The organism is Pseudomonas sp. P20 (genome assembly GCF_016463925.1).
Taxonomy (GTDB): Bacteria; Pseudomonadota; Gammaproteobacteria; order Pseudomonadales; family Pseudomonadaceae; genus Pseudomonas; species Pseudomonas aeruginosa.
In genome coordinates this window covers 1-56220 of record NZ_JAEMVM010000004.1, presented here as the reverse complement: position 1 = coordinate 56220, position 56220 = coordinate 1, and the positions used below count along the sequence as shown (strand labels likewise).

The 56220-nt window shown below is 66.4% G+C and carries 53 protein-coding genes and 2 pseudogenes (1 of these 55 only partly in view); 36 read left to right on the top strand and 19 right to left on the bottom strand.

Features of this window, described 5'->3' with window-relative positions:
• Window positions 1–392: the end of a LysR family transcriptional regulator gene (locus tag JHD77_RS06450; RefSeq protein ID WP_003082969.1), read on the top strand. 502 nt of this gene lie to the left of the window's left edge; the window shows 392 of its 894 coding nt (coding positions 503–894); its start codon lies off the left edge, out of view; it ends in the stop codon at window positions 390–392.
• A 3-nt stretch (window positions 393–395) separates the two neighbouring features.
• Here the strand turns inward: JHD77_RS06450 and bdlA are convergent, their stop codons facing one another.
• Entirely contained in the window at window positions 396–1649 is a 1254-nt protein-coding gene (gene bdlA, locus JHD77_RS06445; protein WP_003082971.1) for a biofilm dispersion protein BdlA, read from the bottom strand.
• A gap of 295 nt (window positions 1650–1944) precedes the next feature.
• On the opposite strand from bdlA, the gene JHD77_RS06440 reads away from it, so the two are divergent.
• A complete protein-coding gene (locus JHD77_RS06440) occupies window positions 1945–2556 on the top strand; it encodes a tRNA-uridine aminocarboxypropyltransferase (protein ID WP_003082973.1) in 612 nt (203 codons plus the stop codon).
• Here JHD77_RS06440 and JHD77_RS06435 read toward each other — a convergent pair.
• The gene (locus JHD77_RS06435; protein WP_003100463.1) at window positions 2514–2849 is read right to left on the bottom strand and encodes a hypothetical protein; all 336 of its coding nucleotides are present in this window, start codon (window positions 2847–2849) and stop codon (window positions 2514–2516) included. The two genes, JHD77_RS06440 and JHD77_RS06435, sit on opposite strands and share 43 nt — an antisense overlap.
• A 196-nt stretch (window positions 2850–3045) precedes the next feature.
• On the opposite strand from JHD77_RS06435, the gene JHD77_RS06430 reads away from it, so the two are divergent.
• On the top strand, window positions 3046–4662 hold the full coding sequence (locus JHD77_RS06430) for an ATP-binding cassette domain-containing protein (RefSeq protein ID WP_003100462.1): 1617 nt from the start codon (window positions 3046–3048) through the stop codon (window positions 4660–4662).
• On the opposite strand, the gene JHD77_RS06425 is transcribed toward JHD77_RS06430, so the two are convergent.
• On the bottom strand, window positions 4628–6217 hold the full coding sequence (locus tag JHD77_RS06425; protein WP_003100461.1) for a hypothetical protein: 1590 nt from the start codon (window positions 6215–6217) through the stop codon (window positions 4628–4630). The genes JHD77_RS06430 and JHD77_RS06425 overlap by 35 nt on opposite strands.
• Window positions 6218–6476: 259 nt before the next feature.
• On the opposite strand from JHD77_RS06425, the gene JHD77_RS06420 reads away from it, so the two are divergent.
• The 3 genes from JHD77_RS06420 to lasR all read left to right on the top strand — a co-directional run bounded on the left by JHD77_RS06420 (window position 6477) and on the right by lasR (window position 10952).
• Window positions 6477–6908 (top strand): acetyltransferase, encoded by a 432-nt coding sequence (locus JHD77_RS06420; RefSeq protein ID WP_003100460.1) that lies wholly within the window; start codon window positions 6477–6479, stop codon window positions 6906–6908.
• A gap of 165 nt (window positions 6909–7073) precedes the next feature.
• The gene (locus JHD77_RS06415) at window positions 7074–9782 is read left to right on the top strand and encodes a cation-transporting P-type ATPase (protein WP_003100459.1); all 2709 of its coding nucleotides are present in this window, start codon (window positions 7074–7076) and stop codon (window positions 9780–9782) included.
• Window positions 9783–10232: 450 nt separating this feature from the next.
• Complete coding sequence (lasR, locus tag JHD77_RS06410; protein WP_003082999.1) at window positions 10233–10952, top strand: transcriptional regulator LasR; 720 nt, start codon at window positions 10233–10235, stop codon at window positions 10950–10952.
• On the opposite strand, the gene rsaL is transcribed toward lasR, so the two are convergent.
• A complete protein-coding gene (gene rsaL / locus JHD77_RS32300; RefSeq protein ID WP_003083010.1) occupies window positions 10942–11184 on the bottom strand; it encodes a quorum-sensing transcriptional regulator RsaL in 243 nt (80 codons plus the stop codon). The two genes, lasR and rsaL, sit on opposite strands and share 11 nt — an antisense overlap.
• Window positions 11185–11315: 131 nt before the next feature.
• Here rsaL and lasI point away from each other — a divergent pair, with 131 nt between their 5' ends.
• Window positions 11316–11921 carry an acyl-homoserine-lactone synthase LasI gene (gene lasI / locus JHD77_RS06405; RefSeq protein ID WP_003083017.1) on the top strand — a complete coding sequence of 202 codons (606 nt, stop codon included), beginning with the start codon at window positions 11316–11318 and terminating at the stop codon, window positions 11919–11921.
• A 106-nt stretch (window positions 11922–12027) separates the two neighbouring features.
• Here lasI and lapD read toward each other — a convergent pair whose 3' ends face one another.
• On the bottom strand, window positions 12028–13980 hold the full coding sequence (gene lapD / locus JHD77_RS06400) for a cyclic di-GMP receptor LapD (protein ID WP_003100457.1): 1953 nt from the start codon (window positions 13978–13980) through the stop codon (window positions 12028–12030).
• Window positions 13981–14694 (bottom strand): cysteine protease LapG, encoded by a 714-nt coding sequence (gene lapG, locus JHD77_RS06395; RefSeq protein ID WP_003083022.1) that lies wholly within the window; start codon window positions 14692–14694, stop codon window positions 13981–13983.
• 180 nt (window positions 14695–14874) lie between these two features.
• Between lapG and mexM the strand changes: the two genes are divergently transcribed.
• From mexM to JHD77_RS06375, 4 genes are all read left to right on the top strand, one after another.
• Entirely contained in the window at window positions 14875–16032 is a 1158-nt protein-coding gene (gene mexM / locus JHD77_RS06390; RefSeq protein WP_003100454.1) for a multidrug efflux RND transporter periplasmic adaptor subunit MexM, read from the top strand.
• Window positions 16029–19139, top strand: a complete 3111-nt coding sequence (gene mexN / locus JHD77_RS06385; RefSeq protein ID WP_003083027.1) for a multidrug efflux RND transporter permease subunit MexN — start codon at window positions 16029–16031, stop codon at window positions 19137–19139. The genes mexM and mexN overlap by 4 nt, the downstream gene beginning before the upstream one ends.
• A 103-nt stretch (window positions 19140–19242) precedes the next feature.
• On the top strand, window positions 19243–19932 hold the full coding sequence (locus JHD77_RS06380) for a heavy metal response regulator transcription factor (protein ID WP_003083028.1): 690 nt from the start codon (window positions 19243–19245) through the stop codon (window positions 19930–19932).
• Entirely contained in the window at window positions 19910–21355 is a 1446-nt protein-coding gene (locus JHD77_RS06375; protein WP_003083034.1) for a sensor histidine kinase, read from the top strand. The genes JHD77_RS06380 and JHD77_RS06375 overlap by 23 nt, the downstream gene beginning before the upstream one ends.
• An 8-nt stretch (window positions 21356–21363) precedes the next feature.
• Here the strand turns inward: JHD77_RS06375 and JHD77_RS06370 are convergent, their stop codons facing one another.
• Both JHD77_RS06370 and JHD77_RS06365 read right to left on the bottom strand, forming a co-directional pair.
• On the bottom strand, window positions 21364–21771 hold the full coding sequence (locus tag JHD77_RS06370; RefSeq protein WP_003083036.1) for a YbaN family protein: 408 nt from the start codon (window positions 21769–21771) through the stop codon (window positions 21364–21366).
• Between the two features lie 11 nt (window positions 21772–21782).
• Complete coding sequence (locus JHD77_RS06365; RefSeq protein ID WP_003083037.1) at window positions 21783–22370, bottom strand: UPF0149 family protein; 588 nt, start codon at window positions 22368–22370, stop codon at window positions 21783–21785.
• A 187-nt stretch (window positions 22371–22557) separates the two neighbouring features.
• Here JHD77_RS06365 and JHD77_RS06360 point away from each other — a divergent pair, with 187 nt between their 5' ends.
• The 25 genes from JHD77_RS06360 to JHD77_RS06240 all read left to right on the top strand — a co-directional run bounded on the left by JHD77_RS06360 (window position 22558) and on the right by JHD77_RS06240 (window position 47072).
• The gene (locus JHD77_RS06360) at window positions 22558–23841 is read left to right on the top strand and encodes a flagellar hook-length control protein FliK (RefSeq protein WP_003083038.1); all 1284 of its coding nucleotides are present in this window, start codon (window positions 22558–22560) and stop codon (window positions 23839–23841) included.
• A gap of 243 nt (window positions 23842–24084) precedes the next feature.
• Entirely contained in the window at window positions 24085–24606 is a 522-nt protein-coding gene (gene fliL / locus JHD77_RS06355) for a flagellar basal body-associated protein FliL (protein WP_003083042.1), read from the top strand.
• Window positions 24607–24613: 7 nt separating this feature from the next.
• Entirely contained in the window at window positions 24614–25585 is a 972-nt protein-coding gene (gene fliM / locus JHD77_RS06350; protein ID WP_003083045.1) for a flagellar motor switch protein FliM, read from the top strand.
• Window positions 25586–25612: 27 nt separating this feature from the next.
• Entirely contained in the window at window positions 25613–26086 is a 474-nt protein-coding gene (fliN, locus tag JHD77_RS06345; RefSeq protein WP_003083049.1) for a flagellar motor switch protein FliN, read from the top strand.
• Window position 26087: 1 nt separating this feature from the next.
• Complete coding sequence (fliO, locus tag JHD77_RS06340) at window positions 26088–26540, top strand: flagellar biosynthetic protein FliO (RefSeq protein WP_003100447.1); 453 nt, start codon at window positions 26088–26090, stop codon at window positions 26538–26540.
• A complete protein-coding gene (fliP, locus tag JHD77_RS06335; protein WP_003083052.1) occupies window positions 26537–27304 on the top strand; it encodes a flagellar type III secretion system pore protein FliP in 768 nt (255 codons plus the stop codon). Before fliO ends, fliP begins: the two co-directional genes overlap by 4 nt.
• Window positions 27305–27348: 44 nt before the next feature.
• A complete protein-coding gene (fliQ, locus tag JHD77_RS06330) occupies window positions 27349–27618 on the top strand; it encodes a flagellar biosynthesis protein FliQ (protein WP_003083053.1) in 270 nt (89 codons plus the stop codon).
• Window positions 27618–28394 (top strand): flagellar biosynthetic protein FliR, encoded by a 777-nt coding sequence (gene fliR, locus JHD77_RS06325; RefSeq protein WP_003083054.1) that lies wholly within the window; start codon window positions 27618–27620, stop codon window positions 28392–28394. The genes fliQ and fliR overlap by 1 nt, the downstream gene beginning before the upstream one ends.
• 2 nt (window positions 28395–28396) lie before the next feature.
• On the top strand, window positions 28397–29533 hold the full coding sequence (gene flhB / locus JHD77_RS06320; protein WP_003083056.1) for a flagellar biosynthesis protein FlhB: 1137 nt from the start codon (window positions 28397–28399) through the stop codon (window positions 29531–29533).
• Window positions 29534–29605: 72 nt separating this feature from the next.
• Window positions 29606–30874 (top strand): TPM domain-containing protein, encoded by a 1269-nt coding sequence (locus JHD77_RS06315; RefSeq protein WP_003100444.1) that lies wholly within the window; start codon window positions 29606–29608, stop codon window positions 30872–30874.
• Between the two features lie 32 nt (window positions 30875–30906).
• Complete coding sequence (locus JHD77_RS06310; protein ID WP_023105442.1) at window positions 30907–32250, top strand: TPM domain-containing protein; 1344 nt, start codon at window positions 30907–30909, stop codon at window positions 32248–32250.
• 138 nt (window positions 32251–32388) lie between these two features.
• Window positions 32389–34512 carry a flagellar biosynthesis protein FlhA gene (flhA, locus tag JHD77_RS06305; protein ID WP_003083059.1) on the top strand — a complete coding sequence of 708 codons (2124 nt, stop codon included), beginning with the start codon at window positions 32389–32391 and terminating at the stop codon, window positions 34510–34512.
• A gap of 83 nt (window positions 34513–34595) precedes the next feature.
• The gene (gene flhF, locus JHD77_RS06300) at window positions 34596–35885 is read left to right on the top strand and encodes a flagellar biosynthesis protein FlhF (protein WP_014603119.1); all 1290 of its coding nucleotides are present in this window, start codon (window positions 34596–34598) and stop codon (window positions 35883–35885) included.
• Window positions 35886–36023: 138 nt separating this feature from the next.
• Complete coding sequence (gene fleN / locus JHD77_RS06295) at window positions 36024–36866, top strand: flagellar synthesis regulator FleN (RefSeq protein ID WP_003083064.1); 843 nt, start codon at window positions 36024–36026, stop codon at window positions 36864–36866.
• Window positions 36863–37606: an RNA polymerase sigma factor FliA gene (fliA, locus tag JHD77_RS06290; protein WP_003083070.1), complete on the top strand. Its 744-nt coding sequence runs from the start codon at window positions 36863–36865 to the stop codon at window positions 37604–37606. The genes fleN and fliA overlap by 4 nt, the downstream gene beginning before the upstream one ends.
• A 101-nt stretch (window positions 37607–37707) precedes the next feature.
• Window positions 37708–38082 (top strand): chemotaxis response regulator CheY, encoded by a 375-nt coding sequence (locus JHD77_RS06285; RefSeq protein WP_003083073.1) that lies wholly within the window; start codon window positions 37708–37710, stop codon window positions 38080–38082.
• 19 nt (window positions 38083–38101) lie between these two features.
• Window positions 38102–38890: a protein phosphatase CheZ gene (locus JHD77_RS06280; protein WP_003083075.1), complete on the top strand. Its 789-nt coding sequence runs from the start codon at window positions 38102–38104 to the stop codon at window positions 38888–38890.
• A 200-nt stretch (window positions 38891–39090) separates the two neighbouring features.
• On the top strand, window positions 39091–41352 hold the full coding sequence (locus JHD77_RS06275) for a chemotaxis protein CheA (protein WP_003114282.1): 2262 nt from the start codon (window positions 39091–39093) through the stop codon (window positions 41350–41352).
• 53 nt (window positions 41353–41405) lie between these two features.
• Window positions 41406–42512 (top strand): protein-glutamate methylesterase/protein-glutamine glutaminase, encoded by a 1107-nt coding sequence (locus tag JHD77_RS06270; RefSeq protein WP_023110191.1) that lies wholly within the window; start codon window positions 41406–41408, stop codon window positions 42510–42512.
• Between the two features lie 88 nt (window positions 42513–42600).
• A complete protein-coding gene (locus tag JHD77_RS06265) occupies window positions 42601–43341 on the top strand; it encodes a flagellar motor protein (protein WP_003083089.1) in 741 nt (246 codons plus the stop codon).
• A gap of 12 nt (window positions 43342–43353) precedes the next feature.
• Entirely contained in the window at window positions 43354–44244 is an 891-nt protein-coding gene (motD, locus tag JHD77_RS06260; RefSeq protein ID WP_003083090.1) for a flagellar motor protein MotD, read from the top strand.
• Window positions 44245–44338: 94 nt separating this feature from the next.
• Window positions 44339–45127 carry a ParA family protein gene (locus tag JHD77_RS06255; RefSeq protein ID WP_003083092.1) on the top strand — a complete coding sequence of 263 codons (789 nt, stop codon included), beginning with the start codon at window positions 44339–44341 and terminating at the stop codon, window positions 45125–45127.
• 91 nt (window positions 45128–45218) lie between these two features.
• On the top strand, window positions 45219–46109 hold the full coding sequence (locus JHD77_RS06250; protein ID WP_003158275.1) for a CheW domain-containing protein: 891 nt from the start codon (window positions 45219–45221) through the stop codon (window positions 46107–46109).
• A gap of 45 nt (window positions 46110–46154) precedes the next feature.
• Window positions 46155–46634: a chemotaxis protein CheW gene (locus JHD77_RS06245; protein WP_003083098.1), complete on the top strand. Its 480-nt coding sequence runs from the start codon at window positions 46155–46157 to the stop codon at window positions 46632–46634.
• A 30-nt stretch (window positions 46635–46664) separates the two neighbouring features.
• Entirely contained in the window at window positions 46665–47072 is a 408-nt protein-coding gene (locus tag JHD77_RS06240; RefSeq protein ID WP_003083101.1) for a DUF2802 domain-containing protein, read from the top strand.
• Between the two features lie 39 nt (window positions 47073–47111).
• On the opposite strand, the pseudogene JHD77_RS06235 reads toward JHD77_RS06240, so the two are convergent.
• The 11 genes and pseudogenes from JHD77_RS06235 to JHD77_RS06185 all read right to left on the bottom strand — a co-directional run.
• A pseudogene (locus JHD77_RS06235) lies at window positions 47112–47267 on the bottom strand (glutathione S-transferase family protein); the annotation flags it as partial.
• Window positions 47268–47353: 86 nt separating this feature from the next.
• Window positions 47354–47578, bottom strand: a complete 225-nt coding sequence (locus JHD77_RS06230) for a DUF7364 domain-containing protein (protein ID WP_033956013.1) — start codon at window positions 47576–47578, stop codon at window positions 47354–47356.
• 78 nt (window positions 47579–47656) lie between these two features.
• Window positions 47657–47944, bottom strand: coding sequence for a hypothetical protein (locus tag JHD77_RS06225; RefSeq protein ID WP_033956016.1), 288 nt, complete (start codon window positions 47942–47944; stop codon window positions 47657–47659).
• Window positions 47941–49089: a hypothetical protein gene (locus tag JHD77_RS06220; RefSeq protein WP_034070712.1), complete on the bottom strand. Its 1149-nt coding sequence runs from the start codon at window positions 49087–49089 to the stop codon at window positions 47941–47943. Before JHD77_RS06220 ends, JHD77_RS06225 begins: the two co-directional genes overlap by 4 nt.
• Window positions 49086–51293, bottom strand: a complete 2208-nt coding sequence (locus tag JHD77_RS06215; RefSeq protein WP_034017409.1) for a hypothetical protein — start codon at window positions 51291–51293, stop codon at window positions 49086–49088. The genes JHD77_RS06220 and JHD77_RS06215 overlap by 4 nt, the downstream gene beginning before the upstream one ends.
• On the bottom strand, window positions 51283–51501 hold the full coding sequence (locus JHD77_RS06210; protein WP_034017411.1) for a hypothetical protein: 219 nt from the start codon (window positions 51499–51501) through the stop codon (window positions 51283–51285). Before JHD77_RS06210 ends, JHD77_RS06215 begins: the two co-directional genes overlap by 11 nt.
• On the bottom strand, window positions 51498–51737 hold the full coding sequence (locus tag JHD77_RS06205; RefSeq protein ID WP_003126844.1) for a hypothetical protein: 240 nt from the start codon (window positions 51735–51737) through the stop codon (window positions 51498–51500). Before JHD77_RS06205 ends, JHD77_RS06210 begins: the two co-directional genes overlap by 4 nt.
• Before the next feature lie 8 nt (window positions 51738–51745).
• Window positions 51746–52567: a phage BR0599 family protein gene (locus tag JHD77_RS06200; protein WP_052157237.1), complete on the bottom strand. Its 822-nt coding sequence runs from the start codon at window positions 52565–52567 to the stop codon at window positions 51746–51748.
• The gene (locus JHD77_RS06195) at window positions 52557–54260 is read right to left on the bottom strand and encodes a hypothetical protein (protein WP_034070707.1); all 1704 of its coding nucleotides are present in this window, start codon (window positions 54258–54260) and stop codon (window positions 52557–52559) included. The genes JHD77_RS06200 and JHD77_RS06195 overlap by 11 nt, the downstream gene beginning before the upstream one ends.
• Window positions 54260–55183: a hypothetical protein gene (locus JHD77_RS06190; protein ID WP_034070705.1), complete on the bottom strand. Its 924-nt coding sequence runs from the start codon at window positions 55181–55183 to the stop codon at window positions 54260–54262. The genes JHD77_RS06195 and JHD77_RS06190 overlap by 1 nt, the downstream gene beginning before the upstream one ends.
• A 1-nt stretch (window position 55184) precedes the next feature.
• A pseudogene (locus JHD77_RS06185) lies at window positions 55185–56035 on the bottom strand (hypothetical protein).
• Window positions 56036–56220 lie beyond the last annotated feature (185 nt).

Here is a 56220-nt window from a genome sequence, read left to right as displayed (position 1 = left end):
TGTACCGCGAACAGCACTGGCTGTACTGCAGCGACCGGCATCCGCTGTTCGACGGGCGGAGAATTCCCGCCGATCTGATCACCCAGCAACGCATGGTCGGCCGCGGCTACTGGAGCCAGGCCGAGCTGGCCCGGCACGGATTCAAGCACAGCGCGGGAACGGTGGAGAGCATGGAGGCGCAACTGATCCTGATCCTTTCCGGCGGCTACATCGGTTACCTGCCGGAGCACTACGCCCACCCGTGGGTCGAGCAGGGGCGCCTGCGCGCCCTGCTGCCGGCGACCTTCGGCTACCAGGCGCCATTCTCCCTGATCCTCCGTCGCGGCCGCTCGCGCGAGCCGCTGATCCAGGCCTTCCGCGACCAGTTGCGGACGCAGATGAGCCTGGCCTGAGCCCTAGAGATCGGCGTTGAGGGTGCGCGAGAATTGCTGCACCGCCTCCACCACCTTGTGCGTGCTCTCGCGGATGCCGAGGATCGCCGCGCCGGCCTCGTTGGCCAGCTCCACGCCGCGCCGCGCCTGTTCCTGGCTGTGCTGCATGTCGTCGATGACGCTGCGGGTGCCGGTCTGGATGCGACCGATCATGTCGGCGATCTCCTTGGTCGACTTGCTGGTGCGTTCCGCCAGTTGCCGCACCTCGTCGGCCACCACGGCGAAGCCGCGACCCTGGTCGCCGGCGCGGGCGGCCTCGATGGCGGCATTGAGGGCGAGCAGGTTGGTCTGCTCGGCGATCTCGCGGATGGTGTTGACGATCGAGGTGATCTGTTGCGAGTGCTGTGACAGTTCGCCGATGTTCAGCGAGGAAGCATCCAGGGTATTCGCGATCTTGAGCATTTCCTCCACCGCGCTCTGGATGATCAGCGCGCCGTGTTCGGCGACCGTACGGGTCTCGGTGGACAGGGTATGGGCCTGGTGGGCGTTGTCCGCCTCGGCCTGGTAGCGGCGCATGCGGTCGCTGACATCGCTGGCGAACTTGACCACCTTGTAGAGCTTGCCGTCGGCGTCGTAGACCGGGTTGTAGCTGGCTTCCAGCCAGACCGGCTGGCCGTTGCGGTGGACCCGGCGGAACTGCCCGGTGACGTACTCGCCGCGGTTCAGGCGGCGCCAGAGGTCGGCGTACTGCGGGCCGTCGCGGTAGCCCGGTTCGCAGAACTGACGGTGGTTGGCGCTGGCCAGCTCGGCTCGGCCATAGCCCATGGTGGCGAGGAAGTTGTCGTTGGCCGCGAGGACATTGCCGTCGAGGTCGAACTCGATCATCGCCATCGAGCGGGACAGGGCATCTAGCTTGCTCTGCATCTCGTGTTCCTGGTGGACGATGGCATCTATGTCGCTGGCGTACTTGACCACCTTGAGCAGTCGACCCTGCCCGTCGCGTACGGGATTGTAGGTGGCTTCCAGCCAGAGTGGCCGGCCCTCGCGGGTAATGCGCTTGCAGCGGCCGGAAAAGTGTTCGCCGCGCCGCAGGCGTTCCCAGAAGCGCCGGTAGTCTTCCGATTGCGCGTAGGCGCCGTCGCAAAGCTGGCGATGCGGTTTCCCGAGGATCTCGTCGCGGCGGTAGCCCAGCAGGGTCAGGAAATTCTCATTGGCATCGGTGATATTGCCGTCCGGATCGAACTCCACGCGCGCCATGGAGCGGTCCAGGGCCGCCATGTGCAGGCGCTCGGCGGCGAGTTGCTGTTGCAAGTCGGCGTTCATCTGTCGGTACTTGCGAGTGAACATGAGAAAAATCCTTGGATAGAGAGAGGGGCTCATCCCTGTCTTCGGCGCCGATGGGCGGGAGTTGAGAGGGTGGGACGATTGTATTTTTTCATCGAACGACAAAAATTCGTCGCTATTCTTAATGGGTGAAACAAATTACCGCCATTCGTCGGAAATATGACGTTTTTGCGAGTGAGAGGAAGCCCCTCCGCCTGTGGCACACTGGGCCCCTTCCAGGAGTCGTCCCATGCCACGTATCCGCTGCGAGCGTTGCGCTCGCCCCGCCAGCCATTGCCTCTGCGCGCTGATTCCCTCCTTGCCGTCGCGTACGCGGGTGCTGGTCCTGCAGCACCCCAGCGAGGTCGGGCACGCGTTGAATACCGCAGGATTGGCCGTCCTCGGCTTGTGCAATGCGGAGCTGCGGGTTGGCGAGCGTTTCGCCGAGGAGACCTGGCGGGTACCGGGCTACCGGGCCTGCCTGCTGTTTCCCGGCGAGCAGGCGCGTGCGCTGGCAGAGATGGCCGCCGAGGCCGCCGGCGAGCCCCTCCTGCTGGTGGTGCCGGACGGCACCTGGCGCAAGGCGCGCAAGCTCCTGCACCTGAACCCGGCCCTGGCGGCCCTGCCGCGGGTGAGCCTGGCCGAAGGCATGGCGTCGCGTTATCGCCTGCGCAAGGCGCCGGGAGAGGGCGCGCTGTCGACCATCGAAGCAATCGCTGCGGCGCTCGACGAACTGGAGGCGCCGCGTACCCACGAAGCCTTGCTGAAACCCTTCGATGCCCTGATCGAGGGGCAGATCGCGGCGATGGGCGAGGACACCTATCGGCGCAACCATCTCAGCCAGGAGCGCCGCCGCCGATAGCGGTCGAGCAGTTCCGGGATTGCCGTTTCGCGCCAGAACTCCGGGCTGACCATGCCGCTGGACATGCCGCCGTGGGCGTGGCGCGCGAGGTAGATCAAGGCATCGTATTCCAGCGGATGGCCGCTGAGGCGCTCGAAGGTCTCGCCGAGCAGGTGTTCCAGGGCCGCTGCGGAAGCCGGCCAGGACGCGTCCGCCAGTTGCCCGGCCATTTCCTGCCAGAGGTAGGGGTCGCCACGGCCGCCCCAGCGCGAGGGTTCCTGTTCGAAGAGTTCGGAGATGCGCGGTCTGGCCATGTCGGTCGGTCGTGTCTGTCGGAAACGAAAAGTATGCCCGATTGGCAGGGCCGCATGGGCGGAGTAGACTGCCGCGGTCTTTCCTTCCGTACGAGGTGTTCGTCCGATGCGCAATTGATGCTGCCGTGTCTGCACGGCCGGTTTTCCGTCCCTGGCCCGAGGGCCCGGGGGAATGCATGGCATCAAGGGGGTATCCATGACGAAGACGTCGACCCTGACGCTCGATGGCGTCTCTTTCCAGCTGCCGGACGGCAGCCTTCTGTTTTCCGATCTCGACGAAACCTTCGACACCCGGCACACCGGGCTGGTGGGACGCAACGGCGTAGGCAAGTCGCTGCTCGCGCGCCTGCTCGCCGGACACTTGCAGCCGTCCAGCGGCAGCGTCCGGCGCCAGGGGCGCGTGCGCTACCTGGCGCAGCAGCTCGAACCGGCCGACTACCCGACCGTCGCCGATCTGGCCGGCGTCCGCCCATGGCTGGAGGCGCTGGCGCGGATCGAGGCGGGTAGCCTCGACGCCGCCGACTACGAATGCCTGGGCGAGCGCTGGGACATCCGCCAACGCCTGGCCGACGCCCTGGCCGCCGAGGGGCTCGGCCATCTCCGCGCGGACACCCCGAGCGAACGCCTGAGCGGCGGCGAATGCATGCGCGTGGCGCTGCTCGGCGCATTCCTCGACGACGCCGACTTTCTCATCCTCGACGAACCGAGCAACCCTCTCGACGGGCCGGCACGCGCTTTGCTGCGGGCGCGCCTGGCGGCATGGGACGGCGGCCTGCTGCTGGTCAGCCATGACCGCGAACTGCTGGAGGGCATGCAGCGGATCGTCGAGCTGTCGACCCTCGGCCTGCGCAGCTATGGCGGCGGCTATTCCTTCTACGCGCAGAGCCGGGAGGAGGCGCGCGAGGCCGCCGAACGTCGCCTGGACCAGCGTCGTCTGGAGCGCAAGCGGCAGACCCTGGCCATGCGCGAACAGCAGCAGCGCCAGGAGCGGCGCCAGGCCAGCGGCCGGCGCGAAGGCAAGACGGCGAACCAGGCGAAGATCCTGCTCGGTGGGTTCAGGGAACGTAGCGAGGTCAGCGCCGGCAAGCTGCGCAACGCCCACCAGGCGGAGCGCGAGCGTCTCGACCGCGAGGTGCGCGAGGCTGCCCGGGAGGTCGAGGAGGCGTCGCCGCTGCTGCTCGATTCGCCCGATGCCGAACTGGCGGCACAGCGCCGGATCGTCGAGTTGAAGGGCGCGGTCCTGCCGCATCTGCGCGGGCCGTTGCGCGAAATCGACCTGCTCCTGAGCGGTCCGCGACGGCTGGCGCTGGTCGGCCCGAACGGCAGCGGCAAGTCGACCCTGCTGCGGCTTCTGGCCGGGCAACGGGCGCCGCTGGCGGGAACCTGCGCGGTGACGGTGGGCGCCGCCTATCTCGACCAGCGGCTGAGCGTGCTGGACCACGGGCGAGGCGTGCTGGAGCAGTTGCTGGAGGTCAATCGCAGTCGCGGCGAAAGCTGGCTCCGCACGCGCCTGGCGCAACTCGGCTTGCCGGCTGAACGGCTCGCCCAGCCGTGCGCGACGCTGAGCGGCGGCGAACGCCTGAAGGCGGCCCTGGCCCTGGTGCTCTACGCCGACCGGCCGGCGCAGCTGCTACTGCTCGACGAACCGGACAACCACCTCGACCTGGCTGCGCGGCAGGCTCTGGAAAGCATGCTCGGGCAATACCGTGGGGCCTTGCTGGTGGTGTCCCACGACCCGGTGTTTCTCCGCCACCTGGCGCTGGACGGCGAACTGCGGGCTACTGCCGCGGGTTGGCGCCTGGAGGACCGATGAGCTGGCCATCCGCCGCGACCTGCAGGAGGCTGACTCCGCCGTGGCTGAAACCGATGGCGAGGAGTTTGTCGCTGACTGCCAGGCACAGCGGTATGGCGTCTGCCGTGCGGTAGCGCCAGCGACATTCGCCGCTGGCGAGGTCGCGTACCTCGACCTGACCATCGACCAGCGCCAGTGCGATCCATTGTCCGCCGGGCAACGGCGCGAAGGCGCTGACCTGGGCGGACAGGGTCGCGCCCCAGAGCGTGCCGCGGCTCTCCAGGTCGTAGCAGGTCAGGCGCTGGGTACCGTAGGCGTGATGCGGCGAGTTGTAGACCTTGGCGTTGAGCAGCAGGCGATTGCCCAGCAGGCAGCCGTGCAGGTTGTTGAAGTGCTCCGGGTGGCGCTCCAGGCGTAGCACTTCGCGGGTCTTGAAGGTCTGCGGGTCGAGGCGGAACAGGCCTTTGTCCTGGTGCTGCTCCGGCGGATTGCCGGCCAGGTAGAAGAAGGCTTCGCCACGGTCGATGCGCAGATGGTGGTTGAACAGGTCGTAGTGTCCGAGACGGCGCCTGTGGATGATCCGGCCGGCCGGGTCGAGCACGAGGTCTTCCAGGTCTTTGCCCTCGAGGGCGATCTGGCGGGCGAGAAAACCGCCTTGGGCGGATTGCGCCAGCAGATGGCGGCAGTCGCTCAGGAGCAGCGGTTGTCCCGGTGTCAGCGGCACCTTGAACAGTCGCTGGGCGGCATACCCGAGTTGCAGATTGACCAGCAGGCTGTCGTCCGTGGCGTTATGGAAGACCTGCAGGCACTGGCCCCGTTCGGCCAGTTCGAAGCTGCGCAGGCTGTCGTCGGCCAGATTCCAGAGCTCGAGCCGGGGGTTGGCGCGGGCGATGGCCAGGCGTTGGCCGTCGAGAAAGCACAGGTCCCACACCGGTGGACGATGCAGGAACCGCCGATCTTTGCCCAGGGCTAGGTTTTCCAGGATCGGCAGCGCTGCTTCGCGTTGTGTCGAGGCAGGGTAGAGGGCCCAGTCGAAGGGCAGGCGGGTGCCGGGCAGGTCGTCCAGCACCAGTGGGGCGTCGACCGGAAAGGCTAGCGAATGGCGCTGGCGGAACAACGGTCGGTCCTCCAGGTCGTCGCTGGGGGCGACGGTGAAGGTCAGGCGCCGGCCGTCGTCCTCGAAGTCGCAGGCGAGCACTTCGCGGTTGTCGGCGAGCAGCGATTGGGTCTTGCCGCTCGCGTAGTCCCAGGCCAGCAGACCGCCTTCGAAGAAGGCGCCGCCGTCGTAGCGTCCGCCGCCGATCACCAGTACGGGCCGGCTCGGGTGCCAGGCGATGGCGTTGAGCGGAAAGCCCAGGTCCGGCAGGACGGCGATGCATTCGAGGTCGCCGCCGCGGTACAGGCGCAGGCTCTGTTCGTAGACGTCGAGCTGTCGGCCCGGGTGTTGCCCATGAAAGGCGCTGGCCACCGCAAGGAGCGCGCCGCCGGGAGCCTGGAACACGGCGTAGGGCTCGCCGATGTCGGCGAAGGCGCAAGCGGGCAGCCTGCGGCCGGAAGGAAGCGGGGAGTTGGGCATGGGCGATACCGGGAAAAAGAGTCGGGCGCAGTGTCGTTCATTCGTCGTTTCGGGAAAAGCATGGGAAGAGCGGCTGTTCCGACCGGTCGTTTTCTTCTAGGATGGCGCTCCCTTCCTCCCTCGTCGCCGCCGCTGTGCACCGTCCATGCGTTGATTCGCGCCACGGGCATCCAGGCGACGAACCTCAGCGTGGCGCCCGGCCTGGCGGTCGCGGCTGCCTTTCGTTCTACCTGGAATCTTTCGGATAAAGGAATCCAGCATGCACATTCGCAAGCGCGTCGACGCCGACAACACGGCATTGGTCGACCTGTGGGAACGTTCCGTCCGCGCGACCCACGATTTTCTCAGTGAAGCGGACATCGTCGAGCTTTACCCACAGGTCCGCGACCTGTACCTGCCGGCCGTCGAGGTCTGGGTGCTGGTCGACGACGACGGCGTGGCCCAGGGCTTCATTGGCCTGAACCAGGCGCATGTCGAGATGCTCTTCGTCGAACCCGGGCTGCGCGGCCGGGGTATCGGCCGACGCCTGCTCGATCATGCGCGGGCGACCTGGCCGCGCCTGAGCGTCGATGTCAACGAGCAGAACCCGCAGGCCTGCGGTTTCTATCGACACTATGGGTTCCGCCAGACCGGCCGCTCCGCGGCCGACTCGGCGGGGCGGCCGTTCCCGCTGCTGCACATGAGCCTCTAGGAGGGCGCGGCACCTCGCCACGTGGGGCGAGGTGCCGCGCAACATCCGGAAAAGTTTTCCCCGGCCAGATGCTTTCAACTGCAAGCATCCGTTTGAGACAGGTCAAACGTTGCGGCGCAGGCCTGCCCGATAGTTCTGTTCATCAGAACGAGGCGCAGGAATCCCATGAACGGCATCCCACCCCTGTCTTCCCGCGACGCCCATGCCAGCCCGCCGCAACGGGTGCTGGAACGATTGCACAGCTCCGCCGCCGGCCTGGACGCGGACGAGGCCGCCCGCCGCCTGGCGGCGCACGGCTACAACCGGTTGCCCGCGCCGAAACGCCAGGGGCCGCTGCTGCGCTTGCTGCGGCAGTTCCACAACGTCCTGCTGTACATGATGCTGTTCGCCTCGCTGGTCACCGCGCTGCTCGGCTTCTGGGTGGACAGTGCGGTAATCCTCCTGGCGGTGGTGGTCAACGCGCTGATCGGTTTCGTCCAGGAGGGCAAGGCGGCCAACGCGCTGGACGCCATCCGCGACATGCTTTCGCTGCATGCCCTGGTCCTGCGCGACGGCCAGCGCCAGGCGCTGGACGCCGAACGCCTGGTACCGGGCGACGTGGTGCTGCTGGCCTCCGGCGACCGGGTGCCGGCCGACCTGCGGCTGTTCGAAACGAAGAACTTCCATGTCGACGAGTCGGCCCTGACCGGCGAGTCGGTGCCGGTGGAGAAGGGCTGCGTCGCGGTGGCCATCGACGCGCTGCTCGGCGACCGCCGTTGCATGGCCTATTCCGGCACCCTGGTGACCAGCGGCCAGGCGCGCGGAGTGGTGGTCGCCACCGCCGGGGATACCGAACTGGGCCGGATCGGTACGCTGTTGCGCGAAGTCCGCACCCTGGCCACTCCGCTGCTGCGACAGATCGCCAGCTTCAGTCGCTGGCTGGCCCTGGCGATCCTGCTGCTGGCCGGCGCCACTTTCGTCCTCGGCACCCTCTGGCAGGGCCAGCCGATGGTGGACATGTTCATGCTGGTGGTGGCGCTGACCGCCTCGGCGATTCCCGAGGGACTGCCGGCGATCATGACGGTGATCCTCGCCCTCGGCGTACAGCGCATGGCCCGGCGCAACGCCATCGTCAGCCGCCTGCCGGCGGTGGAGACGCTGGGTTCGGTGACGGTGATCTGCTCGGACAAGACCGGCACCCTGACCCGCAACGAGATGACCGTGCAGCGTATCGTCACCGCCGACCAGGTAATCGAGGTCAGCGGCGCCGGTTACGCCCCGCTGGGTGGTTTCAGCCACAACGGCGAAGGCCTCGATCCCGCCGGACGCGACGATCTGCAGGAGATCGGTCGCGCGGCGCTGTTGTGCAACGAGGCGCGCCTGCACCAGGAGGGCGAGGCATGGCAACTGGAGGGCGACCCCACCGAAGGCGCGCTGCTCAGCCTCGGCCTCAAGCTGGGCCTCGATCCGCAGGCGCTGGCGGCGGAACGGCCACGCAGCGATGCGATTCCGTTCGAGTCCGAGCATCGCTTCATGGCCACCCTGCACCACGACCACGCAGGCCAGGCGATGGTCTACCTGAAGGGCGCGCCGGAGCGCATCCTCGACATGTGCGAGGCTGAACGGGTGGGCGACTCGGTGCGGGCGCTGGACCCGGACTACTGGCGGCGCCTGGCCACCGACACCGCCGCTCGCGGCCTGCGCCTGCTGGCCATCGCCCGACGGGCGATGCCGGCGGAGCAGCGCACGCTGGATTTCGCCGACGTGGAACATGGCTTCACCCTGCTGGCCCTGGTGGGCATCATCGACCCTCCGCGCGAGGAAGCCGTGGCCGCGGTCGCCGAATGTCAGGCGGCGGGTATCGCGGTGAAGATGATCACCGGCGACCACGTCGACACCGCGCGGGCGATCGGCGCCATGCTCGGGATCGGCATCGACCGGCCGGCGCTGACCGGCGCGGAGATCGAGTTGCTCGACGACCAGCGCCTGCGCGAAGTGCTGCCGGGCGTCGATGTGTTCGCCCGCGCCAGCCCTGAGCACAAGCTGCGCCTGGTGCAGGCCCTGCAGGCCAGCGGCGAGGTGGTGGCGATGACCGGCGACGGGGTCAACGATGCGCCGGCGCTGAAGCGCGCCGACGTCGGCGTAGCGATGGGCAACAAGGGCACCGAGGCGGCCAAGGAGGCGGCCGAGGTGGTCCTCGCCGACGACAATTTCGCCACCATCGCCAATGCCGTGCGCGAGGGAAGGGCGGTCTACGACAACCTGAAGAAATTCATCCTCTTCATGCTGCCGACCAACGGTGGCGAGGCGCTGATCGTGATCGCCGCGATCCTGTTCCAGTTGACCCTGCCGATGACGCCGGCGCAGATCCTCTGGATCAACATGGTCACCTCCAGCACCCTGGGCCTGGCGCTGGCCTTCGATCCGGCCGAGCGCGGCCTGATGCAGCGTCCGCCGCGTCCGCCGGCGGAGCCCCTGTTGTCGCTGTTCTTCGTCTGGCGGGTGCTGCTGGTCTCGCTGCTGATGATGGCGGGCGCCCTGGGCCTGTTCCTCTGGGAGCTGGAGCATGGCACCGGGCTGGAGAGCGCGCGGACCATGGCGGTGAACAGCGTGGTGGTGTGCGAGATGTTCTACCTGCTCAACAGCCGGCATATCTACGATTCGGTGCTCAGCCGCGAGGGCCTGTTCGGCAACCGCCAGGTCTTGCTGGCGATCGCTGCCTGCGTGGTGCTGCAACTGCTCTATACCTACGCGCCGCCGTTGCAGGCGCTGTTCGGCTCGGTCGGCCTGGCCCCGGGCGAGTGGGCGCGGGTGCTGCTGGCCGGGCTCGGCCTGTTCTGCGTCGCCGAACTGGAAAAGTGGCTATGTCGCCGGGTCCGTGCCCGGCAGGCCTGACGCCGAGAGGTCGCCCCCTTGGCCGTGGTGCTGTGCCTTTGCCCGTGCGCCGCGCACAGACGTCTGTGCCTCGGATCGCCCGGCCGAGAGCGGTCGCACGCGTGGCGATGGGCCGACAGTGAACCCGGGGACCAGGTGTGACTGGGTATTCAGTTCGCATAAAATGTGATCTAGATCACATTTAAACGTTTGCTTACCCTCTAGGACGGGTATCGTACTAGGTGCATCAAACGCTGCGGTCTATTGTTAAGTGGGACTGAAATGTGCCTTTCCGGCACAACGCCAACTCTATAGAGTGGGCTGACTGGACATCTTCAGGGGTCGTCGGGCACGGGCGCATGCGCCTCGGCAGGAAGCCGGGATTCTCGGACTGCCGTACAACGTGCCGGATATCGGGTGCCGAATCCATATTTGGCTGATTGGTTAATAGTTTAAGAAGAACGTAGCGCTATGGCCTTGGTTGACGGTTTTCTTGAGCTGGAACGCTCAAGTGGAAAATTGGAGTGGAGCGCCATCCTGCAGAAGATGGCGAGCGACCTTGGATTCTCGAAGATCCTGTTCGGCCTGTTGCCTAAGGACAGCCAGGACTACGAGAACGCCTTCATCGTCGGCAACTACCCGGCCGCCTGGCGCGAGCATTACGACCGGGCTGGCTACGCGCGGGTCGACCCGACGGTCAGTCACTGTACCCAGAGCGTACTGCCGATTTTCTGGGAACCGTCCATCTACCAGACGCGAAAGCAGCACGAGTTCTTCGAGGAAGCCTCGGCCGCCGGCCTGGTGTATGGGCTGACCATGCCGCTGCATGGTGCTCGCGGCGAACTCGGCGCGCTGAGCCTCAGCGTGGAAGCGGAAAACCGGGCCGAGGCCAACCGTTTCATGGAGTCGGTCCTGCCGACCCTGTGGATGCTCAAGGACTACGCACTGCAGAGCGGTGCCGGACTGGCCTTCGAACATCCGGTCAGCAAACCGGTGGTTCTGACCAGCCGGGAGAAGGAAGTGTTGCAGTGGTGCGCCATCGGCAAGACCAGTTGGGAGATATCGGTTATCTGCAACTGCTCGGAAGCCAATGTGAACTTCCATATGGGAAATATTCGGCGGAAGTTCGGTGTGACCTCCCGCCGCGTAGCGGCCATTATGGCCGTTAATTTGGGTCTTATTACTCTCTGATCTTGCCTCTCAGGTCGGCGAGCTGGCGATCGGTAATTTGCCCTTCTATATAGAAATGCAAAAGCAGATATATAGGGAAGGGCAGGTTCTCGCCATTCTCGAAACGACTGCCGCAGGATTGGCTTATCCCGAAGCGGCTCCAGAAAGTTTCCTGGCTTTCCCGTCGGGCGGTGCGGGTGGCCTTTGCCCGGAAGGCCATGTTTTGGGGCTGTGTTCTCTCGTGTGAAGCCATTGCTCTGATCTTTTCGGACGTTTCTTCGAGCCTAGCAAGGGTCCGGGTTCACCGAAATCTATCTCATTTGCTAGTTATAAAATTATGAAATTTGCATAAATTCTTCAGCTTCCTATTTGGAGGAAGTGAAGATGATCGTACAAATTGGTCGGCGCGAAGAGTTCGATAAAAAACTGCTGGGCGAGATGCACAAGTTGCGTGCTCAAGTGTTCAAGGAGCGCAAAGGCTGGGACGTTAGTGTCATCGACGAGATGGAAATCGATGGTTATGACGCACTCAGTCCTTATTACATGTTGATCCAGGAAGATACTCCTGAAGCCCAGGTTTTCGGTTGCTGGCGAATTCTCGATACCACTGGCCCCTACATGCTGAAGAACACCTTCCCGGAGCTTCTGCACGGCAAGGAAGCGCCTTGCTCGCCGCACATCTGGGAACTCAGCCGTTTCGCCATCAACTCTGGACAGAAAGGCTCGCTGGGCTTTTCCGACTGTACGCTGGAGGCGATGCGCGCGCTGGCCCGCTACAGCCTGCAGAACGACATCCAGACGCTGGTGACGGTAACCACCGTAGGCGTGGAGAAGATGATGATCCGTGCCGGCCTGGACGTATCGCGCTTCGGTCCGCACCTGAAGATCGGCATCGAGCGCGCGGTGGCCTTGCGCATCGAACTCAATGCCAAGACCCAGATCGCGCTTTACGGGGGAGTGCTGGTGGAACAGCGACTGGCGGTTTCATGACGGGGACCTGTCGGCTCGCGCCGGCGCGTTCTCTGTCGGAGAGGGAGCGCCTGGCGTCGATGCCGAATCCGCTGTAAAGCGAGTCCGACCCGCTCCGGACTCGCTATCAGGCATCCCCGGACCAGGGCGCCGGGCTGCCGAACAGGCGTCCCATGGCGCCACGCAAACCCATTTCCCGCAGTACTTCGAGTTCACCGAGGGTTTCCACCTGTTCCGCGATCAACGGTAGATCGATGCTGTGGGTGGTGCGATAGACCGCTTCGATGAACAACCGCTTGTCGCCTTCCCGGTCGACGGCGTGCAGGTAGCAGCCGTCCAGCTTGAGGTAGGCCAGCCCCAGATGGGTAAGGTTGCCGATCAGGCTGAAGCGGCCGCCGAAATGCTGCAGGCCGAGACCGCAGCCCAGTTCGCGCAGGACCTGGCTGAGGCGTTCCAGTTCGGCCGCGGCTGGCAGGTGCCGCTCGTCCAGTTCCAGGGTCAGCTGGCGCGCCTCCTGCGGATGCGCCTTGAGCAGGGCCAGTAGCGGGGCGAACGCCTGCGCATTGCGGACACTGGCGGCCGACAGGCTCAGCGCCAGCGGCCGTGGATGGCGCCGCAGGTGCTCCAGGCTCTGTTCGAGCATCGCCAGGTCCAGGCGCGCGGCCCAGCCGAAACGTTCTATCCAGGGCAGGAAGCGCCCGGCTGCGATGGCCGTGGCCTGCGGGTCGAGCAGACGCGCGAGGACCTTGTGGTGGAGGACGCGCTGGGTGTCCAAGCAGTCCACCACCGGCTGGAAATAGAGCAGCAGGCGGCGCTCCGTCAGGGCCTGGTCGATCCAGTCGTGCCAGTCCTGGCTATCGTTGAGCGCCGCGAGCGCGGTGCCGTCCTGGCTCGCCCAGGGCTGGGCGGGCTGGCTTTCGGCCTGGGCCAGGGCCTGGTCGGCACGGGCCAGGAGATCCGCGGGCGAGTCGCCTTCGGCGAACGCGCTGATACCGAGATAGGCGACCGGCGTGAGATCGCTGGCACCGGTGCGGGCAAGGTTCTCCAGGCCTTCGCAGAGTTCCTCGGCCAGGCGTTCGGCCTGCTCGCGGGAGCAACCGGGAGCCAGCACGGCGAACTCGCCGCCGCGGCTGCGGGCCAGCAGCCAGTCGGCGCGCCCTTGCTGGCCGCAGGAGTCGACCAGCAAGCGGGCGACCGCCTGGATCAATTCATCCGTGCGTTGCCCGCCGAGACGCTGGTTCAGCCCGTTCAGGTCGTTCAGGCGCAGCAGCAGGAGCTGCCCGGCATGCTCGTGCTCGCCGGCACCCAGCTGTTCGTTGAGGCGGGCGTCGAACAGGCGCCGGTTGGGCAGGCCGGTGAGACTGTCCTGGTAGGCCTGGGCGCGTAGCTTGTCGCTACGCGCAGCCTCCTCGGCGAACAGCGTGCGAAGTTTCTCCACCATCTGGTTCATCGCCTGCACCACGCGGCGCAGCTCCGGCGTGCGCGGCAGCCTGGGCAGGCTGAGGAATTCCCGCCGGCTGATGGCATGAGCCTGGCGCACCATCTGGTCGAGCGGGCGCAGTTGGCGGCGCAGCAGCCAGCCGCCAAGCAGCAGGCTCGCCGCGCCGCAGGCCAGCAACCAGTAGAGGCTGCCCAGGGCGCTGTCCCACAGGCGCGCCAGGGCGAATTGCGGATGGCTGACCACCTCGACCCGCGCCGCCTGTTCCCAGCCGCGCATGATCAGCGCGTCGCCACCCTGGGGCTGGAGATCCACCAGGCGTTCGAACCAGCCGGGCACCGTACGCTCGGCATGCGCCTGCACGCGCTCGACCAGCGGCTTGCCGCTCTTGATGTCGATCACCCGGATGCTGGCGAAGTAGCCGCTGTCGAAGATCGAGCTGACCATCAGTTGCACCATCGCCGGGTCGTCCACGTGTGGCGTCAGGGACAGGCCGAGGGCGGTGGCGGCGTCCTGGGCGTGGGAGCGCAACTGGCCGCGCAACTGCTCGCGGGAGTTCTCCACGCTGCTGACGAAGCTGCCGCTGAAGGCGACGACGAGGAACAGGCAGATGGCGAGGAACAATTGCTTGAGCAGTGACATTCAATCCTCCTTGGGTGCGTCGAGGTCGAGGCCTTCGGCGCGCATCTTGGTCAGCAGGTCCTGCCAGCGCGACAGCTTCTTGCTGTCGCCGGTCCGGCGTCCGCCGTCGGCGCCGGGCAGCCAGAGGCCCTCGGCATTGAAGGCGTACACCGGCAACAGGTCGTCACGTTGCGAAGCGGGGCGGATCTCGCCGATCAGGTTGTCCAGCACCAGTGGGTCGGCGCCCGGGCTGGCGTACCAGGTCAGCACCATGTGCGCCTGGTTCAGGCGCAGGGCCTTGACGTAGGTGATGCGCAGCTTGTCGCTGGCGACGCCGAGGCGACGCAGGGTCACGTACTTGGCGATGGCGTAGTCCTCGCAGTCGGCGGCGCCCTTGACCAGCGCCTCGACCGGAGTCGCCCAATAGTCTTCCTGTTGCCAGATCTCGATGTCGTCGGTGAAACGCAGCGACCGGTTGAAGAAGTCGTTGACCGCGCGCAGCTTGGCCGCTTCGTCGAGCGTGCCGCCCTGTTCGAGCAGGCGGCCCCAGTCGCCCAGGCGTGATTTCGCCGCGCCCAGCTCGCCGTAGCGCTGCTCGGCACGGCTCAGTATCGACTCCAGGTCCCACTGCGCCAGCGCCGCGCCGACTGCCAGCAGCAATGTCGCCGCCAGCGACAGCAGCCAGGGGGCGTAGGCCCTGGGGCAGGGCCGGCGTGCGCCGGGGGTTGGGGACATCGAGCGGGCTCCGGAAGGACTCAGCGAAGTCTACGAGAGCGCCGGGCGGCCTGCCAGCGCGGGGTGTCCGGCGAAACTGACAGGATTGTCATTCAGGGGTCAGGGTGGGGTCCCGCTGCGCTGCTTATAAAGAAGAACGAAGTCGGCCGCGCGAGGCCGGCCACTGGGAAAGGTGGACAGATGCAGGCGTTGCGCAGTGGTGGGGGACGGGTCCTGGTGGGCATGCTGGCGGCGGGCCTGGTCGCCTTCGGCGGTTGGGCATGGCTCGGCGGCGACGCCGGGGCGAAGGCGGCGCCCGCGCCGGCCAGGGTCCCGGTGAACGTGGCGCGGGTGGAGCGGCGCGACGTCGAGCAACAGGTCAGCGGCATCGGCACGGTGACTTCGTTGCACAACGTGGTGATCCGCACCCAGATCGACGGCCAGTTGACCCGCCTGCTGGTGAGCGAAGGGCAGATGGTCGAGGCGGGCGAGTTGCTGGCGACCATCGATGACCGCGCCGTCGTCGCCGCGCTGGAGCAGGCGCAGGCCTCCAGGGCGAGCAACCAGGCCCAGCTGAAATCCGCCGAGCAGGACCTGCAACGCTACCGCAGCCTGTATGCCGAGCGTGCGGTGTCACGCCAACTGCTGGACCAGCAGCAGGCGACGGTCGACCAGTTGCGCGCGACCCTGAAGGCCAACGATGCCACCATCAACGCCGAGCGGGTGCGCCTGTCCTACACCCGGATCACCTCGCCGGTATCCGGCAAGGTCGGTATCCGCAACGTCGATGTCGGCAACCTGGTGCGGGTCGGCGACAGTCTCGGCCTGTTCAGCGTGACCCAGATCGCACCGATCTCCGTAGTCTTCTCCCTGCAACAGGAACAGTTGCCCCAGTTGCAGGCGCTGCTCGGCGGCGAGGCGGCGGTGCGCGCCTACAGCCGCGACGGCGGGAGCGCGCTGGGCGAGGGCCGGTTGCTGACCATCGACAACCAGATCGACAGTTCCACCGGTACCATCCGCGTGCGCGCCTCCTTCGATAACCGCCAGGCCCGGCTCTGGCCCGGGCAGTTCGTCGCGGTGAGCCTGCACACCGGGGTCCGGCGCGACCAGTTGGTGCTGTCGAGCAAGGCGGTGCGCCGCGGCCTGGAGGGTAATTTCGTCTACCGGGTCGCCGCCGACCGGGTCGAGGCGGTGCCGGTGCGGGTGCTCCAGGACATCGACGGCCTCAGTGTGGTGGAAGGCCTGGCCAGCGGTGACCAGGTGGTGGTGGACGGCCACTCGCGGCTGATGCCCGGCGCCCTGGTCGATATCCAGGAGCCGCGCCCGAGCCTGGCTCAGGCGGCGGAGCGGCAGCCGTGACGCCGCGCGCCGGGATTTCCGGCTGGTGCGTACGGCACCCGATCGCCACCGCGCTGCTGACCCTGGCCTCGCTGCTGCTGGGGCTGCTGGCGTTCCTCCGGCTCGGTGTGGCGCCGTTGCCGGAGGCGGACTTCCCGACCATCCAGATCAACGCCTTGCTGCCCGGCGGTAGCCCGGAAACCATGGCCTCGTCGGTGGCCACCCCCTTGGAAGTGCAGTTCAGCGCGATTCCCGGGATCACCGAGATGACTTCCAGCAGCGCCCTGGGCACCACCACCCTGACCCTGCAGTTCAGCCTCGACAAGAGCATCGACGTCGCCGCCCAGGAGGTCCAGGCGGCGATCAACGCCGCGGCGGGGCGGCTGCCGGTGGACATGCCGAACCTGCCGACCTGGCGCAAGGTCAACCCGGCGGACAGCCCGATCATGATCCTGCGGGTCAACTCGGAGATGATGCCGCTGATCGAACTCAGCGATTACGCCGAGACCATCCTCGCCCGCCAGCTCAGCCAGGTGAACGGCGTGGGGCAGATCTTCGTGGTCGGCCAGCAGCGCCCGGCGATCCGCATCCAGGCCCAGCCGGAAAAGCTCGCCGCCTACCAGCTGACCCTGGCCGACCTGCGCCAGTCGTTGCAGTCGGCCAGCGTCAACCTGGCCAAGGGCGCGCTCTACGGCGAGGGGCGGGTGTCGACCCTCGCGGCCAACGACCAGTTGTTCAACGCCAGCGACTATGACGACCTGGTGGTCGCCTACCGCCAGGGCGCGCCGGTGTTCCTCAAGGACGTGGCGCGGATCGTCTCGGCGCCCGAGGACGACTACGTGCAGGCCTGGCCGAACGGTGTGCCCGGGGTGGCACTGGTGATCCTCCGCCAGCCTGGGGCGAACATCGTCGATACCGCCGACGCGATCCAGGCCGCATTGCCGCGCCTGCGCGAGATGCTCCCGGCGACCATCGAGGTAGACGTGCTCAACGATCGCACCCGGACCATCCGCTCGTCGCTGCACGAGGTCGAACTGACCCTGCTGCTGACCATTGGCCTGGTGGTGCTGGTGATGGGCCTGTTCCTCCGCCAGCTGTCGGCGACCCTGATCGTCGCCACGGTGCTGGCGGTGTCCCTGAGCGCCAGCTTCGCGGCGATGTACGTGCTCGGCTTCACCCTCAACAACCTGACCCTGGTGGCGCTGATCATCGCCGTCGGCTTCATCGTCGACGACGCCATCGTGGTCGTGGAGAACATCCACCGACACCTGGAAGCGGGCGCCTCGAAGGTCGAGGCGGCGCTCAAGGGCGCGGCGGAGATCGGCTTTACCGTGATTTCCATCAGCTTCTCGCTGATCGCCGCGTTCATTCCCCTGCTGTTCATGGGCGGGATCGTCGGCCGGCTGTTCCGCGAATTCGCGGTCAGCGTGACGGTGGCGATCCTGATCTCGGTGCTCGCTTCGCTGACCCTGGCGCCGATGCTGGCTTCGCGCTTCATGCCGGCATTGCGGCATGCCGACGCGCCGAGAAAGGGCTTCGCCGAATGGCTGACCGGCGGATACGAGCGCGGCCTGCGCTGGGCGCTCGGGCACCAGCGGCTGATGCTGGTCGGCTTCGCCTTTACCGTGCTGGTGGCGGTGGCCGGCTACGTCGGGATTCCCAAGGGTTTCTTCCCCTTGCAGGACACCGCCTTCGTCTTCGGCACGAGCCAGGCTGCCGAGGATATCTCCTACGACGACATGGTCGCCAAGCACCGGCAACTGGCCGAGATCATCGCCAGCGACCCGGCGGTGCAGAGCTACAACCATGCGGTGGGCGTCACCGGCGGTAGCCAGAGCCTGGCCAACGGACGTTTCTGGATCGTCCTCAAGGACCGTGGCGAGCGCGATGTCTCGGTCGGCGAGTTCATCGACCGGCTGCGCCCGCAACTGGCGAAGGTGCCGGGAATCATGCTCTACCTGCGCGCGGCGCAGGACATCAACCTCAGTTCCGGACCCTCGCGGACCCAGTACCAGTACGCCCTGCGCAGCAGCGACAGCACCCAGCTGGCGCTCTGGGCGCAACGCCTCACCGAGCGCCTGAAGCAGGTGCCGGGGCTGATGGATGTGTCCAACGACCTGCAGGTCGGCGCCAGCGTCACCGCGCTGGACATCGACCGGGTGGCCGCGGCGCGTTTCGGCCTCAGCGCCGAGGATGTCAGCCAGACCCTCTACGACGCCTTCGGCCAGCGCCAGGTCGGCGAGTACCAGACCGAGGTCAACCAGTACAAGGTGGTCCTCGAACTCGATGCGCGCCAGCGCGGCCGCGCGGAAAGCCTGGACTGGTTCTACCTGCGCTCGCCGCTGAGCGGCGAGATGGTCCCGCTGTCGGCCATCGCCAAGGTCGCGGCGCCGCGCTCCGGGCCGCTGCAGATCAACCACAACGGCATGTTCCCGGCGGTCAACCTGTCCTTCAACCTGGCTGCCGGGGTGTCCCTCGGCGAGGCGGTGCAGGCGGTGCAGCGCGCCCAGGAGGAGATCGGCATGCCCTCGACCATTATCGGCGTGTTCCAGGGCGCGGCGCAGGCCTTCCAGAGCTCGCTGGCCTCGCAACCGCTGCTGATCCTCGCCGCGCTGATCGCGGTGTACATCATCCTCGGCGTGCTCTACGAGAGTTTCGTACATCCGCTGACGATCCTCTCGACCCTGCCCTCGGCGGGGATCGGCGCGGTGTTCCTGCTCTGGGCCTGGGGCCAGGACTTCTCGATCATGGCGCTGATCGGCATCGTGCTGCTGATCGGCATCGTCAAGAAGAACGGCATCCTCATGGTCGACTTCGCCATCGTCGCCCAGCGCGAGCAGGGCATGAGCGCGGAGCAGGCGATCTACCAGGCCTGCCTGACCCGTTTCCGGCCGATCATGATGACCACCCTGGCCGCGCTGCTGGGCGCGATACCCCTGATGATCGGCTTCGGCACCGGTTCCGAGCTGCGCCAGCCTCTGGGCATCGCGGTGGTCGGCGGGCTGCTGGTGAGCCAGGTGCTGACCCTGTTCAGCACGCCGGTGGTATACCTGGCCCTGGAGCGGCTGTTCCACCGGCGCGGGACGACGACCTCGGACGGCGGAACCGCTGGGGCGACGGCGACATGAGGCGTAACGGACGCGGCTTTCCTGGACGGCGGCGCGTGGCTAGGATGCAGGCAGGCATGCGTCCCGCCCGGGATGCGAAGGCGAACAGAGGATCGGGCGATAGATGCGGGTACTGATTGTCGAGGACGAGGCGAAGACGGCGGACTACCTGAACCGTGGCCTCAGCGAACAGGGGTTCACCGTGGACCTGGCGGACAACGGCATCGACGGTCGCCACCTGGCGCTCCATGGCGAGTACGACGTGATCGTGCTCGACGTGATGCTGCCGGGCGTCGACGGCTACGGCGTTCTGCGGGCGTTGCGCGAGCGGCGGCAGACCCCGGTGATCATGCTCACCGCGCGCGAGCGCGTGGAAGACCGGGTGCGCGGGCTGCGCGAGGGCGCCGACGACTACCTGATCAAGCCGTTCTCCTTCCTCGAACTGGTCGCCCGCCTGCAGGCCCTGACCCGGCGCGGCGGCAACCACGAAAGCCATTCGCAGATGCGCATCGCCGACCTGTCCATCGACCTGCTCAGCCGCAAGGTCTTCCGTGGCAACACCCGTCTGGAGCTGACTGCCAAGGAGTACGCGCTGCTCTGCGTGCTGGCCCAGCGCAGCGGCGAGATCCTGTCGAAGACGGCGATCGCCGAACTGGTCTGGGACATCAACTTCGATACCGACACCAATGTCGTGGAGGTGGCGATCAAGCGCCTGCGCGCCAAGCTCGACGGTCCGTTCGAGAACAAGCTGCTGCATACCATCCGGGGCATGGGCTACGTCCTGGAGAACCGTGCGCTGGCGGAGTCGGGCTGAGGTGGGCATGTCCTTGTCGACCCGTCTGGCGGGAATGTTCGCCGGCGCCGCGGTGGTGATCTTCGCCCTCATCGGCACCATGCTCTATTGCATCCTCGACCGCCAGACCGAGCGCCTGCAGCAGGGCGAGGTGGACGTGCGCTTCAACATGGTCTCGCGGATGCTCGACCATCCCGACCTGGCCGAGCGCTGGCCGCACCTGCAGGGCAAGCTGGACAACCTGAGCCAGGAGTACGAGCTGATCCGTTTCTGGATCGACAGCGACGACCCGCGCTATCACTACGGGCGCTTCAGCGAACCGGTGCAGCGGCTGATCGCCGATGGCGCCGGCCGCTACGAACTGGAGTTGCCGGAGCACCGGTACGCGCTGACTGCGCGGGTCGGCGTGTTGCCGGCGCGCGAGGGGCGGCCGCGGCTGACCTACGTCACCGCCATCGACAGCGCGGCGTTCCATGAGGCGCGGACCTCCACCCTGAAATGGCTGCTCGGCCTGTCCGCCCTCGGTGTGCTGCTGGCCTCGTTGCTTGGCCACTGGATCGCCCGCCTGGGCCTGTGGCCGGTGCATCGGCTGTCCGAGGAGGCCCGGCGGATCAGCCCGCGGCAGTTGTCGCAGCGCTTGCAGCTCTCGCCGCTGCCGGCCGAGCTGCGCGAGCTGGTGGGAGCGTTCAACGGCGCCCTGGACCGCCTGGAGCAGGCCTACGTGCGCCTGGAGTCGTTCAATGCCGACGTCGCCCACGAGCTGCGCACGCCATTGACCAACCTGATCGGCCAGACCCAGGTGGCGTTGTCCCGCGAACGCAGCGGCGAACATTACGAAGAGGTCCTGCAATCCAACCTGGAGGAGCTGGAGCGGCTGCGGGCGATCGTCAACGACATGCTGTTCCTCGCCCGCGCCGACCAGGGACGCCTGGCCTGCGAGCGCGAGGAAACCTCGCTGGCCGGCGAGATCGCCACCACGGTGGATTTCCTCGAGGTGATCTTCGACGAGGCCGGGGTCGGCATCGAGGTGCGTGGCGAGGCTCGCGCGCTGGTCGAGCGCGCCCTGTTCCAGCGGGCGGTGACCAACCTGCTGTACAACGCCGCCCAGCACACCGCCGCCGGCGGCACGCTGCGGGTCGGCGTCGAGCGGCGCGGCGACGAAGTGCGGGTGGCGGTGAGCAACCCCGGCGTGCCGATCGCCGACGAGCACCGCAGGCACCTGTTCGAGCGCTTCTATCGGGTCGACGCGGCGCGCAGCAACAGCGAGGCCAACCACGGCCTCGGCCTGTCCATCGTCAAGGCGGTGGCGAGCATGCACGGCGGTTCGGTGTTCGTCGACAGCGCGGACGGCTGGAACACCTTCGGCTTCACCGTGCTGAGCCCCGAGCGGCGCGGGCCCGGCGACCGCTTGCCGCTGGGCGAGGGCGATCCGGCGCTGTCCTGAGCGGGCCCTCAGGCGTCGTGCGGCGGGCGGGTCTTCTGGCGGAGGATATAGATGCTGACCAGTACCGCGCTGGTCAGCATGAAGCCCTGGGCCCAGGGGCGTCGGACCAGGTAGCAGGAAAGGGCGATGCTGGCCCACATCAGGCCGATGGCGTAGACCTTGCCCTTGAGCGGGATGCCTTCGCCGTCGAGATAGTCGCGGATCCACGGGCCGAGCCGTGGATGGCCGACCAGCCAGTGGTAGAAGCGCGGCGAGCTGCGCATGAAGCAGGCCGCCGCGAGGAGCAGGAAAGGCGTGGTCGGCAGCACCGGCAGGAAGATGCCGATCACGCCCAGGGCTACGCTTAGGAAACCCACGGCCTGGAGGCTATAGCGCACCCAGACGCGAGCGCTCGGGCGAATTTCCCGCTGCGCCACCGCGGCGCTCCTTAGTGCGTGCGCGGCTTGAGCAGGGCGGGCTTTTCTTCCGGCGCCTGGCAGAGCAGGAACAGGTTGGTCAGCAGGTCGGGAATCTGCGCGACCATGTCGTCCACCAGGTGGCGGTCGCGGGCGATCTCGTCGAACTCGGGCTGCTCGTCGAACAGGCCGGAGCCGACCATGATCGGCAGCAGCAGCTCGCTGACTTCCTCCTCGGCCTGCTCGAACCAGACTTCCTCGCGAAGGAACACGCCTTCCATGAAGCCGATGCACCAGCCGCGCAGGTCGGAGTCGTCCGGCTCGTCGCCGAGGTCGAGGTCGCAGGGCAGCTCGAGGTCTTCGTCGCTGGCCAGCACGCGGGTGATGTGCGCCTTGAGCTGCTCGAGGGAAGTCTCGATCTCCTGGCGCTCCTCATCGCTGCGGTAGTGCGGCGGTTCGGCGAACAGGGCGTCGATCCACTCCCGCTCCGGCACCTGCTCCGGGCAGATGGAGAGGGCGGTCAGGTAGCCGTGGGTCGCCACGTAGTCCAGCGCTTCTTCGTGCAGGTCATCGGCATCGAGGAAGGCTTGCAGACGGGACAGTTTTTCGGCGAAGGACATCAGGGTACTACCTCGGGAGGGATGCGGCTCTGGATTGTAGTCCAGACGGGACCTGCGGGCAAAGCGAGCGTGCCTGCTGCGGCGCCCTGGCGAGCGTTTCACGGACGCTCTCGGCGAAGTTGGCCCGGACCTTGCTCCATCCCTTGCGCAAGCCACGATGCAATCCCTTCGCAAATGGAGAATTCCCATGGCCGTCGCCCCTGGTGTGTTGTTGCCGCCGACGCCTGATGTAAAGCCCAAGGCCGCTGCGCCGAAGAGCCAGCAGAAAACGCCTGAGCCCAGTAACGACAAGACTTCCAGCTTCTCCGACATGTATGCCAAGGAGACCGCGAAGAAGCCCGCCGAGCGCGCTGACGGTCCCGCGAAGGGTTCGCGGGACAAGCCACGGGACGCCGGCAAGGACGCCGTCGAAGCGCAGCCGACGGATGCCGCCAGGCAGCCGGCCGTTGCCGAAGACGGCAAGCCTTTGCCGGCCGACGGCCAGGCCAAGGCCGACGGCGAAGATAAAGTCGAAACGCCGGTCGATCCGCTGCAATTGCTCGGCCTCGGCGGTGCCGTACCGTTGCTCGACGAGAATACCCAGGCGACTTTGCTGCCACCGGCCGTGCCGACGGCCAGCAGTGCTCCGGCCAGCCTTACCGAAGCCAGCAGCGACCCGACCCTGGTCAAGCTCAACGGCGTGCCGGCGGTGAACATGGCCCTGGAGCAGGGCGCCCAGGACGCCGCGCAGACGGCGAAAGGCGGGCCGGCGAAGAGCGCCGATCCCCGCCAGGCGAACCTCGGCGATGCCCTTGCCGGCCTGACCTCGGATTCCTTGACCAAGGCCGTCGACGGCAAGGCGCTCGAGGCCCAGTTGCAGCAGACCGCCGAGCCGGCCGTCGCCAGCGCCGCCTCCGAGAGCCTGCTGGAGAGCAAGGCGGAACCCCGCGGTGAACCTTTCGCGGCCAAGCTCAACGGGCTGACCCAGGCCATGGCGCAACAGGCCCTGACCAACCGTCCGGTGAACGGCACGGTGCCCGGCCAGCCGGTGGCGATGCAGCAGAACGGCTGGAGCGAGGCGGTGGTGGACCGGGTGATGTGGATGTCCAGCCAGAACCTGAAGTCGGCGGAGATCCAGCTCGACCCCGCCGAGCTGGGACGCCTGGACGTGCGCATCCACATGACCGCCGACCAGACCCAGGTGACCTTCGCCAGTCCCAACGCCGGCGTTCGCGACGCCCTGGAAAGCCAGATGCACCGGCTGCGCGACATGTTCAGCCAGCAGGGCATGAACCAGCTCGACGTGAACGTCTCCGACCAGTCGCTGGCGCGGGGCTGGCAGGGCCAGCAGCAGGGCGAGGGCGGATCGGCGCGCGGACGCGGCTTGGCCGGCGAGGCCTCGGGCGATGAGGAAACCCTCGCCGGAGTCAGCGAGATCCGCAGCCGGCCGGGTGCGTCGGCGGCGCGCGGTCTGGTCGACTACTACGCCTGAGGCGAACGACTGCATTTCCCCTTTGGGCCTCCTGCGGGAGGCCTTTCTTTTTCCGGAGCGGGCAATTTCGCAAAAGACGGGGATGATTTCCTGTGGCCAGGCTGTAATATCCGCGCCGTCTATCATCTCGGACAGCCCTCCGGGGCTGGTCCCAGGAGGCGGGGCGGCGTTGCAGAAATGGCACAACCCTTGCTCTGCCCCTGTGAAACCCTTCATTTGACGCTATAGCGACGGATTTTTGGCATGGCTAAGAAAGAGGCGACACCCGCCGACGCGGGGGCTCCGAGCGGCGGCAAGAGCAAGCTGAAGCTGATCCTGCTGATCGTGGTCGGCCTGCTGCTGGCGATCGGCCTGTCGGTGGGCGGCACCTGGTTCTTCCTCAGCAAGTCGCTGAAGGCCGAGAAGACCGAGGAAGTCGCCAGCGAGGCGGCGAAGCCGGGCAAGCAGCCGGCGCTCTACGAGATCCTGGCGCCGGCCTTCGTCGTCAACTTCAACCAGAACGGCCGGCAGCGCTACATGCAGGTCGGCGTCGCGTTGATGGGGCGCGACAAGGCGCAGATGGACGCATTGCGCGAGCACATGCCGCTGGTTCGCAATAAACTGGTGATGCTGTTCTCGAGTCAGAGTTTCGACTCGCTGGTGACTCCGGTGGGCAAGGAAATGCTCCGCCAGCAGGCGACCGCCGGATTGCAGGAACTGGCCAAGAAGGAAACCGGCCAACTGGCTATCGAACAAGTGTTGTTCACCAATTTCGTGCTGCAGTAGGTATCCCATGGCCGTGCAAGATCTGCTTTCCCAGGATGAAATCGACGCGCTGTTGCACGGCGTCGACGATGGCCTGGTGGAAACCGAAGTCGAGGCGACGCCGGGATCGGTCAAGTCCTATGACCTGACCAGCCAGGACCGCATCGTCCGGGGCCGCATGCCGACCCTGGAGATGATCAACGAGCGTTTCGCCCGCTACACCCGCATCAGCATGTTCAACCTGCTGCGCCGTTCGGCCGACGTCGCGGTCGGCGGCGTGCAGGTGATGAAGTTCGGCGAGTACGTGCACTCGCTGTACGTTCCCACCAGCCTCAACCTGGTGAAGATGAAGCCGCTGCGCGGCACCGCGCTGTTCATCCTCGACGCCAAGCTGGTGTTCAAGCTGGTGGACAACTTCTTCGGCGGCGACGGCCGCCACGCCAAGATCGAGGGCCGCGAGTTCACCCCGACCGAACTGCGGGTGGTGCGGATGGTGCTGGAGCAGGCCTTCGTCGATCTGAAGGAAGCCTGGCAGGCGGTGCTGGAGATGAACTTCGAGTACGTCAACTCGGAGGTCAACCCGGCCATGGCCAACATCGTCAGTCCCAGCGAGGTGGTGGTGGTCTCCACCTTCCACATCGAACTGGACGGCGGTGGCGGCGACCTGCACATCACCATGCCCTACTCGATGATCGAGCCGATCCGCGAGATGCTCGACGCCGGTTTCCAGTCCGACCACGACGACCAGGACGAGCGCTGGATCAAGGCCCTGCGCGAGGACGTGCTGGACGTCCAGGTACCGCTCGGCGCCACCGTGGTCCGCCGCCAGCTCAAGCTGCGCGACATCCTGCACATGCAGCCGGGCGACGTGATCCCGGTGGAGATGCCGGAACACATGGTGATGCGCGCCAACGGCGTGCCCGCCTTCAAGGTCAAGCTGGGCGCCCACAAGGGCAACCTGGCGCTACAGATTCTCGAAGCGGTCGAGCGCTCGCGCTGACCGCTTCCCCCGGAGGAAAGACGAACCATGGCAGACGAAGAAAAAGTGACCACCGAGGAACAGGCACTGGCCGACGAGTGGGCGGCGGCGCTGGCCGAGGCGGGCGACGCCAGCCAGGACGACATCGATGCGCTGATGGCCCAGGGCGGCGCGACTCCCGTGGCGGAGCCGAGTACCCCGCGGGCGCCGATGGAAGAGTTCGGCGCTTCGCCGAAGGCACCGACCATTTCCGGCCTGGAGGGGCCCAACCTGGATGTGATCCTGGACATCCCGGTGACCATTTCCATGGAGGTCGGGCATACCGACATCAGCATCCGCAACCTGCTGCAGCTCAACCAGGGGTCGGTGATCGAACTCGATCGCCTGGCCGGCGAGCCGCTGGACGTACTGGTCAACGGCACCCTGATCGCCCACGGCGAGGTGGTGGTAGTGAACGAGAAGTTCGGCATCCGCCTGACCGACGTGATCAGTCCCAGCGAACGCATCAAGAAGCTGCGCTGACATGCGTCGCTACCTGTTCGTCGGCTTCCTGCCGGCACTCGCCTCGCTGAGCGCGCCGCTGTGCGCCGCCGAGGGGACGACGGGTGCCGCCGCGCCGACGGTGGGCGCCGCTTCCGGCGCCGCCGCGCAACTGGCCCAACTGGTGCTCGGCCTGGGCCTGGTGATCGGCCTGATCTTCCTGCTCGCCTGGCTGGTGCGCCGGGTGCAACAGGCCGGTCCGCGCGGCAACCGCTTGATCCGCACCCTTGCCAGCCAGCCGCTGGGTCCGCGCGACCGGCTGGTGCTGGTGCAGGTCGGTGAGGAGCAGATCCTGCTCGGCCTGACGCCCGGCCGGATCACGCCGTTGCACGTGCTCAAGGAGCCGGTACACCTGCCGGACGGCGAGCCGGCCACGCCGGAATTCGCCCAGCGCCTGCTGGAGCTGCTGAACAAGGACCCCAAGGGCAAGCCATGACTCCGCGCATCTCCCTGGCCGGCGCGCTCGCCGCGCTCTGCCTTCTGCTGCTGGCGCCGTGGCCGGCGCTGGCCGCCGACCCGACATCGATCTCGGCGATCACCGTGACCACCAACGGCCAGGGCCAGCAGGAGTATTCGGTCAGCCTGCAGATCCTGCTGATCATGACCGCGCTGAGCTTCATCCCGGCGTTCGTCATGCTGATGACCAGCTTCACCCGGATCATCATCGTCTTCTCCATCCTGCGCCAGGCGCTGGGCCTGCAATCGACGCCGTCGAACCAGGTGCTGGTGGGGCTGGCGCTGTTCCTGACCATGTTCGTCATGGCCCCGGTGTTCGACAAGATCAACAGCCAGGCCCTGCAGCCCTACCTGAACGAGCAGATTCCCGCCCAGGAAGCCCTGCAAAAGGCCGAGGTACCGCTGAAGGCGTTCATGCTGGCGCAGACTCGCACCTCCGACCTGGAGCTGTTCGTCCGCCTGTCCAAGCGCACCGACATCGGCAGCCCGGAGGCGACGCCGCTGACCATCCTGGTCCCGGCCTTCGTCACGTCCGAGCTGAAGACCGCGTTCCAGATCGGCTTCATGATCTTCATCCCGTTCCTGATCATCGACCTGGTGGTGTCCAGCGTGCTGATGGCGATGGGCATGATGATGCTGTCGCCGCTGATCATTTCCCTGCCGTTCAAGATCATGCTGTTCGTCCTGGTGGATGGCTGGGCGCTGATCATCGGGACGCTGGCGGGCAGTTTCGGCACCGTCTAGCGGTGCCGCCGGCTTGACGCGCCGCTGGCGCGCTGGAGAGAGACATGACCCCTGAGGTGGCACTCGACCTGTTCCGCGAGGCGTTGTGGCTGACGGCGATGATCGTCGGCGTGCTGGTGGTTCCGAGCCTGCTGGTCGGTCTCGTGGTGGCGATGTTCCAGGCCGCCACCCAGATCAACGAACAGACCCTGAGCTTCCTGCCGCGCCTGATGGTGATCCTGCTCACCCTGATCGTGCTGGGCCCCTGGCTGCTGCGGCAGCTGATGGAATACACCCAGACGCTGATCGGCAACATCCCGCTGCTGATCGGCTGATGCTGGAGCTGACCAACGCGCAGATCGGCGGCTGGATCGCCAGCTTCGTGCTGCCGCTGTTCCGGGTCGCGGCGCTGCTGATGACCATGCCGGTGATCGGCACCCAGCTGGTGCCGGTGCGGGTGCGACTGTACCTGGCGCTGGGCGTCTGCGTGGTGCTGGTGCCGAACCTGCCGCCGATGCCGCAGGTGGACGCGCTGAGCATGAAGGCCATGCTGCTGATCGGCGAGCAGATCCTGGTCGGCGCCTTGCTCGGCTTTTCCCTGCAGTTGCTGTTCCACGCCTTCGTGATCGCCGGGCAGATCATCTCGATGCAGATGGGCCTGGGCTTCGCTTCCATGGTCGACCCGGCCAACGGCGTCTCGGTGCCGGTGCTCGGCCAGTTCTTCACCATGCTGGTGACGCTGCTGTTCCTGGCGATGAACGGGCACCTGGTAGTGTTCGAGGTAATCGCCGAGAGCTTCGTCACCCTGCCGGTGGGCGAGGGCCTGAGCGGCAACCATTTCTGGATCATCGCCGGCAAGCTCGGCTGGGTGATGGGCGCGGCACTGCTGCTGGCGCTGCCGGCGATCACCGCGCTGCTGGTGGTGAACCTCGCCTTCGGCGCCATGACCCGCGCGGCGCCGCAACTGAACATCTTCTCCATCGGCTTTCCGTTGACCCTGGTGCTGGGCCTGGTGATCCTCTGGATCGGCACCGCCGACCTGCTCAGCCAGTACCAGGTGCTGGCCGGCGAGGCCCTGCAATTCCTCCGTGAACTGGTGCGGGCGAAATAGCCATGGCCGAGAGCGAAAGCGGGCAGGACAAGACAGAGGAACCCACGGAGAAACGCCGCCGCGAGGCGCGCGAGAAAGGGCAGTTGCCGCGTTCGCGGGAGCTGAACACCCTGGCCATCCTCATGGCCGGCGCCGGCGGCCTGCTGATCTACGGCGCCGACCTGGCGGGCGCCCTGTTGCGCCTGATGCGCAGCAATTTCGAGCTGTCCCGGGAAACCGCGATGAATACCGAGAGCATGCTGCAATTGCTCGGCGCTTCGGCCTACCTGGCTGCCCAGGGGCTCTGGCCGATCCTGCTGATGCTGCTGGTGGCGGCGATCGTCGGGCCGATCGCCCTCGGCGGCTGGCTGTTCTCGATGGACGCCCTGCAACCCAAGTTCAGCCGGCTCAACCCGCTGTCGGGGCTGAAGCGGATGTTTTCCGCCAAGTCGCTGCTCGAACTGAGCAAGGCGCTGATCAAGTTCCTGGTGGTGCTGGCGGTGGCCCTGCTGGTGCTCTCCGCCGACCGCGACGCCCTCCTGGCGCTGGCGCACCAGCCGCTCGAGCAGGCGATCCTGCACAGCGTGCGGGTGGTCGGCTGGAGCGCCTTCTGGATGGCCTGCAGCCTGCTGCTGATCGCCGCGGTGGACGTGCCCTACCAGATCTGGGACAACCGCCAGAAGCTGCTGATGACCAAGCAGGAAGTCCGCGACGAATACAAGGACTCCGAGGGCAAGCCCGAGGTCAAGTCGAAGATCCGCCAGATGCAGCGCGAGATGGCGCAGAGACGGATGATGGCGGCGGTGCCGGAGGCCGACGTGGTGATCACCAACCCGACCCACTTCGCCGTAGCCCTGAAGTACGACCCGGCGGGCGGCGGGGCGCCGCTGCTGCTGGCCAAAGGCAACGATTTCCTGGCCCTGAAGATCCGCGAGGTGGCCCAGGAGCACAAGGTGATGGTCATGGAGTCGCCGGCGCTGGCGCGAGCGGTGTACTACTCCACCGAGCTGGACCAGGAGATTCCCGCCGGGCTCTATCTCGCCGTGGCCCAGGTGCTGGCCTATGTCTACCAGCTCAAGCAGTACCAGGCCGGCAAGGGCAAGCGGCCGAGCCCGTTGAAGGACCTGCCGATCCCGCCGGACCTGCGTCGCGACGAGTGACCTGGCTGGAGCTACGCGCCGCGCTGTGGCAGCCTTGGCCGATACCCGCTCGGGATGAGAGCTTTGCCGTTCATGGATCGAACCTTGTCTGATCGTATTTTCCCGCCTGTCCTCCTGTTGCTCGCCCTGGCCTGGCTGCTGCCCTGGATGCCTGCGCACGCCGAAGCGCCGGCGGAATGGGTCGCCTTGCCCCTGTCGGAGCGGGTGGTGGATGCCACCCACACGCTGGACGAGGCGACGCGCCAACGCCTGGTGGAGAAGCTCGAGGCGCTGGAGCGGCGACGCGGTGCGCAGATCGCGGTGGTGATGCTGCCGACTACCGGTACCCTCGATATCGAAGCCTTCTCCGACAAGTTGTTCCAGGCCTGGAAGCTCGGCCGCAAGGCGGTCGACGACGGTCTGCTGCTGGTGGTGGCCAAGGATGACCGGCGCATGCGCATCGAGGTCGGCTACGGCCTGGAGGGTGCGGTGCCCGATGTGGTCGCCGGACGGATCATTCGCGAGCGGATGGCCCCGGCATTTCGCGAGGGCGACTACGCCGGCGGGATCGAGGCCGCGGTGGACGAGCTGATCCGCCTGGTCGACGGCGAAACGCTGTCGTCGGCCGCGTCGTCGGGTGCGCCGAAAGTCTCGCTGGGGCAATTGCCGGCGGAAGCCTGGGCGCTGCTGGTCGCCTTCATCTACGGATCGTTGGCCGGAGTGCTGTTGAGTGCCCGGGCGCTGCGCTGGCCCTGGCTGCTCGGCGGGGCGCTGCTCTGCTGGCTGCTGGGCACGCTGGCCGGCGCTTCCGGCGAATGGATGAGCGTGCTGCTGGTCGCTCCGCTGTGCATGCTGGTCGGCGGCGCGACCTTCGGCGCGCTGTGGACGGTGCGCCCGGCCTTCTACCTGGTGATCGGCGTACTGGTCTATGTAGCCCTGCTCGGGCTGGCGGCGCATTGGTTCAGCGCGGTGTCCTTCATCTACGGCCTGCTGTGGCCGGCCGGGGTGCTGATGCTGGCGGTTCTCTGCTGGTCGAACTACCGCCTGATGCGCTCGCTATGGCGCGAGCGGCGGAAAAGTTTCCACCGCCGACTGTGGGCGTTGCTGGCGGCCTACCTGCTGCTCGGATTGCTGTCCGGTGGCCTGGACGCACCGCTGGTCTGGCTGGCCCTGCTACCGTTCCAGCTCATGCTCGGGCTGCTGGTGTTCGGCCAGGTACGCCTGAGTGGGGGGGGTGGAGGCTCGTCGGGAAGCTCCGGCGGCGGTTCCTCCTCCTCTTCCTCCTCTTCCTCCTCGTCGTCCGGCGGCTTTTCCGGGGGCGGTGGTTCCAGCGGCGGAGGCGGTGCGTCGGGCAGTTGGTAATGGGTTCCCGTTCATTTCATTCGGAGACAAGGATGTCTGCAATCACGCGTTATCTCGCCATGCTTCGCCTGTTCGGCATGCTGCTCTGCGCCGCCGCGATTCCCTCCGTTGCCACCGCGACGGTGCCGGTCACCGTCGCGGTGGCAGCGTCCGATGTCGAGGAGGAGGCCGTGGAGGCATCGGCGGTCGGCGCCGAGGCCGAGGCAGCGCGCGATGCGGGCTACGAGTCCGCGGAGGTTCCAGCGCTGGCGCGGCGGGTGACCGACCTTACCGCGACCCTCGACGCCGCCGAGCGTGCCCGCCTGGAAGCTTCGCTGGCCGCGCTGGAGGCCCGGAAGGGTGCCCAGGTAGCGATCCTGATGGTGCCCAGCACCTATCCGGACAGCATCGAGGCCTATGCGACGCGGGTCTTCGAGGCGTGGAAGCTGGGGCGCAAGGGGATCGATGACGGCGTCCTGGTGCTGGTGGCGAAGGACGACCGGCGCATGCGCATCGAAGTCGGCTATGGCCTGGAAGGAACGATCACCGACATCGATGCCGGGCGGATCATCCGCGAATACATGACCCCTGCGTTCCGTCAGCAAGACTACGCCGGCGGCCTGGAAGCGGCGGCGCAGCGCCTGGTACGACTGATCGACGGCGAGGCGTTGCCGCCGCCGCCGCGCGACCCGCTGGAGCCCGGCGCGGTACGGCAGACCCTGGCTATCGCATTCCTGCTCGGCGCTCTCGGCGGGGTGGCGCTGCTGGTACGTCCGCGCGCCTGGTACTGGACCCTGGGGGCGGTAGTGGCGCTCGCTGCGGCGTTGGCACTGGGGCGGCACTGGCCGGCAGGGGCGATGGTGGCGCTGGCGGAGATGGTGGCGGTCCTGGGCGTCGGCTTCGGCGCGTTGCTCAAGTATTCGCGCGGTGCCCGCTGGTTCTTCGCCATTCTTGTGCTCTATGCGCTGGGGCTGTTCTGGGCCTACGGCCGTTATGGCCTGCCGGTGCTCCATTACGGATTGGCCGTGCCGCTTTCGCTGGGACTGACCCTGCTGATGCTGGCCGGTGCCTGGCAGGGGCTGCGCAGAGGACGGCGCTGGGCCTACCTGCCGGGCCTGCTCGGCCTGCTGCTGACCCTGGCCCTGGAGTGCCTGCTGTTGCTGGTGGACGACCCGCTGAACAGCATCGAGGCGCTGATCATCCTGCCCGCCGCTTGCCTGCCGCTGCTCATCGGTTGCAATTTCAGCGCCGGCGGCTCGGGGGGAGGGCGTCGACGCGGCGGCGATTACGCTAGCTCATCGGGTTCCTCGTCGTCCAGTTCGTCCAGTTCGTCTTCGGACTCGTTCTCCGGCGGCGGAGGCTCGAGTGGCGGCGGTGGCGCCTCCGGTAGTTGGTGATTGGCGAAAACCCTTTTCAATCAATGAATTGAAAAGTTGGAACGGTTCCTGCAATGACCCGCCCGACGCGCATTCCGGCGTCAAAAGTTTGTTCGGCGCCCACCTACGGGCGCCATACGCAGGGCAGGGGAGTCGAGAGTGGATCGCACGCAACTGATCAGCAATGTGCGCAGCAACCTGGCGGGACTGGGGCGCGGCAGCCTCGGCGTGCCGGTCCTGCTGCTGGCCATGCTGGCGATGATGACCCTGCCGATCCCGCCATTCCTGCTGGACGTGCTGTTCACCTTCAACATCGCCCTGTCCATCGTCGTCCTGCTGGTCTGCGTGTACGCCCTGCGGCCGCTGGACTTCGCCGTGTTCCCGACCATCCTGCTGGTGGCGACCCTGTTGCGCCTGGCGCTGAACGTTGCCTCGACCCGCGTGGTGCTGCTCCACGGCCACGACGGCCATGGCGCCGCAGGCAAGGTGATCCAGGCCTTCGGCGAAGTGGTGATCGGCGGCAACTACGTGGTCGGGGTGGTGGTGTTCGCGATCCTCATGATCATCAACTTCGTGGTGGTGACCAAGGGCGCCGGGCGGATTTCCGAAGTCAGCGCGCGCTTCACCCTAGATGCCATGCCCGGCAAGCAGATGGCCATCGACGCCGACCTCAACGCCGGCCTGATCGAGCAGGAGGAAGCCAAGAAGCGCCGCAGCGAGGTGGCCCAGGAGGCCGACTTCTACGGTTCGATGGACGGTGCCAGCAAGTTCGTCCGCGGCGACGCCATCGCCGGCCTGCTGATTCTCTTCATCAACCTGATCGGCGGCGTCGCCATCGGCATGATCCAGCATTCGATGTCCTTTGGCGACGCCGGCAAGGTCTACGCCCTGCTGACCATCGGTGACGGCCTGGTGGCACAACTGCCGTCGCTGCTGCTGTCGACCGCGGCGGCGATCATGGTGACGCGGGTCTCCAGTTCCGAGGACATGGGCCAGCAGGTCAACCGGCAGATGTTCGCCTCGCCCAAGGCGCTGGCGATTTCCGCGGCGATCCTGATCGCCATGGGCGCCGTGCCGGGCATGCCGCACGTTTCCTTCATCGGCCTCGGCGCCCTGGCCGGTGCTGCCGCCTACTGGATCTGGCACCGGCAGAACAAGGCCAAGCAGGTCGCCGAGCAGGAGGTGCAGCGCCAGCAGGAGCTGCTGCCGGCGCAGCGCGCCCAGGAGGTCAAGGAACTGGGTTGGGACGACGTCACCCCGGTGGACATGGTCGGCCTGGAAGTCGGCTACCGGCTGATCCCGCTGGTCGACCGCAACCAGGGCGGGCAACTGCTGGCGCGGATCAAGGGCGTACGCAAGAAGCTGTCCCAGGAGCTGGGCTTCCTGATGCCCTCGGTGCACATCCGCGACAACCTCGACCTGCTGCCCAACGCCTACCGTCTGACCCTGATGGGGGTCAGCGTGGCCGAAGCGGAGATCTATCCCGATCGCGAGCTGGCGATCAACCCCGGCCAGGTATTCGGCAGCCTCAACGGCATCGCCGGCAAGGACCCGGCCTTCGGCCTGGAGGCGGTATGGATCGAGCCCGGCCAGCGCGACCAGGCGCAGTCGCTGGGCTACACCGTGGTGGATGCGAGCACCGTGGTCGCCACTCACCTGAACCAGGTGCTGCACAAGCACGCCCACGAGCTGCTGGGCCATGAAGAAGTGCAACAGCTCCTGCAATTGCTCGCGCGCAGCTCGCCGAAGCTGGCGGAAGAGCTGGTGCCGGGGCTGATTTCCCTGTCCACCCTGCTCAAGGTCCTGCAGGCGCTGCTCCAGGAGCAGGTGCCGGTGCGCGACATCCGTACCATCGCCGAGGCCATCGCCAACGTCGCTCCACGGAGTCAAGATCCCGGCGCGATGGTCGCCGCGGTTCGCGTCGCGTTGTCCCGCGCAATCGTGCAAAGCATTGTCGGGCTTGAGCCGGAGCTGCCTGTGATCACGCTCGAGCCGAGGTTGGAACAGATTTTGCTGAACAGCATGCAGAAGGCCGGACAAGGCTCCGAGGACGGCATGTTGCTGGAGCCGGGGATGGCCGAGAAGCTGCAACGCTCGCTGATCGAGAGCGCGCAACGCCAGGAGATGCTCGGTAAGCCGGCGATCCTGCTGGTTGCCGGACCGATCCGCTCGATGATGTCGCGCTTCGCGCGGATGGCGGTGCCCAGCATGCATGTGCTGGCCTACCAGGAAATCCCGGACAACAAGCAAGTCACCATCGTCGCGACGGTGGGACAGAACTGAACGAGGGCTGCGCCGGCTCCAGGGCCGGCACACCGGGCAACCTGAGGTTGCCGGCAAGACTACTGAACTGAGGGGTTCGGGCAATGCAAGTCAAACGCTTCTTCGCCGCCGATATGCGCCAGGCCATGAAACTGGTCCGCGACGAACTGGGTCCGGACGCCGCGATTCTCGGCAACCGCCGGGTCGCCGGCGGCATCGAGCTGACCGCGGCGTTGGATTACCAGGCCCCGCCGGCGCCGAGCAAGCCCAACCCGGCGCTGGAAGTGGAGCTGCGCAAGACCCAGGCGCGGATCGCCGAGGCGCGCGCCGAGTTGACGGCGCGTCCGGCGGAAACCCAGCGCAAGGACCGTCAATTGTTCGCCGAGGAGAAGCCGGCGCGTCCGACCCTGGCCGAGTCCATGACGGCGGCGCAGGCCAAGCCCCAGGCGGGCGGCCAGACCCTCGAGGCAATGCGTTTCGAACTGAACGGCCTGCGCGAGCTGATCGAGGTACAACTGGGTTCCATCGCCTGGGGCCAGTTGCAGCACCAGCGTCCGCAGCAGGCCAATCTCTGGCGGCGCCTGCAGCGCATGGGCTTGCCGGCGGAGCTGAGCAAGCCGTTGCTGGAGCGGGTCGCCGCGGTGGGCGATACGCGCCAGGCCTGGCGCATGCTGTTGGCGCACCTGTCGCGTGCCGTGCAGACCCCCGAGCAGGACCCGCTCGACGCGGGCGGCGTACTGGCCCTGGTCGGCCCGGCAGGCGCCGGCAAGACCACCACCCTGGCGAAGATGGCCGCGCGCTACGTCCTCAAGTACGGCGCCCAGAGCCTGGCGCTGGTGAGCATGGACAGCTACCGGATCGGCGCCCAGGAGCAGATCAAGACCCTCGGTCGGATCCTCAACGTACCGGTGACCCTGGTCGATCCCGGCCAGTCGCTGATCCAGGCCCTGGCGCCGCTGGCGCGCAAGCGCATGGTGCTGATCGATACCGCCGGCCTGCCGGCCAGCGACCCGGCATTGCGCATGCAGCTCGAGGCACTGGCGTCGCCGAGCCTGAACGTGAAGAATTACCTGGTGATGGCCACCACCAGCCAGAGCCAGGTGCTCAAGTCGGCCTACCAGACCTATCGGCACTGCGGGCTGGCGGGTTGCATCCTGACTAAGCTGGACGAGGCGGGCAGCCTCGGTGAATCGATGGCGCTGGCTATCGCCCAGCGTCTCCCGGTAGCCTATCTGGCGGATGGGCCGCGGATTCCGGACGACCTGCAGGTGGCGCGCAGTCACCAACTGGTCAGCCGGGCGGTGAGCCTGCAGGCACCGGAAGAGCCCAGCGAGGACGCCATGGCCGAGATGTTCGCCGGGCTCTACCAGCAACCGGCGCGGCGTGCCGGCTGAGGACGTGGGAAGAACCGCGCGTGGCGCGGGTGACGGAAGCGAAGGTGGCTTCCGCCGGGCCGGGAGCGATGGCGCATCGTTCCCGCCAATACCGGAGAGCGCTGGAAGGGGCGTTCCGGGAAGACGACAACACAAGGTATGAAGCAGATGGGTAGCATGCATCCCGTACAGGTGATCGCAGTAACTGGCGGCAAGGGCGGCGTCGGCAAGACCAATGTGTCGGTGAACCTGGCACTGGCTCTGGCCGATCTCGGCCGTCGCGTCATGCTGCTGGATGCCGACCTCGGCCTGGCCAACGTCGACGTCCTGCTGGGACTCACGCCCAAGCGCACCCTGGCCGACGTGATCGAGGGACGCTGCGAACTGCGCGATGTCCTCCTCCTCGGTCCCGGTGGCGTGCGCATCGTTCCCGCGGCCTCCGGCACGCAGAGCATGGTGCACCTCTCGCCGATGCAGCATGCGGGGCTGATCCAGGCGTTCAGCGATATCAGCGACAACCTCGATGTCCTGGTCGTCGACACTGCCGCCGGGATCGGCGATTCGGTGGTCAGTTTCGTCCGCGCCGCGCAGGAGGTGCTGCTGGTCGTCTGCGACGAGCCGACCTCGATCACCGATGCCTACGCCCTGATCAAACTGCTCAACCGCGACCACGGCATGACCCGCTTCCGGGTCCTGGCCAACATGGCCCACAGCCCGCAGGAAGGACGCAACCTGTTCGCCAAACTGACCAAGGTCACTGACCGTTTCCTCGACGTCGCACTACAGTATGTAGGTGTCATCCCTTACGACGAGTCGGTACGCAAGGCCGTGCAGAAACAGCGAGCCGTATACGAGGCATTCCCCCGCTCGAAGGCGTCCCTGGCCTTCAAGGCGGTCGCGCAGAAGGTCGACAGCTGGCCGCTGCCGGCCAACCCGCGCGGGCACCTGGAGTTCTTCGTCGAACGACTGGTCCAACACCCCGCGACAGGTTCGGCCGTATGACAGCGGCCTCTGGAGTGCGTATGTATAGCAAGGCGCAAGCGCAGAACTCCCAGGAGCAACTGATCCAGCGTTACGCACCACTGGTCAAGCGCATCGCCTATCACCTGCTCGGCCGCCTGCCGGCCAGCGTGCAGGTGGAGGACCTGATGCAGGCCGGCATGATCGGCCTGCTCGAGGCCGCGAAGAAATACGACGCCGGCAAGGGCGCCAGCTTCGAGACCTATGCCGGCATCCGCATCCGCGGGGCCATGCTCGACGAGGTCCGCAAGGGCGACTGGGCGCCGCGTTCGGTGCACCGCAACACGCGCATGGTGACCGACGCGATCCGCGCGATCGAGGCGAGAACCGGACGCGACGCTAAAGATCACGAAGTTGCTGCCGAACTCCAATTGAGCCTCGAAGATTACTACGGCATCCTCAGCGACACGCAGGGCAGCCGCCTGTACAGCTTCGACGACCTGTTGCAGGACGGCGAACATGGATTGCCGGAAGACACCAGCCTCAGTCACAACGAACCGATCCACGGCCTGCTCGACGAACGTTTCCAGGCGGCCCTGGCGGATGCCATCGCCAAGTTGCCGGAGCGCGAGCGCCTGGTGCTGGCGTTGTATTACGACGAGGAACTCAACCTCAAGGAGATCGGCGAGGTACTGGGCGTCAGCGAATCGCGGGTCAGCCAGTTGCACAGCCAGTGCGCCGCGCGTTTGCGCGCGCGCCTGGCCGATTGGCGGTCGGCCTGAACCGGCCTCGACCGCAGCTTGTAACCGTTAACGCAAAAGAATGTGTGGCGCGTCCCCTGGGGCGCGCTCTGGTCTGTACGGAGGTTTACTTGGACAAGAACATGAAAATTCTCATCGTGGATGACTTTTCCACGATGAGACGCATCATCAAGAACCTCTTGCGGGACTTGGGCTTCACCAATACCGCCGAGGCCGACGACGGCACCACGGCGCTGCCGATGCTGCACAGCGGCAATTTCGACTTTCTCGTCACCGACTGGAACATGCCGGGCATGACCGGCATCGATCTGCTGCGCGCGGTTCGCGCCGACGAGCGCCTCAAGCACCTGCCGGTGCTGATGGTCACCGCCGAGGCCAAGCGCGACCAGATCATCGAAGCGGCCCAGGCCGGGGTCAACGGCTATGTGGTCAAACCCTTCACCGCTCAGGTCCTGAAGGAAAAGATCGAGAAGATTTTCGAGCGGGTCAACGGCTGAAGCCGGCCAAGAGGGTGTCATGGTGCTTGGTAACGATTCCACGGGCGACGAATTCGAATCGACCCTGAAAAAACATGCGCGCGAACTGGTGGACTGTCTCGAACGGGGGCACTTCCAGCAGGCGGTGCAATTGATCCAGGAGCTCAGCCAGGCCAGGGACCGTGGCCTCTACCAGGAAGTGGGCAAGCTGACCCGCGAACTGCACAACGCCATCGTCGATTTCCAGATCGACCCGCATTCCCCCCACGCGCAGGAAATGTCGCAGATCGCCGATGCCACCGATCGTCTTTCCTACGTGGTGGAAATGACCGAGAAGGCCGCCAACCGGACCATGGACCTGGTGGAGCAGAGCGCCCCGCTGGTCAACCAGTTGGGCGACGATTCGCGGGAGCTGCACCAGGAGTGGCAACGCTTCATGCGCCGGGAAATCGACGCTGACGGCTTCCGCGAGCTGGCCAAGCGCATCGAACAGTTCCTCGTGCGCAGCGGCGAGAACGCCGGCCAGTTGTCCTCGCAGCTCAATGACATCCTGCTGGCGCAGGATTACCAGGACCTGACCGGCCAGGTGATCAAGCGTGTCACCAAGCTGGTCACCGAGGTCGAGAGCAACCTCGTGAAGCTGGTCTGGATGGCCGGCCAGGTGGACCGTTACGCCGGGATCGAGCACGACCACGTGAGCATGCGCCACCAGGCCGCGCTGGAGCGTTCGGCCAAGGGCGAGGGGCCGCAGGTCGCCGCGGAAAAACGAGAGGATGTGGTGTCCGGGCAGGATGACGTGGACGATCTGCTGTCCAGCCTGGGTTTCTGACCCGCCCGGCTCAAGACTGCGGCATCGCTGCCGTTAAGTAAGCATTGAACGCTGGCATCCGCGGGCTGCTGGCACAGCCTTCGTCATGCCGGTGATCCCGGCGGGCGGGCTGAAGTCGGTCCGGAAAGCCGGGCCGGTATTTCCGGCAGGACAGCGGTCCTGCCGATCCTTTCGAGTAACACGTCTCTGGGAGCAGCCGAATGAGCTTCGACGCCGATGAAGAAATCCTCCAGGACTTCCTGGTTGAGGCCGGCGAGATTCTCGAGCAATTGTCCGAGCAACTGGTCGAGCTGGAGAGCCGGCCGGACGATATGGACCTGCTCAATGCCATTTTCCGTGGGTTCCATACGGTCAAGGGCGGTGCCGGCTTCCTCCAGCTGAACGCGCTGGTGGAATGCTGCCACATTGCGGAAAACGTCTTCGATATCCTGCGCAAGGGCGAGCGGCGCGTCAGCTCCGAACTGATGGATGTGGTGCTGCAGGCGCTGGATACGGTCAACGCGATGTTCGACCAGGTACGCGAGCAGTCCGAACCGACCCCGGCGACGCCCGAGCTGCTGGCGGCCCTTGCCCGCCTGGCCGAGCCCGAGGGCGCCGAGCCCGCGGAACCTGTGCAAGCGCCGCCGGCGGCCGTTCCGCCAGCCGAGCCTGCGGCGCCGCCGGAAGCGCCCGCGCAGAGTGCCTCCAGCGATATCACCGACGACGAGTTCGAGCAGTTGCTGGATGCTCTGCAGGGCGACGAAGCGCCGGCCTCCGCCGTTGCAGAAGCGCCCGCGGCTCCCGCTGGCGACGAGATCAGCGACGCCGAGTTCGAGGCGTTGCTCGACCAGTTGCACGGCAAGGGCAAGTTCGTGCCGCCGGCGGTCTCGGCCGAGCCTGCGCAAGTCCCCGCCGAGGCGGTCGAGCCGGCCGCGGCTGCCGCTGGTGACGATATCAGCGACGACGAGTTCGAGGCGCTGCTCGACGAACTGCACGGCAAGGGCAAGTTCGGCGATGTCCCGGAAGCCGCCGGCACACCCGCCGCACCGGCTGCCGCGGCTCCAGCGGCTGCGCCGGCGGAGCAGGGCAAGGCGCCGGCCGCCGCGGGCGGCGATGAGATCAGCGACGACGAGTTCGAGTCGCTGCTCGACGAACTGCACGGCAAGGGCAAGTTCAACGGCGCCTCCGAGGCCGTGGCGGCCGCCGCGGCGGTAGCCAAGAACATCGCGGCGAAGAGTCCCGCGGCGAAACCGGTCGCTCCGGCCAAGGCCGCCGCCGCGCGTCCGGCGGCGCCCGACAGGCCCGCGGCAAGCGAGGCGGAGACCACCGTGCGGGTGGATACGGCGCGTCTCGACGAGATCATGAACATGGTCGGCGAGCTGGTGCTGGTGCGTAACCGCCTGGTGCGCCTGGGCCTGAACAGTGGCGACGAGGCCATGGCCAAGGCCGTGGCCAACCTCGACGTGGTCACCGGCGACCTGCAGATGTCGGTGATGAAGACCCGTATGCAGCCGATCAAGAAGGTCTTCGGCCGCTTCCCGCGCCTGGTTCGCGACCTGGCGCGGAACATGAAGAAAGAGATCAACCTGGAGCTGGTGGGCGAAGAGACCGACCTCGACAAGAACCTGGTCGAGGCCCTCGCCGATCCGCTGGTGCACCTGGTGCGCAACGCCGTCGACCACGGCATCGAGAGTCCGGAGGAGCGCGAGGCCGCCGGCAAGCCGCGGGTCGGCCAGGTGGTGCTGTCAGCGGAGCAGGAGGGTGACCACATCCTCCTGATGATCACCGACGACGGCAAGGGCATGGACGCCGAGGTGCTGCGCAACAAGGCGGTGGAGAAGGGCCTGCTGGAGCGCGATGCGGCGGACCGCCTGACCGACCTGGAGTGCTACAACCTGATTTTCGCCCCGGGTTTCTCGACCAAGACTGAGATTTCCGACGTGTCCGGCCGCGGTGTCGGCATGGACGTGGTGAAGACCAAGATTTCCCAGCTCAACGGCACGGTCAACGTGTTTTCGCAGAAGGGGTCCGGCTCGAAGATCGTCATCAAGGTGCCGCTGACTTTGGCGATCATGCCTACCCTTATGGTGATGCTGGGCAGCCAGGCGTTCGCCTTCCCGCTGGTCAACGTCAACGAAATCTTCCATCTTGACCTGTCGCGCACCAATGTCGTGGATGGCCAGGAAGTGGTGATCGTCCGCGACAAGGCCTTGCCGCTGTTCTATCTCAAGCGCTGGCTGGTGCCGAGTGCGGCCCACGAAGAGCAGGGTGAGGGACACGTGGTGATCCTGTCGGTCGGCACCCAGCGCATCGGTTTCGTCGTCGACCAGTTGGTGGGACAAGAAGAAGTGGTGATCAAGCCACTCGGCAAGATGTTGCAGGGCACCCCCGGCATGGCGGGCGCCACCATCACCGGGGACGGGCGCATCGCCCTGATCCTCGATGTGCCGAGCATGCTCAAGCGTTACGCACGGCGCATCTGACGCCGCGTATGGGTTTCCGGCGGCGCAGGAGCGTCGCCCTCTGAGGAGTAGCTATGGCAGTCAAAGTCCTGGTGGTGGACGATTCGGGGTTCTTCCGCCGCCGTGTCTCGGAGATTCTCTCCGCCGATGGACAGATCCAGGTGGTCGGCACCGCCACCAATGGCCGCGAGGCCATCGAGCAGGCGCTGGCCCTGAGACCCGATGTGATCACCATGGATTACGAGATGCCGCTGATGGACGGCATCACCGCGGTACGCAACATCATGCAGCGTTGCCCGACCCCGGTCCTGATGTTCTCCTCGCTGACCCACGAGGGCGCGCGGGTGACCCTGGATGCACTGGACGCTGGAGCGGTCGACTACCTGCCGAAGAATTTCGAGGACATCTCGCGCAACCCGGACAAGGTCCGCCAGTTGCTCTGCGAGAAGGTCCTGACCATCGCCCGTAGCAATCGTCGCTCGATCAGCCTGCCGCCGCTGCCTTCGGCCACCTCGTCCAGCCATGCGCCGGCGTCGTCCTCCAGCGTCGGCGCGAGCGCGCGTGTTGGTGCCGGCGCGTCGCCGGCCCCGGCGTCGACCTCGGCGGCGCCGAAGCGCAAGGCCTACCGGCTGGTCGCGATCGGTACCTCCACCGGTGGACCGGTTGCCTTGCAGCGGGTGCTGACCCAGTTGCCGGCCAACTTCCCGGCGCCGCTGGTGCTGATCCAGCACATGCCGGCGGCCTTCACCAAGGCTTTCGCCGAGCGCCTCGACAAGCTGTGCCGGATCAGCGTCAAGGAAGCAGAGGACGGCGACATCCTGCGTCCCGGCCTGGCGCTGCTGGCGCCGGGCGGCAAGCAGATGATGGTCGACGGCCGCGGCACGGTGCGCATCCTCCCCGGCGACGAACGCCTGAACTACAAGCCCTGCGTCGACGTGACCTTCGGCTCGGCGGCCAAGGCCTACAACGACAAGGTCCTGGCGGTGGTCCTCACCGGCATGGGCGCCGACGGACGCGAGGGTGCGCGCCTGCTCAAGCAGGGCGGCAGCCAGGTGTGGGCGCAGGACGAGGCCAGTTGCGTGATCTACGGGATGCCGATGGCCGTGGTCAAGGCCAACCTGGCGGACGCGGTGTACGGGCTCGACGACATCGGCCGGCACCTGGTCGAGGCGTGCCAGTAAGCGTGCGTGCAGGAATGAGGAGACTGCCTTCGATGGCCACCCACGTGACGACCTGCGCGCGCCTTCGCCGAGCCGAGGGGACGCGCTGATGGATGTGCTCAGCCTGGTCGGGATCATCCTGGCGTTCGTCGCCATCGTCGGCGGAAACTTTCTCGAGGGCGGCCACGCGGGGGCCCTGCTCAACGGTCCGGCGGCGCTGATCGTGATCGGCGGCACCCTGGCCGCGGCGCTGTTGCAGACCCCGGTGAACGTGCTCAAGCGCGGCCTGGGCATGCTCGGCTGGGTGTTCTTCCCGCCGCGCGAGGATCTTTCCGGGGGAATCGACCGGATCGTCTCCTGGAGCATGACCGCGCGCAAGGAAGGCCTGCTCGGCCTGGAGAGCATCGCCGATGCGGAGCCCGATCCCTATGCGCGCAAGGGCCTGCAACTGCTGGTGGACGGCGCCGAGCCGGAAGTCATCCGCAGCATCCTCGAGGTCGACCTGTTCACCCAGGAAAGTCGCGACCTGCAGGCCGCCAAGGTGTTCGAGAGCATGGGCGGCTATGCGCCGACCATCGGCATCATCGGCGCGGTAATGGGCTTGATCCATGTGATGGGCAACCTGGCCAACCCGGCGCAGCTCGGCAGCGGCATCGCCGTGGCGTTCGTCGCCACCATCTATGGCGTCGGCTTCGCCAACCTGCTCCTGCTGCCGATCGGCAACAAGCTGAAAACCCTGGTACTGCGCCAGTCGCGCTACCGCGAGATGCTCCTGGAGGGCCTGCTGTCCATCGCCGAGGGCGAGAACCCGCGTTCCATCGAGTTGAAGCTGCAAGGCTTCATGGACTGACCGGAGCCGAGCATGCAGCGCCGCCGTCGCCACCAGGAGGAACACGAGAACCACGAACGCTGGCTGGTTTCCTATGCCGACTTCATCACCCTGCTGTTCGCCTTCTTCGTGGTGATGTATTCGATTTCCTCGATCAACGAGGGCAAGTACAAGATCCTCTCGGAGACCCTCACCGGCGTGTTCAACCAGCCCGACCGCTCGTTGAAGCCGATTCCCATCGGCGACGAGCGGCCGCGCACCACCGAGCCGGAGCGCACCAGCGTCGAGGAGCAGCCCAGCGACAATGCGGCCAGCGCCGACTCGCTGGAGCGGATCGCCGACAGCGTGCGCGATGCCTTCGGCGACTTGATCGCCTCCGACCAGTTGAGCGTGCGCGGTAACGAGCTGTGGATCGAGATCACTCTCAATTCCAGCCTGCTGTTTCCCAGCGGCGATGCGCTGCCCAACGATGCCGCCTTCGATATCGTCGAGAAGGTCGCCAAGATCCTGGCGCCCTACAAGAACCCGATCCATGTCGAGGGCTTCACCGACGACGTGCCGATCCATAGCCCGCGCTATCCCACCAACTGGGAACTGTCGGCGGCGCGGGCGGCAAGCATCGTCCGCCTGCTCGGCAACGATGGGGTCGAGCCGTCGCGGATGGCTGCGGTGGGCTATGGTGAATTTCAGCCGGTGGCGGACAATGCCAGCGCCGAGGGGCGGGCGAAGAATCGCCGGGTGGTGCTGGTGATCTCGCGCAACCTGGAGGTGCGACGCAGCGTCAGCGGGGTCGGCAGCGGCAAGGCGCAACCGGATTCGGCGCTCCGCCACGCAGGCTCGGCAGCTGGCACGCAAGCTGCAGATACTGGCGGTACGCCGGCGCCCGCGCCGGCAACCGTCAATTCCCCGTCGCCTTCGCCATGAGCGCGCGAACCATGGTTTGCGTACGGGCGCCGGGGCCGAACTGGCCATTAGCGCGGCCCCAACCGGGTAGACCCATGCCAGGAAGAGTAGAGCAATGAAAGTCTGGGCAGTCGCCAATCAGAAAGGAGGGGTCGGCAAGACCACCTCGTCCATCGCCCTGGCCGGCCTGTTGGCGGATGCCGGCAAGCGCGTGGTCGTGGTCGACCTGGACCCCCACGGCTCGATGACCAGCTATTTCGGCTATGACCCGGACACCCTCGAGCACAGCGCCTTCGACCTGTTCCTGCACCAGGGCAACGTCCCCGAGGGGCTGCCGGCCTCGCTGCTGCGCAGCACCAGCAACGAACGCATTTCCCTGCTGCCGTCGAGTACCGCGCTGGCCACCCTGGAGCGCCAGTCGCCGGGCAAGAGCGGTCTCGGCCTGGTGGTCTCGAAGAGCCTGGCGCAGCTCTGGCAGGATTTCGACCATGCGATCATCGACAGCCCGCCGCTGCTCGGCGTGCTGATGGTCAACGCCCTGGCCGCCAGCCAGCACCTGGTGATCCCGGTGCAGACCGAGTTCCTCGCGGTGAAAGGGCTGGAGCGGATGGTCAACACCCTGGCGATGATCAACCGGTCGCGCAAACAGGCGTTGCCCTATACCATCGTACCTACGCTGTTCGACCGGCGGACCCAGGCTTCGCTGAGCACGCTGCGGATTCTCAACGAGAACTACCCGGACAACCTGTGGCAGGCGTTCATTCCCATCGATACCCGCCTGCGCGATGCCAGCCGGGCCGGGGTCACGCCGTCGCAGCACGACGGCAAGAGTCGCGGGGTGATCGCCTACCGCGCCTTGCTCAAGCATCTGCTGGCGCAGCAGCCGGCCACCCGGGTGGCCTGATGGCGCGCCGGTCGCCGCGCCGACAGGCGCATTCAAGCCGCACCGGAGTGCGGCCGATAACCGTTGTAGACCCCTGTCGCGGAATACCCACATGAGCGCCGCCACCGCCACCCGTTCGCAACTGGCCTTGCAGTCCTACCTGGATGCGTTGCTCCAGGAGGCCACTTTCGAGGACCTGGAACCTCTCGTCGAGACGCCGCCAGCGCCTGCGCCCGCGCCGTTGAAGCCTGTCGCGCTGGCGGTCGCCGAAGTGGCGACACCGGCCCCGGCGCTGCAAACGCTGCCGGTCGACCACGGGTTCGACGAGTTCGAGGCCGCGGTGCTCGAGGAGCAGGTCCGCGATGCGCGCCTGGTTCCGCCGGCGCCGGCGGCCCTGCTCGACGAACCGACGACGTTGCGCGAGCTGCCGGTCGAGCCACGGCCCCACGAAGTCATCGAGTTGCGCGTGCCGAGCGCCCCGGCGAGCGTCGGCGAGCCGCCGCTGCTCGACCTGCCGCTGCTCGACGACGGTCGTCCGGCCTGGGCGGCGGAGCCCTTCGAGTGCCTGCTGTTCGACGTCGCCGGGCTGACCCTGGCGGTGCCGCTGGTGTGCCTCGGCTCGATCTATCCGCTGGAGAACCAGGAACTGACCCCGTTGTTCGGCCAGCCCGACTGGTTCCTCGGCATCCTGCCGTCGCAGGCGGGCAACCTGAAGGTGTTGGACACCGCACGCTGGGTGATGCCCGAACGCTACCGCGACGACTATCGCGACGGCCTCAAGTACGTGATCTCGGTCCAGGGCTACGAGTGGGGGCTGGCGGTGCACCAGGTGAGCCGCTCGATCCGCCTCGACCCGGCCGAGGTGAAATGGCGCAGCCAGCGTAGCCAGCGGCCCTGGCTGGCCGGCACGGTCATCGAACACATGTGTGCGCTGCTGGATGTGGCGGCGCTCGCCGAACTGATCGCCAGCGGCGCCGTCAAGCGCCTGCACGGCGACCATTGATAGACAGCTTCCGCCACTTGCGGCGGTTTTCGAGAGGTTAGGGGAATGAGCAAAGCCACCGCGCAAAGCGCCGAAGATCCGATCCTGCAGTGGGTCACCTTCCGCCTGGACAACGAGAGCTACGGCATCAATGTGATGCAGGTCCAGGAGGTGCTGCGCTACACCGAGATCGCCCCGGTGCCGGGCGCGCCGAGCTACGTGCTGGGCATCATCAACCTGCGCGGTAACGTGGTCACGGTGATCGACACCCGCCAGCGCTTCGGCCTGGACCCTGCGCCGGTCAGCGACAACACGCGGATCGTCATTATCGAGGCGGACAAGCAGGTGGTCGGCATCCTGGTCGACAGCGTCGCCGAGGTGGTCTACCTGAAGCAGTCGGAAATCGAGACCGCGCCGAACGTCGGCAACGAAGAGTCGGCCAAGTTCATCCAGGGTGTCTGCAACAAGAACGGCGAGCTGCTGATCCTGGTCGAGCTGGACAAGATGATGACCGAGGAAGAATGGTCGGAGCTGGGCAGCATCTGATGCGTTCTACCGACACGAGGGCCTGCTGAGATGGAGGTCGTCGCGCTGGCACTGGCGCTCGCCGCCTGCCTCGGCCTGGCGGCGGCGTGCCTGTGGCTGCGCCGTGAATTGCGCCGCCTGCAAGCTGCGCTGGCGCAGCAGGCGGAGGAGGGCGCCGCGCGCGAGCGCCGGCTCAAGGAGCTGAGCAAGCGCATCGAGTCCTACCAGCAGGTCAACGTGCGCATGGGCGAGGCCTTGCAGGACCTCGGCAAGCAACTCGCGCCGCTTCCCGACCGGGTCGCGCGCCTGGAGCAGCGCGATCCGACCACGCTGTCGTTCAGCCAGGCCGCACGCCTGGTCGGGCTCGGCGCCAGCGCCGAAGACCTGACCCAGGCCTGCGGTCTGTCGCAGGCCGAGGCCGAGCTGGTGGCGCGCCTGCACGAAGCCAAGGGCAAGTGACGGTCGCCGGCCCGGCGCTGGCGCTGGCGCTGGCGCTTTTCAGGCGAGCAGGCGGCTCGCCACTTCTGCCAGTGTCACCTCTCCCCTGAACTCCCCGCAGCTCTGCGCCGGCAGGCGATCCTCGATGGCATGGGCGAAGCGCACCGCCGGGTCCTGCTCCAGCTTCTCCAGGTGTCGATGCAGGCGCGGAAAGTTGTAGCGCGGCGCGAAATTTGGCGCGGATTTGCGCAATAAATGACGCGCCCTAACCGTTTCGCCAGCGGCAAAAGAATTTCAAAAGATCAGCACAGCACGACGATATCGCCATCGGCTACCCGCTCAGACAGAGCGGTCAGCTTGCCGATGCCCTCCCGCAGGAACCGGCTCAGCTGTTCGAAGCACTCCTGCTGATCCCGCGTGAGGTGAAACTCCGACTCCATGGACTCCATCAAGTCCAAGCAGCACTGATTGAGGAATCCCACCTCAAGCAGCTCTGCCCGCAGCCTACGCCTCAGCACCTCATCCATACCAACATCCCTATCTACTCCGCACATCAGCTGGGGACCGTAGCAAAAAGGCGACGTTGGTCACAATTATCAAAACGCTTAGGACTGGGGGAGCGGATAGCGTTCTTTGATCGCCTTGACAGCTTCGACCCAGGCCGACAGGTCCGGCTCTGTACCGGTAGCGATGGCGTCATACTCGGCCTCCAAGCGCAGCGGGTCAGCCTCGTCCCGGTATGCCTGCCGGCGCAGCTCCTGGACCTCGGCCAGCGCGTCGCCAGGGTGGTACGTAAGATCGTCCAGGCCCACCCCGGCAGTTTCAGCGATGGCCGCCAGCGGGCCGTCCCACTCAGTGAAGAACGCCCCTTTGTAGAGAACCCGCTTCATCATGCGCTTGCTCCGTTGATTGTAAGAATGGGTGCAACATGGATGCCCGGATCGACGAGGCCACCGAACCACGCCGGACAGGCGAGCGCGATCTGAGCCCCTGCGGATGCGTAGAGATACGGGCACGCGTTGTCATAGCCGTTGTATGACTGCATCGAGAATCGCAGATGTACCCATTGATTAGCAGGAAGCACCACGCCAGGCGCAGCGGCAGCGCCATTGATCCAGAGCTTGTGGGTCGTATAGGGCGCCGACGAGATATGAGCCGAGCCGCTTTCGACCCGCAACCACATGACGACCGTCGCCCATGCGCCCGCGTTGAAAACTGTTTTGCTGCCGTTGGAGCAGCACAGATACCGCGTGACCCCATCCGCGCCGGCCGAGCCGGTAGTTGTCTGCGATCCCGCAGTCAGAACGGTGGTGAAGAACTCGACCCCGTATCGGGACACTGACGTCAATGTGCGGCCCATTGCCGTGAGCAGCGCCTGGACCCGCGCATTGAGCGCCGGCCCCGCCCCGCCGTTCGTGCTGTTGTCGAACGAGAACTTTCCCCCATCTGCGAGGGTGGCGCCGTTCCAGCCATTGATGAAGGTGCTTGGAGTCCATGACGTTGTGAACATCGTATTCAGCGGATTGGCTGCGGTTCCCGCGAACCGACCCATGTCGGGCATCAGGTTCATGAACGGCAGAACGTTTAGCGCCGATTTCGCCGCCGATCCCAGCTCCGCCCAAGCGCCGCTTTCGCGGGCATATGGCTTTCCGTCGCTCGGCGCGTCGGCCATTCCGCCCACCAGCTCAGTCCAGGCGCTGCCGGAATACTCGTAGGTCTTGACCTGGCCGCTCGGCGTCGTCTCGTTGGCGACCTGGACACGCCAGCCCAGCCTGGGCGGCATGTACTCCCAAATGGGCGTGGTCGCGCCAGTCGCCCACCAGCGGGCCAAGCGGTTCTGGTTCGCCCCGGCCCCGGTGAAAATGTAAGTGTCACCCTCGGCCTGGCCGGAAGTCGGCAGCGTGGCGACGCGGCCCTTGACGACCGGCTGGCGCAAGAAGTCGTCCCAGCGCAACAGGCGCATAAGGTCGTTGTAATGCCCCTCACCGGGTGCCCCGTTGATCAGTAGGCCGGTATTAGGCCCCATGGTAAGACTCATGCGGAAACGCCTCCAAGTTCTTCGCCCAGCCGGAAACCGAGGCCGTGGCGTTCAATCGTGATGTCGTGCTGCTGCCAAGAATCGATGCCGTCGCGGGCACTGCGCAGGACAAGGCGCACGTCCTGGAGCGGACCATCCGCCATGTCCTCGGCCAACGGATAGGACCAGCTACTGGATGTGAGGCCGGCGTAGGTGCGCTTCAGCGTCGTGCCGCTGTAGACCTGGAGCGTCACCGTCGCTCCAGCTTCCGGGCCGATGTTGCCGACAGTGGTATCGATCAGCTGGTCGGCCTGCCCAATGCGGTCGCGCTTCGCCCAGCTCACCGACAGCGCCCCGTAGACTTTCGTTGGGTACGCGCTGCCGTTGATGCGGAACTGGCCGGGCGGATACGGCTTGCCCTGGCGCCCGGTCAGGGTGAGGCTGTCGGTGGCAGCCAGCGCCGGGGCCAGTTGGCCCTCGCTGGTGTTCGTCAGCAGCCGGGCCTGGAGCGTCACGCCCTGGCTGTAGACCGTCTCGTCCACCGCTTCGAACGTGTCGTAGAACCAGACCCGAGCCCCGGCCAGGTGTTTGGCCGGTACGGTATCGGCGCAGCCGCGCGCCAGGGTGACCGTGCCGCTGACATAGTTGACCGCATCGACCCGGACGATCTCGTCGTCCACCACAGCGGCCTGGCCGACAGTGACGTCCTCCAGGCGACTGGCGTTGGTCAGCGTGACGACGCTCGGGCCGGCCGCCAGCGGCAGCTCGGCGGCGAGTAATCCGGTCGGGCACCAGTCCCCGGTTCCGCGATCAACGAACGCGCCAGAGCTGCCGACGCGGTCGGTCAAGGTGTAGCTCTGCGACAGGCTGGTCGGCGCCTCGGCCAGCGCGGCCAAGTAGGACGCGCTCACGTCCAGGAGCTGGAGATTTGCCGGATCGATCACGCCGGCCAGTTCGCGATAGGGTGCCTCGATCAGGCGGCGCACAGTGACCGCCCGAGGTGTCCGGTCGGGCGGAATCCAGCCCGGTGGTGGCGGTGCCACTCCGGTAGTTGCCGGCAGATTGAACTGATCCTGAACGACGGTCAGGGTGATCTTGCCGTCGCCGAGGAAGTTGTCCTCGATCCGACCGACCCTGACGACGGTTTCGGGGATGCCGCGCCGGGTCGAACGGATGCGGAACGGCTGTCCAGGGTTCAGGCTGCGGGCGCGGCGGTCGAATATGGCCTTGTAGCGCTTTAGCCCTGCGGTCTTCAGGCGCATTTCCCGCTCACCGAAGCGCCCGGCCAGCTCGCCGGTCGGCGCACCTATGAACTCGATTTCTTCGGACGACCGGCGGCCCTGCGACGCGGCGACCGCGTTGTTGGTGATGATGACCTGGCGTTGCTCCCCGTCGATCTGATCAATGTACTTGACGATCAATTGGCTCGGCGCAAGCGATGTCGAACTGGTCTTCTCCTGGGTGATTTCCAGAAGGCCGCTGTCTTCGTCGAACAGCGGCAGGTCCGCAACGTTGTAGTCGTCACGCAGGAGCCGGATGCTGATCTGTCCGGTCTGGCGGTTCGGGTAGACTTCGCCGCCGATGTGCGATTTGACCGTCTCGCAGAAGTTCTTGAAGCTGTCCGAGCGGGTCCACTCGAAGCACAAGCCAACGCCCTCGGCATACAGCGTGTCAGCGGCCGCCCGCCAACTGGCTTCGTCCATCCGCGTGCGGGCCAGCCCCCGGAAATCCCGGCCGGTGTAGACCAGGTAGAGGATGTGGGCTGGGTTCATCGCCTTGATCTGACCGTCCGCCAGCCAGATGAACTGCTTTTCGGGATACCAGGGGTTGCCGTCCCACAGACGGTTCCCGCCTCGACGCAGAATCTCCCACTTCTTCGGATACGGGTTAACCGATGTAACCAAGCCGGAATAGAAGCAGGTGCTGATTCCCCGGAACGCCGGCACAAGGCCACCGAGCATCGCCGCCAAGCGTGGCAGGACACCTTGATCTTCGTCGCCGAACAGCACGTCCAGGGTGCCGTCGAGGCCGCCCTCGCCTTTGTCGCCGCCGAACAGCTCCGGCGCGTTGATGCGAATCTGGCCGTTGCTGGTGATCGAGCCCTTCCAGGCGGTCTTGCCGCTTGCACGTATCGCACACACCTCGTCGACCTTCTTGCCCAGGGCAAAGTGGATATCGAAGTAATACCGCCAGGCGACGATCTGCGCCTTGGGTTTAGCGCCCATGGGCAACCTCCCGACGTGCGTGTTCAACGAGCTTCAGCGCGAGCGCATCACCAGTTGCGACCAGCAGGTCAGCCTCGATGCCGTTCCGCAAGAAGGACAACCAGTCCAGGCCGTGGCGTTTGAAGAAGGCCCGCGCCCGGTCGTGGCAGTAGCCCTGTCGGGTAGTCCAAGTCGGTACGGTGTGCAGGTGCTGTACAGTCACGATCATTTCTTGCTCGCCTTGGTCTTGATGGCCTTCAGCCGACGATTGTCCACGGTGAGCACCATCCACGACTTCGACCAGCACTGGCCGAACACCACCGCTTGATCTTCCCCTTCCTCGCATAGCGGGAAGTCAGCGGCATCGAATGCTGCCGGCTTGGGCTTCTGCGGTTTCGGCGCCAGGACGCTGGACAGGATGTACGACGCCGCCAGGATGACGAGATTGATTGTGATCGGGTCCATGGCCTACCTCACCAGACTTGGTCGCCATCGAACGGCGACTTGCCTTGCAGCTTGTTGATGCCCCGGAAGTTCGGGAGGTTGTCGAACTTCGCATCGCACGTTTCAGCGAGGAAGTCGCAGCCGGGATAGACCCGCAGCTGTGCCCCGGCCAGGATACCTTGGGTACCGCCCAGGATGTAGAGGTCCGCCCCGGCGTGCCGCTCGATGTGTCGGCGGTCGTAGTTGTCGCCGTCCACCTGCCACTCGACATAGCCAGCCGTGAACCAGCCGTCGGCGTAGCCGGCGACCACACCGCTGGAAATCATCCAGTCCGACACGCTCTGCGGCGTCAGCGTCACCCGATGCGGGACCAGGTTCACCTTGCAGCGGTGATCACCCAGGACCGCCGTGCAGGTGCGGCAATAGGTGTCGATCAGACCGGGCTGATCCATAAGTTCATCTTCGGACACGCACGTTATGCGGCAGCTATCCACGGTCGGCCAGTCCACATCGCCAATCTGGCCTACCCAGGAAACCGCTGCCTCGGCGTCGCCGTAGTGCATGTCGTAGACGACCAGGTCGATGGCATCACTCGGCGATTTGACCTTGTACAGCAGCGCGACATCGAGGTCGGCCGGCGCGGTGATGACGAACTGGTCGGACTGCGGATCGCCGGAACAGATGATCCCGTTGTCGGTGATGCCGCCATGGACAGTGCGGAAAATCTGGTTCTGGTAGGTGATGTCCCGGTCGCTGCTGTTGTAGCTCCAGCGGATCGCGCCACGGCTGAACTGGTACAGCCGCACCGGCTGCCCATCCGCGAGCGAGCTTTCGCGGCTGTTAAAACTCATCGTCACGAACCCCCTTGAACGTCAGGGCGGCAGTTGCGACGCCCTCGCTATCGGTGACGTGCTCGATCTCGACCACGTCGGTGGCGGCGCTACAGAGCGCCATGAAACAAATGCGCGCCACGTCGCCAGGCTCGACCAGCCGGCCCAGGGCGGCGTCGATGGCCAAGCGCTCGGTGTCAGCGTCCAGCTCGGTGCTGGTGAGGATGCGGCGGTGATAGACCGTGCCGTCGTACAGCTCGATGCGGATATCGCGACGACCCGGTCGCCCATTGGCGAAACGGGCATAGCCGATATTGCGCACGTCCAGCGCGGTGGACAGCTGCGAGACGGCGGCGACCAGGGTCAGGTCGTCGGCGTGGGTCGGCACCCACAGCGGCTTCTGCTGGCCGCGTAGCGCATAGACCAGGCTGCGGAACGCCGACCGTTCGGCTCGGCCCATGCCGATCCAGCGATGCCCCAAGACCGGTAGCGCCATGCCGGCGACGTCGGTCACGCGGGGAATGGCGCTGCCGTTGTCCAAGGTGGACAGCAGGCGCTGATAGCTGGAGGTGAGGTCTTCGCTTTCGTCCGGGCGCTGTTCCAGCACTGGCCGACCCCTGTAGGTCGTCGCCGGCATTACCTCGGGCCAGGCGCTGGGCTCCATCACCAGGAACGACACCCGCGCAGACTGCGCGGTATCGGTCAGCCGGGTCAGCGTGGGCTGTTCGGTCAGCTGGGCGGTGCGTACCGGGTACAGTCGCGAGCCAGTTCCCCAGGCGGCCTGGACGGGCCGGACCAGGTCCAGGCCGCTGGCGGTCACCGTCTTGACCTCGACGACCTCATAGTTGAAGGCGTCCTCGCCGCGCAGCATCGCCAGACCGCCGTCGCGGAAGTCGAGGCCGGCCGTGCCGCACGGAATGTTCAGCGACCCGGCCGCCAGCGGCTGGTGGAGCAACTGGATATCAGGCCAGATCGGCAGCGCCCAAATTCGCGCGCCCCAGCCGAATAGCGTCATGTCCAGGAGCTGCCGCTCGCGGTCCACCGCGTACATGTTCGCTTCGAACTCTCGGCGCGGCGCCAGGCGCATGGCTCGGCGCTGGGTCACGGCTGATTCGCTTTGCAGGATATTTGTCGAGGCGCTGAGGCGTTCGACGATGCTGTCGCCCCAGTCCGGCGCGAACGTCCAAGCGATGATGCGATTGCCGGTGATGACCAGGACCAGGTCCGGCTCGCCCTGGAGCTTCCAGACGATCCGCGCATTGACGACGGGCGGGCCGTCCGTGCCAATGCTGACCGTCCAAGTGCGTTCTTCCAGGGCGGCAAAACCCAGCGGCGGCGACGCCTGGCCGGATAGCGTGATGCCGTCTGCATCTTCCCGCTCGATGGCGGTCAGCGTGCGCGGACTGAAATATGCGTTCCAGACTGATGCCGGTCGTACCTGGGTGCTGACGACGTTGCCCAGCTCCATTGTGGTCGGAATCAGCCACAAGCGGTTGTAGTAGTTCTCTTCCAGGGCGCTTTGGTGGACAGCCTGGTACGTCGAATGGATCACCTCTACCGGCTGATGCGCCGCGTAGGCGCCGGCCCAGGTCGAGGCCGCGACCGCTGCCAGGCTGATGTCCTGGTTCAGCTCCAGGGCGTCGATATTCGGCGTGATGCCGGCAACGATCCCCTCCACCGGCTTCGGCACTTGGAACCCCGGAAAGGTCGCCATCACTCAAGCACCCGGAAGCAGTAGCCGACCCAGGCGCTGGTGCTGCCGAAATCGGTAGCGGTTCCGCGCTGGAGCAGCGGGTACACGCGCCAGGTGTCGCTGCCGACCACCAACGGATCGCCAGGCGCGAGGAAGGCCATGTTGCACAGCCCGAAGTCCGGCACCTCGCCCACATACCGCGAGCGCTGCTGAGCGCCGAACGCATAGATGGCGCAGGGCACAGGGGTGGTCGAGCTGTTCAGCTCGTTTGCGCTCGCGTCGATCAGCCCCACGTCGGGATGGTACTGACTGCTGTAGTTTCCGCGACCGGGGCCGACGACGCGCCGAGGGATGTTGGTTCTGTAGTCGAACGGCAGCCACTCCGGGGACGGCCCATCATCGAGACTATCCAGCCGCAACACGCTTCCGCCGTCGCTGTATTGAATGTGGTAGCCATCGAAAGGATGCGACGACCAGTTGTTGGTCAACGCCTGTCCAGCGGAATAGATGACCGAGCCGCAGACATACTGACCGCCCGTATAGCCGACGCCACGTTTGTTCAGGGAGCCGATCATCACCGGACGGAACTGCCCAGCTGCGATTTCGACGTGCAGGTGCAGATAGGCAGCGGTAGCGAACAAGTGGTAGCGGGTGAACGGCCCGCCGCTGAGCTGGGCAACGGTTGGTTGTTTCGACGAGTAGGGATTGTTCTGTACGGAATTGCCCGGCTGCGCGTTCCACGCCAGGCCGTTATCGAACCCCGTATTGCCCGCCATTTGGAACTGATTGGCCCCGGCACTGAATGACCAGTATCCATCCGCGTTGTGACAGAGCCACTCCGATGCCGAGGCGCGGTCGGTGACCCAGCCGAGGGTTTCGGCGTGAACGCGCAGCTTGCCCAGCAGGTCGGCCGGGTTGTTCGCTGTTCCTGTGAAATAGGCCATGTCAGTCCTTCCTGATTGCGTAGAGCCAGGGGTTGCCGGAGCGCCAGGCGGTTTGGAAAACAACGTGGTCCAGTCCGTCCTCGACGATCACGTCTTCAGCGCCTGAGTTGAGCGTCGGCACATAGAAAGCGCCGTCGAAGTCACCGAGGTATCGGCGACCCTCGGTTTCGCGGGTGACGAACTGCAAAGCTTTCAGCGGGAACTTGCTGAAAGAGTCGCGGAGCTGGTTGATCACAGTGCCGCCGGGTCGCGGACATAGCAACTGCGCTCAAGCGGGCTACTGATGCCTCGGTGCCGGTCGCTCACGTCGGACCAGCGGGTGGCGACGTCGCCACGGTAGGAACCCACCACGGCGAGCGGGTACGGATATTGCGATGGCGGACAAGGTGGCAGGATGAAGCCGGCGCCGGCCGACTCGTAGATCGTGCTGACTTTGACGACCATCCAGAACCTGCGGCCGTTGGCGAAGAACCAGTAGGGCATCGGCTGATTCCACAGCAGTGCCTGGACCCGCGGGCTGTAGTTGGTAAACGCGGTCCAGTAGTCGCCGCCAGGCGGGATTGCTCCAGGATTGAACGCCGTGCCGCCCATCAGGCGAAGGTTGTAGTAGTCCAGGGCGGTATCGCCGTAGCTCTGAATCCCCATGTAGATGCTATCGGTGCCGCCCAGGCCGGGGGCGCGCAGCGTTACCTGGCGCACGGCTATCGCAGTGCCGGACGCGGGGATGCTGTTGTCGAAAACCTTCTCGTAGGCCTGCCCAGCCGCGACCAGGTCGGGGTTCGCAGTGAGGAACTGGACGAGGCGCTCGATCAGGTTCTGGTGGTTCGTGGCGGTGCCGAATTCGGTGGCCATGGGACTCCTAGATAATCTGCTTGACGGCCTGGCGGTTCTTGTTCAGCCAGACCAGGAAGTGTTCGCCGCCTTTGCCGGCCCACATGTCGGCCGCCATCTGATCCGTGTCTTGAACGGCGTGCAGGTAGATCGAGTTGGCGACCGAGGTACTGAAGTTCTTGGAGGGCTCCTGCAGGCGCGAAGCA

Excerpts from the sequence above, each read along its gene's own strand:
- bdlA (WP_003082971.1), bottom strand. The coding sequence starts at position 1,649 with ATGGCGGCCCTGGACCGCTCCATGGCGCGCGTGGAGTTCGATCCGGAC.
- JHD77_RS06440 (WP_003082973.1), top strand. The coding sequence starts at position 1,945 with ATGCCACGTATCCGCTGCGAGCGTTGCGCTCGCCCCGCCAGCCATTGC.
- JHD77_RS06435 (WP_003100463.1), bottom strand. The coding sequence starts at position 2,849 with ATGGCCAGACCGCGCATCTCCGAACTCTTCGAACAGGAACCCTCGCGC.
- JHD77_RS06430 (WP_003100462.1), top strand. The coding sequence starts at position 3,046 with ATGACGAAGACGTCGACCCTGACGCTCGATGGCGTCTCTTTCCAGCTG.
- JHD77_RS06425 (WP_003100461.1), bottom strand. The coding sequence starts at position 6,217 with ATGCCCAACTCCCCGCTTCCTTCCGGCCGCAGGCTGCCCGCTTGCGCC.
- JHD77_RS06420 (WP_003100460.1), top strand. The coding sequence starts at position 6,477 with ATGCACATTCGCAAGCGCGTCGACGCCGACAACACGGCATTGGTCGAC.
- JHD77_RS06415 (WP_003100459.1), top strand. The coding sequence starts at position 7,074 with ATGAACGGCATCCCACCCCTGTCTTCCCGCGACGCCCATGCCAGCCCG.
- lasR (WP_003082999.1), top strand. The coding sequence starts at position 10,233 with ATGGCCTTGGTTGACGGTTTTCTTGAGCTGGAACGCTCAAGTGGAAAA.
- rsaL (WP_003083010.1), bottom strand. The coding sequence starts at position 11,184 with ATGGCTTCACACGAGAGAACACAGCCCCAAAACATGGCCTTCCGGGCA.
- lasI (WP_003083017.1), top strand. The coding sequence starts at position 11,316 with ATGATCGTACAAATTGGTCGGCGCGAAGAGTTCGATAAAAAACTGCTG.
- lapD (WP_003100457.1), bottom strand. The coding sequence starts at position 13,980 with ATGTCACTGCTCAAGCAATTGTTCCTCGCCATCTGCCTGTTCCTCGTC.
- lapG (WP_003083022.1), bottom strand. The coding sequence starts at position 14,694 with ATGTCCCCAACCCCCGGCGCACGCCGGCCCTGCCCCAGGGCCTACGCC.
- mexM (WP_003100454.1), top strand. The coding sequence starts at position 14,875 with ATGCAGGCGTTGCGCAGTGGTGGGGGACGGGTCCTGGTGGGCATGCTG.
- JHD77_RS06380 (WP_003083028.1), top strand. The coding sequence starts at position 19,243 with ATGCGGGTACTGATTGTCGAGGACGAGGCGAAGACGGCGGACTACCTG.
- JHD77_RS06365 (WP_003083037.1), bottom strand. The coding sequence starts at position 22,370 with ATGTCCTTCGCCGAAAAACTGTCCCGTCTGCAAGCCTTCCTCGATGCC.
- JHD77_RS06360 (WP_003083038.1), top strand. The coding sequence starts at position 22,558 with ATGGCCGTCGCCCCTGGTGTGTTGTTGCCGCCGACGCCTGATGTAAAG.
- fliL (WP_003083042.1), top strand. The coding sequence starts at position 24,085 with ATGGCTAAGAAAGAGGCGACACCCGCCGACGCGGGGGCTCCGAGCGGC.
- fliM (WP_003083045.1), top strand. The coding sequence starts at position 24,614 with ATGGCCGTGCAAGATCTGCTTTCCCAGGATGAAATCGACGCGCTGTTG.
- fliN (WP_003083049.1), top strand. The coding sequence starts at position 25,613 with ATGGCAGACGAAGAAAAAGTGACCACCGAGGAACAGGCACTGGCCGAC.
- fliO (WP_003100447.1), top strand. The coding sequence starts at position 26,088 with ATGCGTCGCTACCTGTTCGTCGGCTTCCTGCCGGCACTCGCCTCGCTG.
- fliP (WP_003083052.1), top strand. The coding sequence starts at position 26,537 with ATGACTCCGCGCATCTCCCTGGCCGGCGCGCTCGCCGCGCTCTGCCTT.
- fliQ (WP_003083053.1), top strand. The coding sequence starts at position 27,349 with ATGACCCCTGAGGTGGCACTCGACCTGTTCCGCGAGGCGTTGTGGCTG.
- fliR (WP_003083054.1), top strand. The coding sequence starts at position 27,618 with ATGCTGGAGCTGACCAACGCGCAGATCGGCGGCTGGATCGCCAGCTTC.
- flhB (WP_003083056.1), top strand. The coding sequence starts at position 28,397 with ATGGCCGAGAGCGAAAGCGGGCAGGACAAGACAGAGGAACCCACGGAG.
- JHD77_RS06315 (WP_003100444.1), top strand. The coding sequence starts at position 29,606 with ATGGATCGAACCTTGTCTGATCGTATTTTCCCGCCTGTCCTCCTGTTG.
- JHD77_RS06310 (WP_023105442.1), top strand. The coding sequence starts at position 30,907 with ATGTCTGCAATCACGCGTTATCTCGCCATGCTTCGCCTGTTCGGCATG.
- flhF (WP_014603119.1), top strand. The coding sequence starts at position 34,596 with ATGCAAGTCAAACGCTTCTTCGCCGCCGATATGCGCCAGGCCATGAAA.
- fleN (WP_003083064.1), top strand. The coding sequence starts at position 36,024 with ATGAAGCAGATGGGTAGCATGCATCCCGTACAGGTGATCGCAGTAACT.
- fliA (WP_003083070.1), top strand. The coding sequence starts at position 36,863 with ATGACAGCGGCCTCTGGAGTGCGTATGTATAGCAAGGCGCAAGCGCAG.
- JHD77_RS06285 (WP_003083073.1), top strand. The coding sequence starts at position 37,708 with ATGAAAATTCTCATCGTGGATGACTTTTCCACGATGAGACGCATCATC.
- JHD77_RS06280 (WP_003083075.1), top strand. The coding sequence starts at position 38,102 with ATGGTGCTTGGTAACGATTCCACGGGCGACGAATTCGAATCGACCCTG.
- JHD77_RS06275 (WP_003114282.1), top strand. The coding sequence starts at position 39,091 with ATGAGCTTCGACGCCGATGAAGAAATCCTCCAGGACTTCCTGGTTGAG.
- JHD77_RS06270 (WP_023110191.1), top strand. The coding sequence starts at position 41,406 with ATGGCAGTCAAAGTCCTGGTGGTGGACGATTCGGGGTTCTTCCGCCGC.
- JHD77_RS06265 (WP_003083089.1), top strand. The coding sequence starts at position 42,601 with ATGGATGTGCTCAGCCTGGTCGGGATCATCCTGGCGTTCGTCGCCATC.
- motD (WP_003083090.1), top strand. The coding sequence starts at position 43,354 with ATGCAGCGCCGCCGTCGCCACCAGGAGGAACACGAGAACCACGAACGC.
- JHD77_RS06255 (WP_003083092.1), top strand. The coding sequence starts at position 44,339 with ATGAAAGTCTGGGCAGTCGCCAATCAGAAAGGAGGGGTCGGCAAGACC.
- JHD77_RS06250 (WP_003158275.1), top strand. The coding sequence starts at position 45,219 with ATGAGCGCCGCCACCGCCACCCGTTCGCAACTGGCCTTGCAGTCCTAC.
- JHD77_RS06245 (WP_003083098.1), top strand. The coding sequence starts at position 46,155 with ATGAGCAAAGCCACCGCGCAAAGCGCCGAAGATCCGATCCTGCAGTGG.
- JHD77_RS06240 (WP_003083101.1), top strand. The coding sequence starts at position 46,665 with ATGGAGGTCGTCGCGCTGGCACTGGCGCTCGCCGCCTGCCTCGGCCTG.
- JHD77_RS06230 (WP_033956013.1), bottom strand. The coding sequence starts at position 47,578 with ATGGATGAGGTGCTGAGGCGTAGGCTGCGGGCAGAGCTGCTTGAGGTG.
- JHD77_RS06225 (WP_033956016.1), bottom strand. The coding sequence starts at position 47,944 with ATGATGAAGCGGGTTCTCTACAAAGGGGCGTTCTTCACTGAGTGGGAC.
- JHD77_RS06220 (WP_034070712.1), bottom strand. The coding sequence starts at position 49,089 with ATGAGTCTTACCATGGGGCCTAATACCGGCCTACTGATCAACGGGGCA.
- JHD77_RS06215 (WP_034017409.1), bottom strand. The coding sequence starts at position 51,293 with ATGGGCGCTAAACCCAAGGCGCAGATCGTCGCCTGGCGGTATTACTTC.
- JHD77_RS06210 (WP_034017411.1), bottom strand. The coding sequence starts at position 51,501 with ATGATCGTGACTGTACAGCACCTGCACACCGTACCGACTTGGACTACC.
- JHD77_RS06205 (WP_003126844.1), bottom strand. The coding sequence starts at position 51,737 with ATGGACCCGATCACAATCAATCTCGTCATCCTGGCGGCGTCGTACATC.
- JHD77_RS06200 (WP_052157237.1), bottom strand. The coding sequence starts at position 52,567 with ATGAGTTTTAACAGCCGCGAAAGCTCGCTCGCGGATGGGCAGCCGGTG.
- JHD77_RS06195 (WP_034070707.1), bottom strand. The coding sequence starts at position 54,260 with ATGGCGACCTTTCCGGGGTTCCAAGTGCCGAAGCCGGTGGAGGGGATC.
- JHD77_RS06190 (WP_034070705.1), bottom strand. The coding sequence starts at position 55,183 with ATGGCCTATTTCACAGGAACAGCGAACAACCCGGCCGACCTGCTGGGC.